Genomic DNA, 53655 nt, shown 5'->3' with positions numbered 1-53655 from the left:
GACCGCGGACAAGCTGCCGGCGGACATCATGGAACTGCGCGGTGACGAGCTGATCGAGGTCGCCAAGCGCCTGACGAGTCACTGGCATCCGAACCTGCGGAAGCTGATCGAGCTGACCGATCCCGGCACCTGTTTCCCGGTGAACATCTGGACCTCGGTGCCGCTGGAGCCCTGGCAGACCACCAACGTGACGCTGCTCGGTGACGCGATCCACACGATGACGCCAGGTCGTGGCGTGGGCGCGAACACGGCACTGCGGGACGCGGTGAACCTGTGCCGGCAGCTGATCGCCGTACGGGATGGTCGTGCGGAGCTGATCGCGGCAGTCCGCGACTACGAGGCGAAGATGATCGAGTACGGGTTCGACGCGGTGATCAAGTCGCGGGCGCAGATGACGGCGGACGATCCGGTGCACAAGCCGGTGGTCGGGCGGCTGGCGCTGGCAGGCATGCGTACGGCGATGCGCGCGGTCAACCACCTGCCACCGGTCAAGCGGCGCATGCGTGACTCCATGCTCGCCTACCGTGGTGCGGACCGGGACGAGCTGACCCTGGAGATCAGGCCCGCCCGGGTCATTGGTTAGCGCTGGCCGATGTGCTCCGAGACCGAGTCGAACACCCGTCCGATGGCGGCGAAGTCCTCGGAGGAGGCAAGGTCGACCAGGTTGTCGCGGACGCCCTCTACATGAGTCGGCGCAGCCTGCTCGAGCAGATCGAGACCGGCGTCGGTCAGCTCGGCCCAGACACCCCGCTTGTCGCTGGTGCACGACGTACGGCGGACCAGCTCGGCGGCCTCGAGGCGGCCGACGGTGTGGGTTAGCCGGGAGCGGCTCTGGTGCAGCCGGTCGGCCAGATCGGCCATCCGGAGCCGGCGGTCAGGCGCCTCGGAGAGCCGGACCAGGATCTCGTAGTCGTTGATACCGATACCGAACTGGCGCAGGTCGTCGTCCAGCTTCGCCATCAGGCGCGCGGTGCCCAGCAGGTACGCGCGCCACGCCACCTGCTGCTCGGCGTTGAGCCACCGGGTCTCAGTAGTCATCGTCACGACGACAGTGTACCGGGAATGTAGTTGACTTTTAAACCGTTGATGCCTACTGTCGTAGTCAGCAGGTTGAAATTTGAACTTCCTACCGACTGCGTCGCCCCCGACCAATTTCGTCCCCACGTAAGACCCGAGAGGAACCCATGAGCGAGACCGTTACCACCGGCGCGACCCCGACCAGCACCATCCCCGGTCTGGTCGCCGGTACCTACGCGATCGACGCAGCCCACAGCGAGATCGGCTTCACCGTCCGGCACCTGATGACCAAGGTCCGCGGCACCTTCCAGGAGTACACCGGCGAGATCCACGTCAAGGACACGCTGGAGGAGTCGACCACCAACGTCAGCGTCGAGCTGGCCTCGGTGCACACCCGCAGCGAGCAGCGCGACGGCCACCTGCGGTCCGGTGACTTCTTCGACGCCGAGAACAGCCCGAAGATGACCTTCGTCAGCACCGCCCTGAAGCCGGAGGGCGACGACTACGTCCTGGCCGGCGAGCTGACCATCAAGAACGTGACCAAGCCGATCGAGCTCGCCGTCGAGTTCCTCGGTGTGGACCAGAACGCCTACGGCCAGACCATCATCGGCTTTGAGGCCTCCGCGCAGATCAGCCGCAAGGAGTGGGGCATCGACTTCAACGTGCCGCTCGAGGGTGGCAAGTTGCTGATCGGTGACAAGGTGGACATCCACCTCGACGTCCAGGCTGCGCTCCAGGCCTGACGCCAAGCTTCAAGGCCCCGCATCGCGAGATGCGGGGCCTTTGCTATGCCTGGACCATCCGGTGGGCGAGGTCGGCGTACAGCTTGCCGAGCGTCTCCGGATCGCCCCGGTGTGGCGTGTACCACCGGGCCACGTCGATCGACAGCGACAGTACGGCGAGCGTCGTGCCGGGGAGATCGTCGACCGCGAAGGACCCGTCGGCGACGCCGGCGTGCAGGACCTCCTCGAGCTGTGCGGAGATCGCGCGCCGGATGGCGGCAACCTCGCCGAGGTGCTCGGGGGTGAGGGCTGCCAGCTCGTACTGAACGACTCGCGCGATCGTGTGGTGCTGCGCGTGCCATGCCGTGAAGGCGGACACGAGAGAGCGCAACCGGTCGGCCGGAGTCGAGTCGGTGTCGGCAGAGCGCAGTACGTCGAGAGCCGCTTGGTGGCCGTAGCGGCTGATCTCGAAGAGCAGTCGCTCCTTGGACGGGTAGTGCACGTAGAGCGCTGCCGGACTCATCCCCGCGCGGGACGCGATGTCGCGGGTCGTGGTGGCCTGGAACCCGCGCTCGGCGAACGCGTCGATGGCACCGGTCAGCAGCCGGCGTGCGGCGGCCGGCTGGACGTGTTCCCACACGAGGGGGCTGGTGACTGCGGACACGTTGACACCCTGCCCCAGATTGGCGAAGCTAAGCAAGCGCTTAGCGAAGCGATAAATGCAGCACAGCGCCGTTCGTCTCAATCCACGGGAGGGCCCATGGAACGCGTCATCTTCAACGAGGACCACCACGCCTTCCGGGCCAGCGCGAAGGAGTACTGCGACCGCTCCCTGGTGCCGCGGATGGAGCAGTTCCTCGAGGAGAAGACGATCGACCGGTCCGCGTGGCTGGAGGCCGGCAAGCAGGGCTTCCTCGGTCTCGACGTGCCGGAGGAGTACGGCGGCTCGAGCGTCGGCGACTACCGGTTCAACGCCGTGTTCGCCGAGGAGGTGTCCAAGGTCTCCGCGTCGCTGTCCAGTTGCTTCGGCATCCACTACGACTGCGCGGCGCCGTACCTGGTGGATCTGGGCACCGAGGAGCAGAAGCAGCGCTGGCTGCCGAAGTTCTGCGCCGGTGAGTCGATCGCCGCGATCGGGATGACCGAGCCGTCCGGCGGCTCCGACCTGGCCGCGCTGAAGACGACGGCCAAGCGGGTGGACGGCGGCTGGGTGGTGAACGGTTCGAAGACCTTCATCACCAACGGCGACATGGCCGACCTGGTGATCACCGCCGCCCGGACCGACCCGGCCAAGGGAGCGAAGGGCATCAGCCTGTTCGTGATCGAGGAAGGCATGGACGGCTTCGCCCGCGGCCGCAAGCTGGACAAGGTCGGGCAGACCGAGTCCGGGACGTCGGAACTGTTCTTCGAGGACGTGTTCGTTCCGGACACGAACGTGCTCGGCGAGGTGGACCGCGGCTTCATCCACATGATGGAGCGGCTGGCCCAGGAGCGGGTCGGTGCCGCGGTGTCGAACATCGCGCAGGCCACCCAGATCCTGGCCGAGACGATCGACTACGTGAAGCAGCGCAAAGCGTTCGGCCAGTCGGTCGGCTCGTTCCAGTACAACAAGTTCCTGATCGCCGAGCTGGTCACCAAGGCCGAGGTCACCCAGGCGTACGTCGACAACGCGATCGTCGCGCACGACGAGGACCGGCTGTCCGCGGTGGACGCGGCGAAGGCGAAGTGGTGGAGCGCCCAGGTGCAGAACGAGATCCTGGACGCGTGCGTCCAGCTGCACGGTGGCTACGGCTACATGAACGAGTACCGGGTGGCACGCGCCTGGCGCGACGCCCGGGTCACCAAGATCTGGGCCGGCTCGAACGAGATCATGAAAGAACTCATCGGCCGCGACCTCGGCCTCTAGGAAGGACCTGCCATGCCTGAAGCAGTCATCGTGTCCACCGCGCGTTCGCCGATCGGCCGCGCGTACAAGGGGTCGCTGACCAGCATCCGGCCGGACGATCTCGCCGTACAGATGATCAAGGCGGCGGTCGGCAAGGCCGGGCTGACCGGGGACCAGATCGAGGATCTCGCGGTCGGGTGCGCGGAGCCGCACGACGAGCACGGCGGCAACATGGCCCGCCGGATCGCCGTGCAGCTCGGCTGGGACAACACGCCGGCCACGACGGTCAACCGGTTCTGCGCGTCGTCGACGCAGACCGCGCGGATGGCCTTCCACGCGATCAAGTCCGGTGAGGGCGACATCTTCGTCAGCGCCGGGGTGGAGTGCGTGTCGCGGTACAAGAACTTCGGCTCGGCCGGGGTGGGCGACCCGAGCTCGTTCAACCCGGTCTTCACCGACGCGGTGGCGCGGACCGAGAAGTACGCCGAGACCAACGACACCTGGCACGACCCCCGCGAGGACGGGCTGATCCCGGACATCTACATCGCGATGGGCCAGACCGCGGAGAACGTGGCGACGCTGAAGGGCATCCCCCGGGCCGACCAGGACGCGTTCGGGGTCCGCTCGCAGAACCTGGCCGAGAAGGCGATCGGCAACGGCTTCTTCGAGCGCGAGATCGTGCCGGTGACGTTGCCGGACGGCACCGTGGTGAGCAAGGACGACGGCCCGCGCGCGGGCACGACCCTCGAAGGCGTCAGCGGACTCAAGCCGGTCTTCCGCCCCGACGGCACGGTCACGGCCGGCAACTGCTGCCCGCTGAACGACGGCGCGGCCGCGGTCGTGATCATGAGCGACACCAAGGCGCGCGAGCTCGGCCTCACCCCGCTGGCGCGGATCGTCTCGACCGGCGTCAGCGGCCTGTCGCCGGAGATCATGGGCCTCGGTCCGATCGAGGCGTCGAAGCAGGCACTGGCCCGGGCCGGGATGAGCATCAACGACATCGACCTGGTCGAGATCAACGAGGCCTTCGCGGTCCAGGTGATCGGCTCGGCGCGCGAGCTCGGCATCGACGAGGACAAGCTGAACGTGCACGGCGGCGCGATCGCGCTCGGCCACCCGTTCGGGTCGACCGGTGCGCGGATCATGACCACGCTGGTGAACGGGCTGCAGTTCGAGGACAAGCAGTTCGGTCTCGAGACCATGTGCGTCGGCGGTGGCCAGGGCATGGCCGTGATCCTGGAGCGCCTCAGCTGATGTCGTTGCAGGACCGTACGGCGATCATCACCGGAGCGTCCCGCGGAATCGGGCTGGCGATCGCGCAGCGCCTGGTCGCCGATGGCGCTCGCGTCGTCATCACCGGCCGTACCCAGGAGACGCTCGACGCGGCCGTCGAGTCCCTGGGCGGCCGGGAGCACGCGATCGCGGTCGCCGGCAAGGCGGCCGATCCGGAGCACCGTGCCACGGTGGTCGCCGCCGCGGTGGCGACGTACGGTTCGGTCGACCTGCTGGTGAACAACACCGGCATCAACCCGATCTACGGCAAGCTGCTCGACGTCGACCAGGCCGTCGCCGCGAAGATGGTCGACACGAACGTGCTGGCCACGATCGCCTGGGTGAAGGCCTGCCGGGACGCGTGGATGCGCGCCCACGGCGGCGCGGTGGTCAACCTGTCCTCGGTGGCCGGTCTGGCGCCGTCGCCGGGGATCGGCTGGTACGGCGCGACCAAGGCCATGCTGTCCCGGGTGACGGCCGAGCTGGCGGTCGAGTTGGCTCCGGAGATCCGGGTCAACGCAGTGGCTCCGGCGGTGGTGAAGACCAAGTTCGCCGGAGCCCTCTACGAAGGCCGTGAGGACAAGGTCGCGTCGACGTACCCGCTGAAGCGGTTGGGCACGCCGGAGGACGTCGCCTCGCTGGTGTGGTTCCTGCTGTCGGACGAGGCGTCGTGGATCACCGGCCAGACCATCACGATCGACGGCGGCCTCACCCTCAACGGCGGGATCGTCGGCTAGACGCTAGGGCTGACGACCCTCCCAGCCGGCCAAACGGTCGTACGGCGACGCGTCGTCGGCGACCGGTACGACGGGACCGAACGGGATATGCCCGCCACGCGTGTCCGCCGGGATGAACTGCTGGACGAGCGGCAGGCAGTACAGGGCCAGCGTGTCGTCCAGGAGTTCGACGCGGTCCGTCGCCTTGGCCAGGTCCCATGAGTGCATCGTCAGTTCGCCGGTGTAGGCGGCGATGGCGCCGGCGCCGGGAAGCGTGCCCCACGGGAGCTTGCAGATCCGTTCGAGGACGCTGTCGTCGGTCAAGGTGGCGTCGAGTGTCGTGCGGCGTTCCTTCCAGGCCATCGGGACGTCGTCGACTCCGGTGGTGATGTGTGGGAGGTCGAGCGGGTTTCCACCGGTCAGCGCACGGTCGATCCGGGCGACCACAGTGAGCAGGTGGCCGAGCAGGGTCCGGACTTCGAACTCCGGGCAGGGAGTGGGCAGGTCCAGCTCGTTGGGCTCGACGGTCTCGATCATGCGCTGGGTCTGGTCCAGGGCAAGAGCGAGCATCGGGCGTGGGTCGTTCACGAGGTTCGTCATGCAGACAGCCTCGCGGTAGATATAGGACATCTTCTGTCGCATATTCTGAACTTGTGCGAGCTGACCGGTTGTTGCAGATCATCCTGTTGCTGCAGCGGCATGCGCGGCTAAGTGCGCGTGAGTTGGCCGAGCGGCTGGAAGTCTCCACGCGGACGGTGATGCGTGACATGGAGGCGTTGTCGGCGGCCGGCGTACCTGTGTACACGGAGCGCGGGCGGAACGGTGGCTGCGTACTGCTGCCCGGGTACCGCGCTGACGTGAGCGGTCTGACGCCGCGGGAGGCGCAGGCGTTGTTCGCGTGGTCAGGGCGGGCCGCCCTGTCGGAGGAGCTAGGACTGCGGGACGCGCTGCAGTCCGCGATGGGCAAGCTGTCGTCGACGTTGCCGCTGGAGTTGCAGGGCGATGCGGAGGCTTTGTCGAGGTCGATCGTGGTCGACCGGCGGCGGTGGTTCGCCGAGGCTGAGGACACCGGCGCCTTGCCGGTGCTGCGTCAGGCGGTGGCGACCCGTCGGCGGGTGCGGCTGCTGTATGCGTCTGCGAGTGCTGGTCAGCCAGAGCGCCGTACGGTCGACCCGTGGGGGCTGGTGGAGCAGGCGGGGCGGTGGTATCTCGTGGCGGCGCATCGCGGCGTGGCACGGATGTACCGGGTGTCGCGCGTGCAGGAGGTCGACGTACTGGAGGAGGTCGCTGACCGGCCGGCCGAGTTGGACGTGCGGGCGGAGTGGGAGCGGCTGCGGTCCGGGCTGGAGCAGAACATGCCGGTCGGGGTCGAGGTGGTCGTGCGGGTGCGGCCCGAGGTGGTCGACCAGGTACGGCGGATTGCTTCGCCGATGCTCGTGAAGGGGGAGCAGGCGCGAGATGTGCCGTCGGACGACGTCTGGCCGCGGCTGGCGATGCACTTCCGGGTGCGTGAGGCGGCGTGTGGGGTGCTGCTCGGGTTCGCCAACGATGTCGAGGTGCTGGAACCGCAGGAGATTCGCGCGCGGATGCTCGAGCTCGCCACCGCGGCGGTGCGGACCTACGGCTGAGCCGGGCGGGTCGCGACGAAGCGCTGCCGGACGGTGATGTTGCCGTCGGCATCCTCGTCCTCGTTGCGCCACTGGAAGCCGGTCTCGGTGATCCCGGTGAAGATCCAGCGGGTCTTGGTGGCGAGCGGTTCGCGGGACTCGAGCCGGATCGAGTCGGCCTCCGCGCGGGCGATGAACGTCATCACGAACGCGGCCTTCGGGCCCATCCAAGTGGAGCGGAACGCGTCCAGCTCGGGGTCGTGGATGCGGATCGACAAGCCCCACTCGCCGTCGCCGTCGGTGGCGCGGGCGGCGCGGCTCGGGGTGATCCAGATGTCGGCGACCGCACGCCCGTCGAGGACCCAGGCGAAGTGCCACTCACCCTTGGTCTGCCGGGTGACGTTGCCGTCGTCGTCGTACCAGCTGACGTCGAGGTCCCAGCTGCCGATCAACGGCGCGAACGGCCGAAACGCCTTCTCGTACTCGGCTCGCGGCCCGTCGGACACCATCAGCCCGGCGAAGACCTCAGCCGCGGTCGCACCATCTGTCACGCGCATAGTGGCTATTTACCCCTGACAAGCAACGATCAGTCAAGAGGTCCGCGGACCGCCCGCCGCCGGTGACCACGTCGTGTCCCAGCACGATGGCACCTCCGGCGGTCGGGGCGATCAGTCCGACAGCACCGGCCACTCTAGTGCCCGTCGGGTACACGGCAGAATCACAGCGAGCGCGCGCTTGTTGCGATCACGTTGCTGTTGTTAATGCGTGGCGGGTGACCGGTGTGCTGGTTAGGGTCCGGGCATGGCGAACCCGGTGAGGATCAGGCCGGCCGTGGGCGACGACGCCGACGGCGTGACGGCGGTACGGCGCGCGGTCTACGAGTACAAGGTGATGTCACCGGCGGCGACCCGGCACATGATCACGGTGTCCGCGCCGGCGGAGCGCTTCCTCGCCCTGGTCGCGGAGGTCGACGGCGAGCTCGTCGCCTGGGGATCGGCCGCGCTGAACATCTGGACCAGCGAACCGGGTCAGAGCCACACCTCGATCTACGTGCACCCGAAGCACCGCAATCAAGGCATCGGAAGCGCGTTGGCCGAGCGCCTGCACCAGCACCTCGGTGAGGTCGGCGCGGTCCGCACGCGAGCCTTCGTACACCCCGACGGCCTCGAGTTCGCCCGCAACCGCGGGTACGACGGGACCCGTCAGATGCACTACTCCGGCGTCGATCCACGGGTGCTGCCGGAGCAGCCGCCAACCCCGGACGGCATCGAGCTGGTGTCGATGGACCAGCTGGATCCGCGACAGGCCTACGTCGCCGACTCGATCGCCTCGCTGGACGAGCCGAGCGACTCGCCGCTCGACGCGATCGACTACGACCGCTGGCTGGAAGAGGTCTGGAACAGCCCGGCGCTGGACAAGGCGCTCAGCGTCGCGGCGGTCTCTGGTGATGAGGTCGCCTGCTTCACCGCGGTCGAGACCGACAGCGATCGCGCCTGGTCGGGCATGACCGGAAGCGTCCCGGCGTACCGGGGTCGCGGGCTGGCCAAGCTGGTGAAGTCGGTCGCGCTCCGTCGCTGCGCCGCGGCCGGGATCACCGCTGCGTACACGTCGAACGACGACGAGAACGGCCCGATGCTTGCCATCAACAACTGGCTCGGCTACCGCCGCGTGCAAACCGAAATGGGACTCCTGCGTCCGCTCACGACCTAGGTGATCAACGCGTTAAGAATGGGCGCTGAAACAGAGCTGTAACGGCTTTCCGGATTCGGTATGTACCGGGATCGGGTTATGTTCCGGGGAACTTCGCCGAAGGAGTTCGCATGGAGATCAGGCCTGCCGAACCGGGGGACGTCGAAGGCGCAATCGCGTTACACGACGCGCACGCGCCGTACCTGGTGGTCACGGCCTCGGCGCTCCGGCGCGGGCTCTCCGCCGCTCCTGCTCCCGGTCGGGGCACGTTTGCCGCGGTGGACGCAGGCGAGGTGGTCGGGTGGGCGTCGACCGGGCTGATCGCCGGATCGGACCCGCTGGCGGGGGAGTTGCGCATCTTGGTCCGGCCGGACCACCGCGGCCGGGGGATCGGGACGACGTTGCTGACGGCAACGCACGAGGAACTGCGCTCGGCCAAGGCGACGAGTGCACGGGTGTTCGCGGAGCCGTCGACGGCCGAGTGGGCGGCCCGTTGGGGCTATCGGCAGACTCGGCAGGTGCACTACGCCGGGATCGACCCACGGAAGGCGCCGGACCTGCCCGGCGTACCGTCCGGGGTGGAGTTGGTGCCGCTGAACGAGGTCGATCCCCGCAGCCTCTACGAGGCGGACCTGGTCGCGCAGCGAACCAAGCCGGGCGACGCGAAGATCACCTCCCGGCCGTACGACGACTGGCTCGACGGAGTGTGGAAGTCACCGGCCACGGTGCTCGACCTGAGTGTGGCGGCCGTGTACGACGGCCAGGTGATCGCGTTCACCCTGGGCATCGGCGATCACACCAAGATCTGGTCGCGGATGACCGCGACGATGCCCGAGTACCGCGGCCGCGGGCTGGCCAAGCTGGTCAAGTGCTCCGCCCTGCATCGAGCCGCCGACGCGGGCGTACCAGCCGCCTACACCGCCAACTACGACGGCAACACCCCGATGATCGCGGTCAACGAGTGGCTCGGCTACTACCGAGTCGCCACCCACGCCGTCCTGATCTGCCCGCTCTAGCCTGCCCACAGACGCCAGGGCACCGACCGGTTCAGTTCAGGAGATCCGTGAACTCGGCGGGCGTCAGGCCAGCCTGCCGGATGATCGAAGCCAGCGTCCCGCGCTTCACGACGCCATGCAGCGGAATGACCGCGGTCCGGCCATCCTTGTGACGATATATCGCATGGCTGCCCTTGGTCCGACTGTGCTGAAAACCCGCTGCCTCCAAGGCACGGAGAACTCTCTTGACCGGAAGGTCAGCGAGAGCCGGGCTCATGCGGCGCCGGAGACCTGAAACGAAGTCACGAGCGGAGTAGCCGTCGGGTGCGCGTCTCCTACCTCCTGGAGGTACAGCTCGACAGCTTCTCGCAGGTTTTCAAGCGCTTCCTGGATACTTTGTCCTTGGCTCGCCACGTCGATCTCGAGGCATTGAGCGACGTACCAGTCCTCTTCCTGGTGAACCGCAGCCGTAAGCGTCTGAGCCATAGACCGAGTCTACCTGTCCACCTGCCGCGACATGCGCCTGTTCCGCTAGGGCACCAGCAGTACGACGGTTTCCGCGACGCAGGCGGGCTTCGTCGAGTTCTCCAGCTCGATCACCCAGTTCAGCGAGACCTGGATGCCGGCCGGGGTCTGGGAGGTGTTCGAGATCGAGGCGCTCGCCCGGACCCGGGAGCCGACCGGGACCGGGGCCGGGAACCGGACCTTGTTCACGCCGTAGTTGAGCTTGGCGGTCACACCGCTGACCGAGAACAGCTCGTCACCGAATCGCGCGATCAGGCTGAGCGTCAGGTAGCCGTGCGCGATCGTCCCGCCGTACGGCCCCTTCTTCGCGCGCTCGACGTCGACGTGGATCCACTGGTGGTCACCGGTCGCCTCGGCGAACTGGTTCACCTGCTCCTGGGTGATCTCCAGCCACGCGGTCTCCCCCAGCTGGGTGCCGACCGCGTGCACGACGTCGTCGATGCCGGCGAAGGACTGTGCCATCTCCTGGGCCCTCTCAGTTCGGTGTCAGTTACGAGGTCCGCCGGCGACGTACAGCACCTGGCCGGAGACGAAGCCGGCCTCCTCGCTGCAGAAGAACGACGCGGCCGCGGCGATGTCCTCGGGCTTGCCGGTCCGGTTCACCGGGATGGTCGCGGCGGTGGCCTTCTTGAACTCCTCGAAGTCGACCCCGACCCGGGCCGCGGTGGCCGCGGTCATGTCGGTCTCGATGAACCCGGGCGCGATCGCGTTCGCGGTGACGCCGAACTTGCCCAGCTCGATCGCGAGCGTCTTCGCCAGCCCCTGCAGGCCGGCCTTGGCGGAGGCGTAGTTCGCCTGGCCGCGGTTGCCCAGCGCCGAGGTCGACGAGAGGAAGACCAGCCGGCCGTACCCGGCCTCGACCATGTGCGCCTGGACCGCGCGGGACATCAGGAAGCTGCCCTTGAGGTGTACCGACATGACCGTGTCCCAGTCGTCGTCGGACATCTTGAACAGCAGGTTGTCGCGCAGCACGCCGGCGTTGTTCACCAGGATCGTCGGCTTGCCCAGTTCGGCGACCACCCGCTCGACCGCCGCGGTCACCTGGTCGGACTTGCTGACGTCGCAGCCGACCGCGATCGCCTTGCCACCGGCCTCGGTGATCGTCTTCACGGTCCCGGAGCAGGCGCCCTCGTCCAGATCGAGGACGGCCACCGCGTTCCCGTCCGCGGCGAGCCGCTGTGCCACGGCCGCGCCGATTCCCCGGGCCGCCCCGGTCACAATCGCCACCCGCTGGTCGGTCATCCGCGTGCTCCTTACGGTCCATGGGTCGTGCCGGGGATGACATTACCCACGCTGTGTCACGCCGGAAGTACCCCGGATGCAATGATCGCCGTGTGGATCATCACAACCGCCACGTCTATCACTGCCCGCTGCGGTGGGGTGACCAGGACGCCCTCGGCCACGTGAACAACGGCCGGTACGTCGACTACCTGCAGGACGCCCGGGTCGACTTCCTGTTCCGGACCGCGAAGGAACTCGGCGCCGACGACCTGGAGACCGGCCTGCTGGTGGCCCGGCACGAGGTGCAGTACCGCGCCCCGCTGCACTTCCGGCCCGAACCGGTCCGGATCGAGCTGTGGATCAGCGAGATCAGGGCCGCCTCGTTCACGGTCGACTACGAGATCCTGGACGCCGAGCCGGAGCGCCGGACGTACGTCGAGGCCCGCACCAAACTGGTCCCGTTCGACTTCGCCGCCAACCGCCTCCGCCGGATCAGCCCGGTCGAGCGCGAGGCCTTGTCCAAGCTGGTGGGCTCGTGACCTTCACGCACCCGGTCCTGGTCCGCTGGTCCGACATCGACTCCTACGACCACGTCAACAACGTCCGGTACTTCGACTACCTGCAGGAAGCCCGGATCGCGTTCCTGTCCGAGATCATGCGCACGACCGGCGACTTCTTCGCCGAGCACCCGGTCGTCCTGGTCAGCCAGACCGTCGACTACCTGCGCCCGATCCTGCTCAGGCACCCGCCGTACGACGTCGACGTCTGGGTCGAGTCGGTCGGCACGTCGTCGTACACGCTGGGGTCCCGCATCGTCGACCGCAGCGGCGGTGGGGAGGACGTGTACGCCAAGGCGGTCTCGGTGCTGGTCACCGTGGACGGCGAGACCCACGCCAAGCGGCTCATCGCGACCACAGAACGGGATGCCCTGCTCGAACACGTTGTGACCACTTGAGACACTGGGACGGTTATGACTGAGCAACTGAGCTTCTACGACGCTGTCGGCGGGGCCGAGACGTTCCACCGGCTGGTGGCGGCCTTCTACCGCGGTGTCGCCGCCGACCCGGAGCTTCGCCCGCTGTACCCGGAGGAGGACCTCGGCCCGGCCGAGGAGCGCTTCCGGATGTTCCTGGAGCAGTACTGGGGCGGCCCACGGACGTACTCCGAGCAGCGCGGGCACCCCCGGCTGCGGATGCGGCATGCCCCGTTCGCCGTCACCCCGAGCGCCCGGGACCGCTGGCTCGGCCACATGCGTGCCGCGCTGGACGAGATCGCGCTGCCACCGGATCGGGACGAGGAGATCTGGACCTACATGGTGATGGCCGCGCACAGCATGGTGAACACCGACGAACCGCAGTACCCGGGCGCGATCGACGTGTCCGGCCGCTGAATCTCTTTCGAAGGAGACAACACGAGCATGGCCGCTACCCGTACCGCCAAGGCCCACTGGGAAGGTTCGCTGCTGGAGGGGGCCGGTCAGACCAGCCTCCAGTCGTCCGGGCTGGGCACGTTCGATGTGACCTGGGCCGCCCGGACCGAGCCGGAGGCCAGCGGCAGGACCAGCCCGGAGGAGCTGCTCGGCGCCGCGCACGCGGCATGCTTCTCGATGGCGCTGTCGCACGCGCTGGCGCAGGCCGGCAACCCGCCGGCGTCGCTGGACACCCAGGCCGACGTGACCTTCCAGCCGGGTGAGGGCATCACCGGGATCAAGCTGACGGTGGTCGGCAGCGTGCCGGGCATCACCGCCGACCAGTTCGCCGAGTTCGCCGAGGGCGCGAAGAAGAACTGCCCGGTCTCCCAGGCTCTGGCCGCGACCCCGATCACCCTCGAGGTCAGCTTCACCGCCTGAGCAGGACCACCGGACCGCCCGCGCAACCTGCGTTGCGCGGGCGGTCGTCGTTTAACCGCCAGACACACGGCCGGGGCCGGCGGGATACTGCGGCTGTGCTGGACGATGCGGTGCTGCTCGACAACCATCTGGCGTTCCTGGCCGCCCACAGGGGAGTGGTACGACGTACTGGCGCCGGGATCGACGTGGTCGGCGCGGACGACTTCTTCTCCTGCTGGATCCCGTTGACCGCGGACGTCGACGTCCCGGACGGTACGGCGGCGGTCCGATTGGTGCCGTGGAGCGGTGAAGGGTGGGAGGCGCGGCTGACCGCGGCCGGGTTCGAGCCGGCAGAGGTGCTCGTCCACATGGAAGCACCGGCCGGTGACGCGGCCGGCGTGCCGCTCGAGCCGATCGCCACGGACGAGGACGCCGAGGCCTTCGCCGAGGTGCAGACCGCGGCCTTCCTCGGCGAGGACGACCCGGACGTCGAGTGGTGGCGGCAGGAGCTGCGCAAGATGGCGCTGCGCAACTACCGCGCGCCGGATCAGTCCCTCTACCTGCTGCGAGTCGACGGCGTCCCGGCCTCGATCACGCTGGTGTTCCGCACGGCCGACGTCTTCGGCATCTACGCCGTCGCCACGAAACCGGCGTACCGGGGTCGTGGCCTGGCCTCGGAGTTGCTCGGCCAGGCGCGGCGGGAAGCGGCCGGCGGGCGGCTCACTTTGCAGGTGGTCGAGGGCTCCGCAGCTGAGCGGCTGTACCTGAGGCTCGGCTTTCGTCCGGTCTTTCGGTCGCCGCACTTTCGTCTTCCGGCCTAGCCTCCTCGGCCCGCTCGGTGGCGCTGCCGACGCCGGAGGGCGCCGAGCTGTCCGGGTCGCGGGTGGTCAGGTTGCCGACCCGGAGCACCTCGCCGTTGCGGACGTACCAGGTGGTGCCGTCCTCACCGCGCAGGGTGGTGATCCGCAGGCCGACCGCGACGACCACGCCGGTCGCCTTCTCCATGTCGATCAGGTCGCCGACGCCGTACTGGTCCTCGAAGATCATGAAGACGCCGGCCAGGAAGTCCTTCACCAGCGTCTGGGCGCCGAAGCCGAGGGCGACGCCGATGATGCTCGCCGAGGCGATCACCGGCAGGATGTTGAAGCCGAGCTCGGCCAGCACCATCACCACCAGGACGGCGGTCAGCACGATCGTGACCGCGCTGCACAGCAGCGAGGCGATCGTCTCGGCCCGCTGTGAGCGGCGCTGGCTGGCCAGCGTGTTCTCGACGAACTCCTGGCCGATCTTGGACTTCGACAGTACGCCGGCGACGGCGCCGTTCCCGGTCCGGCGGGCGAACCGGCGGATCACCTTGTGCAGCACCCAGCGCAGCACGAGGAAGCCGATGATCAGCCCGGCGATCCGGGCCGGGACCATGACGATCTGGTCGGTCACCTCCAGCTTGCCGTCGTTGCCGTACCGGAAGAAGGTCGGGAACTGTTCGGGCAGCGAAAACAGGGGGTGACTGAACAAGGACACAAGGTAGCTGGTCAGAATAGGCATCTCGCCGCCCGATCTTAGTGAGAAAGACAAGGGAGACGCGATCGCATGCCCAGTCGGCTGGATGACGAGCTGCTCAGGCTCGTGAGCGCGGGTGTGCTGCGCCAGTACCAGGCCGACGCGCTGCGGGACGCAGCCGACGCCGAGGTCACGGCGGCGCTGGCCGACCCCGGTCGGGCGCGGCCGCAACCACCCAACGACGAGCCGGCGGCGAAACCCAGGACGCCGCCGACAGCGACCCACTCGAGTGCGCTGATCGAGGTGCTCGGCTACATCGGCGGGGTCTTGCTCCTCGGCGCGGTCGCGCTGCTCACGGTGGCGAACTGGGGTGAGATGGGCCGCGCCGCCCGCGTGAGCACCGGGACCAGCGCGGCCGTGATCCTGCTCGGCGCCGCAGCCGTCCTCGGTGCCCTGCGCCGTCGCGAGCAGCTCAGCTCGGCGCTCGCCTCGCTGGGGTGCTGCGTGGCCGGCTTCGCCACCTACGTCGCGATCGAAGGGGAGACCGGCCGGATCGCCGGGGTTGCGGTCGCGCTGGTGCTCGCGGGGGCCGGGCTGTGGTGGCTGACCGGATCTTCGTTGCTGGTGGCAACGTTTGGGATCCTGGCCGTCGGTGTGCTGGTGATCACGGCAGATGTCCTGACTCCGGACACCGGGGCGTCCACGAACAGCGCCGGGATCGCCGGGACCGGGTTCATCCTGGTCGCGTTCGTGCTGGGGATGCTCGGACTGGTCCGGGATCAGGTGACCGCCTGGTCGCTGGCCGGCGCCGCGATGTTCAGCTCGTCGATCTGCTGGCTGATCCAGGAGCGTGGCGAGATCATGGCCCTCGCCGTCGGCACGGCGGGTCCGGCCGCGCTACTGGTCGCGTACGGTCGCCGGCAGGCGTCGGCGTACGCAGTGGTCGGCTGCGCGATCCTGCTGGTCATCTGGCCGACAGCTCTCTACCAGCTCACCGACAACATGGCCGGCGTCGCCATCGGCCTGGTCGTAGCGAGCGCTGTGTTGCTGATCGCCGTACTCCTCCTCAGTCGCCGCCGCTCCAACTAGGGGCGTGTCTTGCGCGTAAGGGCGGGTGATGCGGCAGACTCGCTGAGGTGACAGCTCCTACTCCGGCCCTTGTCGAGCTAGCGGTTGCCCATGGCGTGGCCACGGAGTACTGGAACTGGCAGGGCGAGCATGTGATCGTCTCCAGCGAGGTCGTGTCCGCCGTACTCGCGGCACTCGGTGTGGACGCGTCTACGCCGGAGAAGGCAGCTGAAGCGCTGGAGGAGCACCGCGAGGCGCGTTGGCGCCGTACGCTGCCGCCGACTGTGGTGATGCGCGAGGGCTGGACGCCCTGGTTCGCCGTACATCTGCCGCACGGCTCCTCGGTCGAGGTGTGGGTGGACCTGGAGGACGGCGGGCAGCGGCGGGACGTCACGCAGCAGGACCGCTGGGTCGAGCCGGAGTGGATCGACGGTGTGCAGGTCGGTGAGGCGACGTTCCAACTGCCGGGCGACCTGCCGCTGGGGTATCACCGGCTCTGCGCGCGGGTCGGCGGCAGTCCGGAGATCTCGGTCAGCACACTGATCGTCACCCCGCCCAAGCTGGAGCCGGAGAAGCTGCACCGCACGTGGGGCTGGGTGCTCCAGCTGTACTCCGTCCGCTCCCGCCGGTCCTGGGGCATCGGCGACCTGCACGACCTCGCCGACATCGCCGCCTGGTCCGCGACCGACCTGAGCGCCGGCTTCGTGCTGGTGAACCCGCTGCACGCCGCGGAGACCACTGGCCGGATGGAGCCCTCGCCGTACCTGCCCGCCTCGCGGCGGTTCGGCAACCCGATCTACCTCCGCATAGAGGACATCGACGAGTACGGCGACCTCGCGCCGGCTGAGCGGGATCGGGTCCGGGCCCTGAGCCTGCAGACCCGGGCGCTCAGCGAGGACCCGACCGCACTGGACCGGGACACCGTGTGGGCGGCCAAGCGGGAGGCGCTGCAGTTGCTGTTCGGCGTCCGGCCGTCGATCGGGCGGATCGCGGAGTACGGCGCCTACTGCGACCGCGAGAGCCAGGGGCTGATCGACTTCGCCACCTGGGCCGCGATCGCCGACGCGCACGGGCCGGAGTGGAGCAAGTGGCCCGAGGAACTGCGGGACCCGACCTCCCCGGCCGTCGTTGCCTTCCGCAACCTGAACCCGGACGCGGTGGAGTTCCACTGCTGGCTGCAGTGGCAGCTGGACGACCAGCTTGCCCGCACCCAGGCCCGGGCGAAGGCGGCCGGCATGTCGCTGGGCGTCGTACACGACCTGGCTGTCGGTGTGCACCCGGACGGTGCGGACGCATGGGCGCTGCAGAGTGTCCTGGCGCCCGGGATCCACGTCGGTGCGCCGCCGGACGCGTTCAACCAGCAGGGACAGGACTGGTCGCAGCCGCCGTGGCGCCCGAACGCCCTGGCCGACACCGGGTACGCCGCCTGGCGGGACCTGGTCCGCGCGGTGATGCGGCACGGCGGTGGGCTGCGGATCGACCACATCCTCGGCATGTTCCGGCTCTGGTGGGTTACCTCGCCGGAGCGCCCGACCGAGGGCACCTACGTCCGGTACGACCACGAGGCGCTGGTCGGCATCCTGGTCCTGGAGGCGATGCGGTCCGGCGTCACTGTGATCGGGGAGGACCTCGGCACGGTCGAGCCGTGGGTCCGCGACTACCTGACCGAGCGCGGCGTGCTGGGTACGTCGGTGCTGTGGTTCGAGCGGGACGCCAACGGGAAGCCGCTGGCCCCGGAGCGCTGGCGTGAGCTGTGCCTGGCGACCGTGACCACGCACGACCTGCCACCAACCGCCGGCTACCTGGCCGGAGACCACGTGGAGCTGCGCAACCAGCTGGGTCTGCTGACCAGGCCGTTCGCCGAGGAGCTCGAGGTGGACGAGGCCGAGCGGGACTCCTGGCTCAACGCACTGCGCGAGCGACACCTGCTCAGCAACACGGACGGCGACGTGGAGCGCATCGTCGAGGCATTGCACCGGTACGTCGCTCACACACCGGCGAAGCTGGTCGGTGTGGCGCTGACAGATGCCGTGGGAGAGCGCCGTACGCAGAACCAGCCTGGGACCACCGACGAGTACCCGAACTGGCGGGTTCCCCTCAGCGGTCCGGACGGCTCCCCGATCCTGATCGAGGACCTCCCGAACAACCACCGCCTCCGCAGACTGATCGGCGCCCTCAACATTTAGTCACCGCTCAGTCACGAACTGTTGACAATAGATTTGAACGGTTGTTTTCTATCTATCGAGAAGGCGCCTTCCTTCACTGTCTTTCCGCCCCACAGTCGAAGGAGTTGTCCGCATGCTCCGACTACGCAAACTCAGTCTCGCCGGAATCGCCGTCGGCGCCTTGGCGCTGACGGTCAGCACCTCTGTCCCGCTGGCGTACGGCCACGGCTACACGACCGGGCCGACCAGTCGTGCCAAGCACTGCCAGAACGGCACGGTCCAGAACTGCGGCCAGATCCAGTGGGAGCCGCAGAGCGTCGAGGGCCCGAAGGGCTTCCCGGCGGCCGGTCCCGCTGACGGCAAGCTCTGCTCGGCCGGGCTGGCTCAGTTCGCCCAGCTCGACGAACAGCGCAACGGCGCCTGGCCGGCGGAGCAACTCACGGCGGGCCAGAGCTACAACTTCCGCTGGTACCTGACCGCACCGCACGCCACCACAGACTTCAAGTACTACATCACCAAGCAGGGCTGGAACCAGAACGTCCCGCTGACCCGCTCGGCGCTCGACCTGAACCCGTTCCTGACCGTCACCATGAACGGCGGCCGGCCCGCCAACAACGTCAGTCATCCCGGCACCGTGCCGGGCGGCCGGACCGGACGGCACATGATCCTCGCGGTCTGGACGGTCCACGACACGACGAACGCCTTCTACCAGTGTTCGGATGTTCGTTTCTGATTCAACCGGAAGTTTCGTCAATATCTTTCGTGGGAAGTGCACTCCTTGAAATATCCGCCCCGTATTTCAAGGAGTGTCCCCATGAAGACTGTGCTCCGACGTGTGCTCGTTCCGCTGGTCGCCGTACTGGCCGGACTGCTGCCCGGTGTGGTCGCGGTCGACCAGGCTGCCGCGATCACCAAGATGACGCACGCGCAGGCGACGTCGATCTTCCGGGCCGCCGGGATCACCTGGTCGTCCAGCGGCAACTGCTCGGACTGGAACAACCCGACCTGTACGTCGTTCACCAACATCAACGACACCACCGTGTACGGCGTCCGCACGCTGAAGCAGGCGAGTGGGTGCGCGATCAACCTGACCGGCGGCACCGAGGTCGGGCACGCCAGCGGGACCTACAGCCACCGCAATGGCTACAAGGTGGACTTCTCGCTGTACACCTGCGTCGGCAACTACATCCGCAACACCTTCACCCGGATCGCCGACCGCGGTGACGGTGCTGCCCAGTGGCGGAGTGCGGCCGGCAACATCTACGCCCTCGAGAGCAACCACTGGGATGTGACCTACTACAACTGCGGCGGCTGCTAGATCCCCCGGCACAGTGCGGGGAGCCGGGGGACTAGGCTCTGGGTGTGATCACTGAAGTTTCCGGCCACACCCTGCTGGTGTTCGTCGGCATCCCCGCACTGGTCATCGCGGTGGTGACGCTCCTGGTCTTCGCGTCGTCGATCGCGAGCGGACCGCGTTATCGCCCAGGCCTGTCCTGGTGGGCGCCGCCGGTCTGGATCAACGGGCCGACTGCGACGAAGCCTGACCCCGCCCACCTGCCCGAGTTGCCCGGCGCTCCGGGGACCACCGCGACAGCCGGCGCCGGCGTCGCCCGTTCGACCGGAGGCGCAAGTGCCAGCTGGTGACGCTTTCACCCCTGACCAGCTCTACGACATCGAGCGGGCGGTCCGGCACGCCGAGGAGGTCTCCGGACTGCGGTTCTCCGTGTACGTCGGCGGCGCCGACTCCGAGACCCGGCCGTTCGCCCTGGAGCTGCTGAACGAGCTGGACGACCCGGACCGCACCGTCCTGGTGTACGTCGACCCGGCCGGACGCCGGCTGGAGATCGTCACCGGCTCCCTCGCGAAGCGGCAGCTGTCCGACTCGTCGGCCGGCCTGGCCGCGCTGGCGATGCAGACGTCGTTCGCCACCGGTGACCTCACCGGCGGTCTGGTGACCGGCGTACAGCAGCTGGGTGAGCACGCTCACCAGGCTCCGCTCCTGCACGCGAACGAGCCGCACAAGCAGTGAGCCCGGTGCTCCAGCCGCACCGCATCGAGCTCGACGACGTGGTGCTGCGCCCGTTCGAGTGGACGGACGAGCCGGCGGTCGCCGTAGCACTGCGGGATCGGGACGTGCTTCGCTGGGCCGCGGGTACGGCGGTGATCCGCACACCCGCGGACCGGCGGGCGAAGCGGTGGCTGGAGACCCGCGTCGACGGCTGGTCGCGGGGCAACGCGGTGTTCGCGATCGCGGACGCCGCCAGCGACTACGTGCTCGGCACAGTGTCGATCCGCGACGTCAACCGGGTCCCGGACCAGGCTCTGGTCGCGTACTGGGTCAGCCCGGCCGCACGCGGCCGCGGGCTCGCGGCTCGCGCCCTGGACGCGGCCGCTCGGTGGGCGTTCGCCAAGGACGGCCTTGCTCTGCACCGGCTGTCGCTGGACCACGCGCTGGTCAACGAGGGCTCATGCCGGGTTGCGACGCGCGCAGGCTTCCAGTTGGAAGGCACCATGCGGGACTACTTCGTCGAGCCCACCGGTCAGCGGCACGACTCGCACCTGCACGCCCGGTTGGCGACCGATCAGCTCGTGCCGGCCGGTTCGTAGGTGGGGCAGGCGGAGTTGCTGTAGACGCGCTGGGTCCGCGGGTCGGAGCACAGGTTCAGCATCTGCGCGGACGACGTCCCCGGGCCCAGATAGACCATCCAGGTGTCGGTGACCGACTCCATCGAGCTGTTCGTGATCCCTGGGTACTGCCCGTTGACGAGCATCGCCTTGGCCGGGACACCGGCGTTGATCAGCTTGATCGCGGTGGCCTTGGCCAGTGGCTCGGCGTCCAGCCCGTCCGTCCCGTACTTCTCGAGGACGGCGATCCACTGGCCGCGCTTGAAGACCGGCGAGGCGGGACCCGTGTTGGGGGTCGCGCTCGGAGGCACAGTCGCCTTGGCCTTCGGTGCGGACGAGGCCGGCGGTTTGCGGTCCGCCTTGGTGGTGTTGCCTGCGGCAGACGGGCCTGAGCCCTGCACCGGCGCACTCGCGACCGGTGGCCCGGCTCCGGCGTCGTCCATTCCGCTGCGGAGCGCGTCGTCGGGGGGCGGTGCGGACGATCCTCTGGTCAGGATGAACGCGAATACGGCCACCATCGCGGCGGCCGCCACGATCGCCGCGCCGACCGCGCTGTGCGATCGCTGGGGTTTGACGGTGTGGCCTTGCTGGGGGTCGGTGTGCTGCCGGGAAGGGCTCTTCTGTTGTCTCCGGGCGGCGCGGGCGGGCGGCCTCCGGTGATCCACGGGTGTCACGGCAAGGGTCCCTCCCCAGATTCCCCTGTGGCGGTCAATTGCGTGCAGCTTAAACCGAACCGAACAGTAAGTGAGTGCTACTCACGTGATGAGAATCTCCTTCCCCATCTGCGAATCGCCTCCTGCAATCGAGTCCTCACTGTCCGCCGAAGAACAATCGTTTGACCCTCACGGGTAGCGTTCGCGCTACCACTGTCCGGGTCCGCTGGCGATGGTGAACGATCCCCGGCGCTGAAAACCTCCAGGCAAATGCTTGACCTACTGGAGGGGTTTACGACTCGATGGAGGCCCTGTTCAGCCAGGAGCGGACCGCGAAGGATCTCGTCGACCACGCGATCTGTGACCTAGGTGCCGGACGGGATGCCGTCGTGCTTGGGCTGCGGGCGGGTGTCGAGGGCGTCGTCGAGCCAGGCGTCCACATCGACGTCGCCGCCCAGGATGTGGTTCACGTACGACGCGCGTTCGTGGCTGAGCACCTCGAGCTCCCAAACGCACGGTGCCGCGCCGATCGGGGCCGGCCGCAGGTCGTCGGCCTCCATCCCGCTGAAGATGCTCAGCCGGGACTGGAAGTCCTTCGCCCAGCTCTGCACGACCAGGTAGATCCCGTCGTCACCGAGGTGCAGTACGACGACACCCAGCCCGACCGACCCCATCGCGTCGTCGAACTCGAGCTGCCGGGTGGCCGTGGCGCGCGCGACCTCGACCATCTGGTCGTCCCACTGCCGTCCGCGCGCGGTGACGACGTACGGCTTCACCAACCGGTGCGGGTAGCGCCAGGGCATCAGCGGAGTGACAGGGCGAGGGCGGTAGGCCCCGGCGAGTCCGGTCAGCGCAACGGCTGCCGCGCCGGCCAGGGCGGGGTCAGAAGCGGGCACCGACCCAGTTTTACCGGTCGCCGGTCCAACACAACACCGCCGGTCTCATGCAGACCGGCGGTGTTGTCGTCGAAGCCTCAGCCGGCGTCGCGAGCCTGCGCGGCAAGTGCCCGGGTCAGGTCGGCCTGGGCCTCGCTGACGTAGCGCAGGGTCGGAGCGTCCACCGACTCCGACTCGGTCGACAGCCAGGACGACAGCGCGTCGAGCGTCGGCTGCTCCGGCAGGTTGCGCGGCGACAGGTACACCAGCACGTTCTCGCCCATCGACGAGCCGAGCCGGGTGTACACGTCCCTGGCCGCGCTCAGGTACTTCTCGACGTACGGCCGGAGCAGGTCCTCCTGGCCGGGCTGCTGGAAGCCGAGGATCGTCCGGAACTGCGTCTCGTTCGGGGTGTCCCCGGACTCGACCGCGATCCGCCATGCCTCTTCCTTGGCCTCGGCGGTCGGCCGGGCGGCCCGTGCCTGCGCGGCCCGCTCCTGACCGGTGATCGTGGTGTCGAGGGTGAGCTCGTCCTCGATCTCGTCGGCGCCGATCCGGCCGAGCCGGGCCAGCGCGACGATCAGCGTCCAGCGCAGGTCGGTGTCGACCACCAGACCGTCCGGCAGCTCCCGGTCGTTCAGCCACGCGACCAGCCGGTTCGCACCGGAATCGGAGAACACGGCGGAGCTGTACGCGCGAGCGAACGCCAGCTGGTGGTCGCTGCCCGGCTCGGCACCGGCCAGCAACTCGGCGAGCGCCTGCTCGAACTGCGCCCGCAACACAGGCCGGTTCGCCGGGGCCGCGTAGAGGTTGATCGCGCTGGTCGCCTGGGCGAGCAGCGACCGGACACCGGTCAGGTCGGTCTCGGCCTTGATCCCGCGCAGCACGATGCCGACGTACTGGCTGGCCGGCATCTCGGCGTCGCGGGTCATGTCCCAGGCCGCACCCCAGGCCAGGGCCCGCGGCAGCGACTCGGTCAGCTGGTCGATCGACTCGACCAGCGTGGCCCGGGACCGCTCGTCCAGCCGGATCTTGGCGTAGGTGAGGTCGTCGTCGTTCAGCAGCACCAGGTCCGGCTGGGTCGCGCCGACCAGCTCGGCCAGCTCGGTGCGCGGCCCGTCGACGTCCACCTCGAACCGCTCGGTCCGCACGAGCCCGTCCTCGGTACGGCGGTAGAGGCCGACCGCCAGCCGGTGCGGTCGCAGGACCGGGAAATTCTCGGCCGCGGTCTGCTCGATCGCGAACGACGTGAAGGCGCCTTCGGCGTCGACCGCGAAGTCGGCTCGCAGCGTGTTCACTCCGGCGGTCCGCAGCCAGCGCTCGGTCCAGTCGTCCAGGTCCCGCCCGGACGCCTTCTCCAGCGGCTTCAGGAGGTCGGCCAGCTCGGTGTTGCCGAACGCGTGGTCGGAGAAGTACTCCTTCAGCGCGGAGACGAAGGTGTCCTCACCGACGAACGCGACCAGCTGCCGCAGCGTCGAGGCGCCCTTGGCGTACGTGATGCCGTCGAAGTTCACCTCGACCGCGTGGAAGTCGACCATGTCCGCGGCGATCGGGTGCGTCGAGGGCAACTGGTCCTGGCGGTAGGCCCAGTTCTTTCGCGCATTGCAGAACGTCGTCCAGGCCCCGGCGTACTTGGTCGTCGCGACCGCCTGCGCCCAGTGGCTGGCCCACTCGGCGAACGACTCGTTCAGCCACAGGTCGTCCCACCAGGTCATCGTGACCAGGTCGCCGAACCACATGTGCGCGAGCTCGTGCAGGACGGTGTTGGCGCGGGCCTCCATCTCCGCGTGCGTGGTCCGGCTGCGGAACAGGTACTCGTCCCGCAGCGTCACGCAGCCCGCGTTCTCCATCGCGCCCATGTTGTACTCCGGCACGAACGCCTGGTCGTACTTGTGGAACGGGTACGGCGTCCCGAACGCCCGCTCGAACAGCTCGAAGCCCTGCTTGGTCACCTCGAACAGGTCGTCGATGTCGAGCGCGCCCTTGAGCGACGGACGGCACAGCAGCGACAACGGGTAGCTGCCGTGCGGACCGTCGTACGAGTCGGTGACGACGTGGTACGGACCGGCCACGACCGCGGTGATGTACGTCGAGATCCGCTCGGTCGGCGGGAACTCCCACCGCGCCAGCTCCTCGCCGTTCTCACCCTGGTACGGCGCGGGCTCCGGCGTCGGCGCGTTCGAGATGACCACCCAGCGGGCCGGGGCGGACACGGTGAAGGTGAAAGGGGCCTTGAGGTCCGGCTGCTCGAAGGTGGTGAACACCCGGCGGGCGTCCGGCACCTCGAACTGGGTGTAGAGGTAGGTCTCCTTGTCGGCCGGGTCGACCGAGCGGTGCAGCCCTTCACCGGTGCGCGAGTAGGCGCAGTCCGCGACCACTCTCAGCTCGTTGCGTTCAGCCAGGCCGTCCAGCTGGACGCGGGCGCCGTCGTACACCGTGTCCGGGTCGAGCGAGCGGCCGTTCAGGGTCACCTCACGCACCTTCTCCGCGATCAGGTCGGCGAAGGTGTCCGCGCCGGCCTCGGCGGCGAACGTGATGGTGGTCACCGACCGGAAGGCCGGAGCGCCGCTCGGGGCGTTGGTCAGGTCGAGCTCGATCGCGTAGCTGACGTCGCTGACCACCCCGGCACGGGTACGCGCCTCGTCGCGCGTGAGGTTGGTTCCAGGCATGTCGGCATCCTATGCACCTGGCAGCCGAGATGGCTGAGGGTTTCCCCGCGACATTGGGTATTGGATACCAAGCCGGTATCTGACGCCGGATCCCGTTCCTTCAACTTTGTATGATGGTGAATATGACTGCCTCCGCCGATTTCTGGTTCGACCCGGCCTGCCCCTGGGCCTGGATGACATCTCGCTGGATGCTCGAGGTCGAGCAGGTCCGCGATGTGACGACGACCTGGCACGTGATGAGCCTGGCCGTCCTGAACGATGGCCGTGACCATCTCGACGAGAAGTACAAGGCGAACCTCCGCAACCTCTGGGGCCCGGTCCGGGTCCTGATCGCGGCCGAGCAGGCGCACGGCAACGAGGTGCTGCTGCCGCTCTACACCGCGCTCGGCAATCGAATCCATGTCGACGGCCGTGGCGTCGGCGACGGCAAGGGCGACGTGGTGCAGGAGGCCCTGGCCGAGGTCGGCCTGCCGGCCGCGCTGATCGAGGCCGCCGAGACCGACCGGTACGACGACGCCCTGAAGAAGTCGCACCACGCCGGTATGGACCTGGTCGGGATGGAGGTCGGCACCCCGGTCATCTCGGTCGAGGGCACCGCCTTCTTCGGTCCGGTCGTGACGCCGGCGCCGAAGGGCGAGGCGGCCGGCAAGCTCTGGGACGGCGTCCGGCTGGTGGCCGGCACCGAGGGCTTCTTCGAGATCAAGCGGACCCGGGACCGCGGCCCGATCTTCGACTGATTTCGGTCTGTGGTTCAGGGCTTGTCTCCGGCCGTGCCGGTTGGCGAAGGTTGCTCACCGATGACTTCGTCCGATGGTGAGTAGGTTTCAGATGACGTTGACCGTGCCGACCGGCGTGACTGCCGGTGTCGCCGTGTACGACCGCGAGACCGGCCTGTTCGTGGAGCAGCACAACGCCGACCACCGGTTCCGGTCGGCGTCCGTGGTGAAGCTGCTCATCGTGCTCGACTACCTCTGGGGCCGGGCTCCGGCGTACGCCGTACCGGACGGCGACCGGGCCCGGCTCGAGGTGATGCTGCGCAGCAGTGACGACGACGCCGCGAGCCACTACTGGGACGAGCTCGGTGGCGGCTCGATCGTCGACCGGATGGTGAAGCGGCTCGGCCTGACCCACACGTCCGGGCCGCCCGCGACTCATCCGGGGTTCTGGGGGTACGTCGCTATCACGGCGGCGGACACGGTCCGGATCTATCGGTACATCCTGGAGCAGGCGCCGGCGCTGGTCCGGGAGTTCGTGATGGACCTGCTGCACCGGGCGACCCGGTACGGCACCGACGGCTTCGACCAGTACTTCGGGATCGCGTCGGTCTTCAATCCGGACTTCAGCATCAAGCAGGGCTGGTCCGGGTTCCTCGGGTCGAGTGGCTACCGCAGCGACAAGGCGAAGCCGGTGGACAGCCCGGTGGACCTGGTCAGTGACGCGCTGCACACCACCGGGACGGTCGGACCGGACGACCGGACCATCGTCGCGGTGTACACGTTGCATCCGGCGGGGACGCCGTACGAGCAGGCCTACGCCGAGGTGACGCGGCTGACCGGGGCGCTGAGCGTGCCCGGCGTGCCGGACCGTCGGTAGCAGGTGCAAGACTTCTGGCCATGCGAGTGCACATCGGCTCCGACCATGCCGGCTTCGAACTGAAGAACCACCTGGTCCAGCACCTCACGGCTGCCGGACACGACGTCGTCGACCACGGCCCGGCCGTGTACGACGCCGTCGACGACTACCCGCCGTACTGCCTGCGGGCCGGTGAGGGGGTGGCGAAGGAGGACGGCAGCCTCGGCATCGTGATCGGTGGCTCCGGCAACGGCGAGCAGATCGCGGCCAACAAGGTGAAGGGGGTCCGGGCGATCCTGGCCTGGAGCACCGACACCGCGCGGCTCGGGCGCGAGCACAACAACGCGAACGTGATCAGCGTCGGGGCGCGGATGCACTCCGAGGACGAGGCGACCGCGTTCGTCGAGACGTTCCTGGCCACCGACTACTCGGGCGAGGACCGGCACACCCGCCGGATCGCGATGCTGTCGGACTACGAGGCGACCGGCGAGTTGCCGCCGCTGTCCTGATCCTTGTCGTCGGTCTCCGCCGGTGGCAGGACCGGCCGGCGGTTGACCGGGTGCCGTGGGCGGGAGACGTCCCGGGCCCGCATCGAGCGGCCGGTGCCGACGACCGCCGGAGTGGGCGGACCGCTGCGGCCGCCGCTTTTCGCACCACCTGTCGTCCCCATAAGAGGAATCATGCCTGAAGGTCACACCCTGCACCGGCTGGCGAACGACGTCTGGGACGCGTTCGGCGGCCGTCCGGTCCAGGCGTCCAGCCCACAGGGCCGGTTCGCCGACGGCGCCGCGCTGCTGAACGGGCACGTCCTGCGCCAGACCGAAGCCCACGGCAAGCACTTCCTCGCCGATTTCGAGGGCGCCGGCTGGCTGCACATCCACCTCGGCCTGATCGGGAAGGTCGACTTCGGCCCGGCGCCGGTCCCCGAACCGGTCGGCCAGGTCCGCCTCCGGTTGCAGAACGAGACGTCGTACGCCGATCTGCGCGGAGCGACCGTGTGCGAGGTGCTGACCGATCCGGAGCGCGAGACCTTGATGGCCCGGCTCGGTCCGGACCCGCTGCGCGACGACGCCGATCCGGAGCTGGCGTGGAAACGGATCCACCGCAGCAAGCTGCCGATCGGGCAGTTGCTGATGGACCAGGAGGTGCTGAGCGGCGTCGGCAACGTCTACCGTGCCGAGGTGCTGTTCCGGGCGAAGCTGCACCCGATGACCCGCGGCCATCTGGTGAAGAAGCGCGAGTGGCAGGGCATGTGGGACGACCTACTCGAGCTGATGAAGTACGGCGTCGAGACCGGGCGGATCGACACCGTTGCCGACGACCACACTCCGGAGGCGATGGGCCGTGACCCACGCCAGGACGACCACGGCGGCGAGGTGTACGTGTACCGCCGGCAGGGGCACCGCTGCCACGTCTGCCACTCGGTGATCCGGACCGAGATACTGGCCGGGCGCAACTTGTTCTGGTGCCCCAAATGCCAGCGCACCGGTCTCACTCGCAAGAGCTGACAATCATCAGTTGTGTTACGAGCGGATGCGCGGACCGGGCAGTCCCGTTATCTTCTTCACACCATGAACAGGAGCCGCGGTCTCGCTGAGGTACGACGGCTCAGCCGCAGGGCTGAAGCGCTGGCACGGCGCGCGCGTCGTTCGCACCAGATGGCGTTCGTCGTTCTCCTGCTGACGGCACTCGTCGGCAGCGCCTGCAGTCTTGCGTGGCCGAGCCACGTGCCCGCGTCGCTGCTGGTCATCCCGCTACTGCTCGGCGGCCTGCTGCTGCGCTTCAAGCAACTCGTGGCTCTCACCCTGATCTCGTTGGCCGCCGGTTCGTACATCGTGATGTCGCGGCCGCCGGAGCTGCCGAAGACCGGGTTCGTCCTGGTGCTCGGGATCGTCGGCTGGATCGTCATCACCACGGCGAAGGTCCGCAGCCGGCTCGGCGTTCCGGGGACGCGCAGCGAGTCGATGCTGACCGAGTTGCGCGACACGCTCACCGCGCAAGGTGAGCTGCCGGACCTGCCGTCCGGCTGGTGGGCCGACGCCGCGATCCGGCCCGCGGGTAGTTCGACGTTCTCCGGCGACTTCGTCGTGTCGACGACCCGTGACGACCTGCTCGAGGTCGCGCTGGTCGATGTCTCGGGCAAGGGAATCGACGCGGGGACGCGGGCGCTGCTGCTGTCCGGCGCGTTCGGTGCACTGCTTGGCGTCGTACCGGTGGTGGAGTTCCTGCCGTCGGCGAACCAGTACATGCGCCGTCAGGACTGGGACGACGACTTCGCCACCGTCGTCCATGTCGCGGTCGATCTGAAGAGCGGGGACTTCGACGTCCGGACGGCCGGTCATCCGCCGGCGATCCAGTTCGACGCGTGGTCCGGGCGGTGGCTGACGAAGGACACCGACGGGCCGTTGCTCGGGCTGCTGGAGGCGCCGGAGTTCGAGGTGAACCACGGGCAGCTGAAGCCGGGCGACGCGCTGTTCCTCTACAGCGACGGGATGGTCGAGACGCCGCGGCGCGACATCGGCCGGGGGACCGACCGGCTGGCCGGCCACGCGGAACGCCTTGTCGCACAGGGCTTCGAGGGCGGCGCCGCCGAGCTCGTCGCGGCGGCGGGCGGTCCCGGCGACGACTCCGCGATCGTGATCATCCACAGAACCACGCACGGCTAGCTGCCACCGAACCTGGAGGCTTTCCGGCCCCATCCGCCTAAATCCCTCCACCATCACACCGAAAACCCCACCAGCGATTCGGGCGTCGGGCGCTGTCAGTGGGCGGGCGTCACGACCCCGAAGGTTTCTTGATGCAGCACTAGCTGGTGCGGTCCGGCGATGGCGTAGCCTGCTCGGTCGTGACGATGGACAAGGATGTCTCCTTCGATGCGAACTCCGACCTGAGTGCGCCCGACGTCTCGTTCGAAGAGCTGCTCGCGATGATGCCGGACTCGGTCCGCGAGGTGTTCCCGCCGTACCGCTGGCAGCTGGAGAAGCTGTGGGAGCTCGATCTCAAGGTCGAGCCGGTCGAGGTCGCCGACCTGGCCTGGATGTTCGACCTGCCGTTGTGGCAGCTCGACGGCGAGCGGTTCAAGGTCACGCCGAACCAGGTCGCGGCCACGCCGATGAACTTCCGGGCGCACTACCAGCGGGTGATGGACGCCGATCTCGACCATCCGGTCAACCTGGTCGCCTACCGCGGCCGCCTGGTCGTGCTGGACGGCGCCCACCGGTTGCTCAAGGCGCACTTCCTTCGCCGCCGCTGGATCGAGGCCACCATCGCCACCGCCACCCAACTCCAATCCTGCGCACCGTAACGGCTCAGACCGCGAACAACCGGAGCTTCACCCCGATCGACTCCGCGAGCCGACTCAGGTCCCCGGGATCGCTGCTGACCACGGACGCCTGATGCCGCACCGCCGTCGCCACCACGATCGCGTCGACCACATCCGACGTGCCTGCTGAAGCGCACAGGACGCCGGCGGCCTGGCCGATCTGCTGGCTGTCGGGCACGACGTCGCAGCCCTTCAGAAGTTGGGAAACGGCATGCTGCGGTCCGCCACGCCATGCCTGAGCAAGGACCACGACGGGGACGATCGGTCGCATGTGCGCGCTGACCCTGTCGCGATGCAGCGCGAGGAACGGTCTGTCCAGACGTTCGGCCGCCAGCAGTGCGCCGGTGTCATAAACAATGGCGCGCATCAGCCTGCGGTCCGCCACTCGTCGGTGTCGAGAATGCCGACCTCTCGCAGGAAGTCACGGACACGTTGCCGGTCATCCTCCGAGATCGGTCCGTGCACGCGCTCGGACTCGGCGACGAGTTCCTCTGCCGCGGCCAGGCCGGCCGCATACTTCGCCGCGGCCTCGGCCTTCTCCAGGGCTGCCTTGGCCAGCCAGGTCGACACCGGAATGCCTTCCTCGGCAGCCGCCGCCTTGATCATCTCCTCGACCTCGGGCGGCACCGAGATCGAGAGCTTTCGCGTTGCCATGTCATCGAGGGTAGCAAGCGGTAGGAATCTGTTCCTACCGCTTTCGGGACGCACGGTTTCAACTGCCATGCGGACAGTATGCGCAAGTGGTGACTTGCGCGTCAACACGGTTGATGGCAGGGTTGAGGCATGGACAGCAGGGTGGAGCGTGAGGTGTACGTCGATGCGCGGCCGGAGGTGGTGTGGGCGGCGGTGACCCATCCGGAGAACTTCGCCCGGTGGTACGCGTTCGGCGGGGTGGAGATCGACCTGCGGCCGGGTGGGCGGATGGTGATGCGGTGGGACGAGCACGGGGAGTATCGCGGGTTCGTGGAGAAGGTGGAGCCGGGGCGGCGGTTCGCCTATCGGTACGCCGTGGATCCCGGGGTGGACGCGGCGCCGGGGAACTCGAACCTCGTCGAGTTCATCCTGACGCCGGAAGGTGAGGGGACCAGGTTGCACGTGGTCGAGAGTGGGTTCGACCGGCTGGACGTGTCCGCGGCGGAGCAGGCGAAGCGAGCCGAGGAGTCGGCGCAGGGTTGGGACGGTGGTCTCGCCGCTCTCACGGAGTTGGCGCCGACGCTGTGACCGCCGTACGTGTCGACGGGGTGCTGGAGGCGTTGGGTGATCCGACGCGGCGGGTCGTCGTGGAGCTGCTGGCGGCCACGGGCGGTGGGACAGCGACGTCGCTGGCCGGGGAGTTGCCGGTGACGAGGCAGGCTGTCGTGCAACATCTCGCCGTACTGCGGGATGCCGGCGTGGTGGAGAGTCGTCGCGAGGGGCGCGAGGTGCGCTTCGAGCTTCGTCCCGCTGCGCTGACCGCGACCGCGGCGTGGATGGCGGACGTCGCTGCCCAATGGGACAACCGCCTGCGGATCATCGCCGAGATCGCCGAGACTGCGGAGGTCGAGGCCCACCTTCGCCGGGTGCGGGCTGACGACGCGCCGGTGTGATTGGTGATGATGACGCGTCACCAATAGTATTGGTGATATGACATCGAACAACGACGAGTACGCCCCGAGCCCGACCGACTGGGTGCGCACCCAGGTGGAGAAGGTCGAGGCGGCCGGCACCACCGAAGCGGTCGACATCATGGGGATGCGGGTCGTGCTGCTCACCATGCGCGGCGCCAAGTCGGGCAAGATCCGCAAGGTCCCGCTGATGCGGGTCGAGCACAACGGTGTGTACGCCGCCGTCGCCTCGCTCGGCGGCGCGCCGAAGAACCCGGTCTGGTACTACAACCTGAAGGCCGACCCGAAGCTCACGCTGCAGGACGGTGAGCTCACCAAGGAGTACGTCGCCCGTGAGATCGAGGGCGCCGAGTACGACGAGTGGTGGGAGCGGTCGGTCGCGGCCTACCCGCCGTACGCCGAGTACCAGACCAAGACGACCCGGAAGATCCCGCAGTTCGTGCTGGAGCCGGTCGGCTAGTTGCTCGGCCACACCCGTGGTGGAACCGGCGGCGACCGTCAGGATGCCGTCGGTCACCCCATCCCGTAAGGACTGTGCACAGATCCACAGCGGAACGGTGCAGGGTGACCGAAGCGGCCCGAGGGTTGTGAGACGCTGGGCTCGGCCCGGTTTCGTTGACTGGGCACGACGCGCTGCGTCGACCGAGTTCTGGGAGTCGTCCTGACCACACACGACGCGGTGCGGGAACCGTTCGTCGGGTCGACGCGGTTGCGTCTGGCCGGACTGGCACTGCATGCCTATACCGCGAGCGGAACGGTGCTCGCGCTGCTGATCGTCATCGCCGCCATCGACGGGGACGCCGTCCGCGCGCTCTGGCTCGGCCTGGCTGCGCTGGTGATCGACGGAACCGACGGGATGCTGGCCCGCCGGCTGCGGGTGAAGGAGACCATCCCGTGGTTCGACGGCGCGATGCTCGACAACATCGTCGACTACCTCACCTACGCGTTCGCGCCGATCGTGCTGCTCTGGACCGGCGGCTACCTGCCGGACGGCGCCTGGGGCGCGGTCCTGGCCGCGCTGCCGTTGCTTGCCTCCAGCTACCAGTTCTGCCGGGTCGACGCGAAGACCGACGACCACTTCTTCCTCGGCTTCCCGAGCTACTGGAACGTGGTCGCCTTCTACGTCGTCATCCTGAGCCTCTCGCCGGTCACGACCGGCGTGATCCTGGTGGTCTGCTCGGTGCTGGTGTTCATCCCGGTCAAGTACGTCTATCCGTCCCGGACCAAGGCGTTCCGGTCGATGAACCTGCTCACGACGGCGATCTGGCTGGCGTCGTACGCCGTACTCCTCGCCCAGATGCCGGACCCGAACGCCATCGTGGTCGCCATCTCGCTGGCCTACCTGCTGTACTACGCCGTCCTCAGCCTGTACCTGACCTTCTGGGTCCCCAGGCGCAAGGCCGTCTGAGTGGTCTTAGGCCTGGGCGCGGCACTCGGTGCCGCCTTGCTCTTCGGTATCGCGTCGATTCTGCAGGCTGTCGGTTCGCGTGCGGTGCCGACCGAGTCGGAGCTGGATCCGCGGCGGCTTGGTGGGTTCATACTCGCGCTGCTCAAGCAGCCTGCGTTCCTCGCGGCGCTGGTGCTGAACCTGGCCGGCTTCGGGCTGCACTTCGTTGCCCTGCGCCTCCTTCCGCTCTACCTCGCGCAGGCGGGGATCGCGGTCAGCCTGGTCGTCACCGCACTGCTCGCGACCCGGCTGATGTCGGACCAGTTGAGTGCGCTCGAGTGGTCCGCCGTCGTCGCAGTCTGCGTCGGCCTCGGTCTGCTCGCGGTCGCCGCCGGGGACGCTGGTGACAGCGCCCGCCATCAAGGCCTGACCATCGGCCTCATCGTCGGCCTCGTGGTCATCGCCGTACTCGGCGCCATCGCCAGCCGCTCCCAGCACGGCGTCTCCACAGCGTTGCTGGGGCTGCTCGCCGGCCTCGGGTACGCCGGAGTCGCCATCTCAGCGCGCTTGCTCCAGGACGGCTCGATCGGCGAACTCCTCCGCAGCCCGACCACCTACACCTTGCCCATCAGCGGTGCCCTGGCCTTCATTCTCTACTCGCTGGCCCTCCAACGAGGCTCGGTAACCCTGGCCACCACGCCCATGATCGCCCTCCAAACCATCACCCCCGCCGCCGTCGGCGTCTTCGTCCTCGACGACGCCGTCCGCCCCGGCTGGTGGCCGGCAGCCATCACCGGCTTCCTCCTCTCCGCCCTGGGCTCCCTGATCCTCGTCCGCTTCGAATCCGTCAAGGACTGATCCGGGCGGTTCTGAGCAGGGCCCGGGCCGGACCTGAGGGGGGCCGGCCCGGGCGTTGGTGGGAGGTCAGGGCGTCAGTTGACGATGATTCTGTCGACCTCGATGGTTAGGCCCTTCACCAGTGGGGTCGAGGTACCGGTGGTGACCGTGCCGGTGCCGCGCTGCACGCCCTTGATGTTCATCGAGTAGGTCATCGAACTGCCCGGTGCTCCAGGCGTGCTCGTCACCCGGTAGTCCGTGACCGGCGGGCCGGTGATCTGGCCGCCGGCCGTGCCCTCGAAGTTCTCGGCGCCGACCGTCAGGCCGTAGCCGGCGGGCGGACTGCCCGGAAGGTTGCCCGGGTCGTAGGCGAACGTGATGTCCTCGGTGCCGTTGACACCGATCCATTGCTGGAACACCTTCAGGCTGGTCGTTCCGAACAGGTTCACGCGCCACTCCAGCACGATCCAGTCGCTCACCCCGTCCGTGAGGATCGTGGCGTAGATGCCCGGCGCGCCGGTGCCGTCGAGGTCGGTCCAGTACGACGCGAGCACGTTGTTCGGACGGGCCGGGTCCGGCAGGGTCTGCGGCTGGAACTGTACGTCGTCCCCGGTCGTCGTGCCGCCCACGACCGAGTACCCGTTGGAGGTGACCCCGATCCGGTTGTACGTCTGCTCGGCGTACACGAAGGGCGGGACGGTGAAGTTGAGCGCAGCCTCGTCCCCGATCGGGGTCGGTGTGACCCCGAACGCGTCCAGCGGAATGTATCCGGCCAACGAGCCGGGTGCGATCCCCGGTGCGTCGGGTTGACGGCCGGCCAGGGTTGCCGTCTTGGTCGCGATCTGCGAGCCGACCTTGGTTGCACCGGTCACGCTGTTGAGCCGCAACTGCGAGCTCAGCGTGCTGACCGCGGTCACGTCCGTGGTCTGCAGGCTGTTGTTCTGCACGGTCACCGTGCAGGTCGACTCCCCGGTGTTGCGCGGGATGCTGGACGGCGTGCAGGTCTGGTCGACCGGCACGATGCCCTCCTGGCGGAAGAACGCCACCGGAAGGTGCAGGGCGCGGCTGCCGCCGACCTCCTTGAGGTTGACCTGGCCGAAGTACTGGCCGTCGGGCAGGTCGGGTGCGGTGATGGAGATCGTCAGCTTCTGCGTCTTACCGGGCTTCACCTGGAACACCGGCGGCAGCACCGTGATGTTGGCACCGTTGACGGTCGTGCCGGAAGCGTTGAAGGTGAGCGTCTGGTTGGTGACGTTCTTGACGACCCGCTCGGCGGTGATCAGGCCCGGCATGGTCGGCGCGTTGACCGACGGCAGGTTCAGGTCGATCCGGTTCAGCGGGTCGGTGGCCGACGCGGCGTAGTTGGCCGCCGTCTCGTCCAGCGTCAGGCCGGGGTTGCCGGCCTTGGTCAGGTCGATCCGGCCGCCGCCGTAGTCGAACGGGTCGGCCGGGGTGACGCGGTCGGGCTTGGTGACCGACGTCTTGGCGGTCGTCTCCAGCGCGGACTTGATCTGTCCCGGCGTCCAGGACGGGTTCAGCGCGAGGACCAGGGCTGCGGAGCCGGCCACGTGTGGCGAGGACATCGACGTACCGGCGATCACCTGGTAGAGGTTCCCGGGCGGTCCCTCGGCCGGGGACTCCGGCGTCGGAGTCGCTCCGGCCATGATGTGCAGGCCGGGTGCGGTGACGTCGGGCTTGAGGAAGTCGCCACCGGGGCCGCGGGACGAGAAGTACGTCATCACGTCGCCCTGCCAGGTGGTCGTGGCGCCCTGGGTGAACGATGCAGTGGTGCCAGGGTGCGCCGCGAGGAACGCCAGCAGCGTGTCGGACTCAGGCTTCTCGAGGTGCACGGCCGGCAACCAGTGGTTGTCGGTGAACACATCGGCCGGTGCGGCGTTGTACATCAGCATCCCGACGGCGCCGCCCTGGCTGACGTTGAAGCCCTTCATCACGCGGCCGGGGCTGAACTGACAGGCGACGATCTTGCCGGTGAACAGGCCCGCGGGTGCGGGCGTGTTGCAGAGCGCGTTGTTGTACGGCGGCGCAGAGCCGAGGACGACCGGTGCCGCGGTGCCCAGGCCTGCCGTGATCGACGCACCCGTGATGGTGGCTGTCGCGAGGGCGCCACCGGGATCGTTCAGTGTGACGGTCGAGCGGAAGGTACGGCTCTGCGTGGACGCGGCGACCGTGGTGACCCACGGGCTGCGGTGGTCGGTCGTGTTCGCGCCCGGACCGGAGTTGCCGGCCGAGGCGGAGACGAACACGCCGGCGGCGTACGCGTCCAGGAAGGCGAGCTCGACCGGGTCGCTGTACGGGTTGCTGCCGCCGGAGATCGAGAAGTTGATCACCCGGACGCCGTCGAGGATGGCCTGTGCGACGGCTTGCACGGAGTCGGACGGGAAGCAGCCTTCGGCGCCGCAGACCTTGTACACCGAAACGGCCGCGGCCGGTGCGATCCCGGCGATCGGGCCGCGGTTGATGCCGAGCGGGTTCGCCTGCGCGACCGGTCCGCCCGCGGACGTGGTGGCGGTGTGGGTGCCGTGACCGTTCGAGTCACGCGCGCTGTCGGGGTAGACGTCGCCGCCGATCACCGCGTTGTACGTGTCGAGGAACGGCTGGCCGCCGATGAGCTTGCGGTTGCAGACGAACGGGTCCGCGGCCGGTGTCAGCGGGTTGTCGCCGAAGTCGCACGTCCGCGGTGTGCCGTCCGCCTTCGGCGGCGGCGCCGGCAGTGTGCCGGGATCGGCGAAGGACGGGTGTTCCGGCCAGGCGCCGGTGTCGAGGATGCCGACGATGATGCCCTTGCCGGAGTTGGCCGAGCCGCCGAGTTGGCTGTAGATCGCCGGAGCGCCGATGAATGACGCACTGGAGTCGGTCAGCAGTTGCTGCGGATTGTCGGGCTGGACCGCCGCGACGCCGGGCAGCTTCAGCAGGTCGCGGGCCTTGTTCGCGGGCAGGCTGACCGCGACACCGCCGTACACGGTGCGCAGCTTCTGGCCGGCCCTCGCGCTCGGGACCTTCGCGCTCATGGCGGCGAGGAAGTCGTTCTCCATCGCGGTCACGTGTTGCAGGTACTTGGCCGAGTTCGCGCTCTTGGTGTCGAGCCGTTTGCCGGTGACCGAGGGGCTGGTGCCGGGCAGGCCCTTGAGGCCGCCGCGGTACGCGGCGAGCGAGTCGTAGTCGAGCTTGACGACGACCCGGACCTGCTTGGCCGACGTGCTGTTGACGAGATCCGGGTCGCTCTTGGCGAGCTGACCGCTGGGCGACTTGGCCCCGTTGACCGTGCTGGCGACGGTCAGGGGCGTCGCCGTCCAGGGCCGGCCGTTCGGCGCGGTGGGGGACGGGTCCGCGGCTGACGCGCTCAGCGCAGGCAGCGTGGCAGCGAGCAGCAGGCCGGCGGACAGGCCGGCCATTGTGGTACGTCGGGTTGTTCGTCGGTGAATCGGTGACCTCATGCGCGGCCTCCTGTGAAGGCGGAAAGACGCCGACACCACAGGAGACAGACATGGGACGTCAGGCTGACGCCAGGTCGACGCAACAGACCCCTCAGTCCCGTTTGACCGAACCCCCCACAGGTACCGGCGTAGCGGCAGGCACCCCCACGGTGCCGGCCTGAGCCGAGGCTATGCCAGAACTCGGACCCCGGCTAGATCTCGATCCATCAGCGCGTCGGCCACTTCCAGGGCGGTTCGTCCAGGGGGCGCTGGTCGGCGATGGTGGTGGCGCCGTGGTCTTTGACGAGTTCGATGGTGTGGAGGTCGTCGGAGAGGGCGTCGAGGGCGGCCAGGAAGGGGCGGGAGTGGGTGACGACGATGACCTGGGTGTCTTTCGCGGCAGTGACGACCAGGTTGGCCAGTGCTGGTAGGAGGTCGGGGTGGAGGCTGGTTTCGGGCTCGTTGAGGACCAGGAGCTCGGGTGGTCGCGGGGTGAGCAGGGCGGCGACCCAGAGGAGGTAGCGCAGCGTTCCGTCGGAGAGTTCGGCGCCGGAGAGTGGACGGAGTAGACCGTGCTGGCGGAAGGCGATCTCGAAGCGACCGGAGGTGTTGACGACCTCTACACGGCTGCCGGGGAACGCGAGTTCGACCGCCTCGTCGAGGGCGCCCTTCGCGCCGATCTCCCGGATGGTCTGCAGTGCGGCCGCGACATCGCTGCCATCGGGTCCGAGAACCGGTGTGCGAGTGCCTACCTGGACGCGTCGCGCAGGTGCGTCGGCGTCGGTGCGGAAGTGGTCGTAGAAACGCCATGAGCGGAGGCGGTCCCGGACTGTCAGGAGCTCCGGTGCGCGTTCGGGGTCGGCGTACTCGCTCAGCATGCTGTCGAACGTCTGCAGGAGATGGCCGCCGCGCTGCCAGTCCCCATCGTTGGAACGGATCCGCACCTCGCGGTTGACCCGTTCCACCAGGAGCGCCGCCGGTCGCAAGAACGGTCCCGACCAGAGCGCCTCCCGCTTGATCTCCGGATCGAGGTCGAACACCGACCCGTTCGGCTGCGGCAGGCCGAGGTCCATCAAATAGCCGTAGTCGTCCCCCGCGAACCCCATCCGCAACCCGACCGACTTGGTTCGCACGGTGCCTTGCACGGGCCGGTCCTTGTGCACGTGCTCCGGGCCGGCCCACAACGTCGACTGCAGTCCGCCCTCACGGGCGAGAGCCGCGACGGCGCCGTTGCGCGAGGCATCCGCGAGCAGGCGAAGCGCGCGATACAGACTGGACTTGCCGGTCCCATTCGCCCCGGTCACCACGTTCAGCCCGCGCAGAGGCATCACCAGCCGCCGCAGCGACCGATAGTTCTCCACCGCCAACGTAGTCAGCATGCGGTTCACGCTACCTAGCCACTCCGACAGATCCGGCGTAGCGGGCGCGCGGGTGGACGAACCCCACGCGCCCGCAACTGCCTTGGATCAGGCTAGGGAGTCTTCCCAGGCTTGGTGGAGGCCGGCGTAGCGGCCGCCGGTGGTGATGAGGTTGTCGGGGGAGCCGTCTTCCATGATCTGGCCGTATTCGAGGACCAGGACACGGTCCGCCGTCTCCACCGTGGACAAGCGGTGCGCGATGACGATCGCCGTACGGTCGGCCAGGATGGTCCGCAGCGCGCGCTGGATCAGCCGCTCGCTGGGGATGTCGAGGCTCGACGTCGCCTCGTCCAGGATCAGTACGGCGGGGTCCGCAAGGAACGCGCGGGCGAAGGCAACCAACTGCCGCTGACCAGCCGACAGCCGGCTACCACGCTTCTCCACCTGAGTCTCGTACCCCTCAGGCAGCGCCATGATGAAGTCGTGCGCGCCGATCACCTCGGCCGCCTCGACCACCTCGTCCAGCGTGGCGTCCGGCTTGCCGAACCGGATGTTGTCCGCGACCGTCCCGGTGAAGAGGAAGTTCTCCTGCGTCACCATCACCACCCGCTCGCGCAGGTCGTCCTCGGTGAGGTCACGCAGGTCGGACCCGTCCAGCAGCACGTGACCGCTGGTCGGGTCGTAGAACCGCGCCACCAGCTTGGCGATCGTGGTCTTGCCCGCACCAGTCGTGCCAACGAGCGCCAGCGTCTGCCCGGCCGGCACGTCGAGGTCGAGTCCGGGCAGCACCTGTACGCCGTCGACGTACTGGAACTGCACGTTGCGCAGCTCCAGATGTCCCCGGCTCTTGCCAGGCCGCACCGGCTTGACCGGCTCCGGTACGTCGGGCTTCTCGTTGAGCACCCCGGACAGCTTCTCCAGGGCCGCGCTCGCGGACAGGAACGTGTTGTAGAACTGCGAGATGTCCTGCAGCGGCTCGAAGAACTGCCGCAGGTAGAGCAGGAACGCGGTCAGTACGCCGACCGTCACGTGACCGTGGTACGCCTGGTACCCGCCGTACGCCAGGATCGCGACGATGGTGATGTTGCCGACGCCCTTGATCGACGGCATGAAGATCGCGTTCAGCCGGAACGACTCGAGGTTGGCCTCGCGGTACTTGTCGTTGACGCCGTGGAAGATCTCCTCGTTGCGCGGCTCGCGGCGGAACGCCTGCACCGCGCGGATGCCGGTCATCGACTCGACGAAGTGCACGATGACGAGCACGACGGCCTCGCGCGTACGGCGGTAGACGACAGCTGACCGGCGTCGGAACCAAGCGGTGATCAGGATCAGCGCCGGGAACGACAGCAACGCCAGCAGACCGAGCTTGAAGTCCAGCGTCAGCAGGATGATCGCGGTGCCGATCAGGGTGAGCAGCGCCGTGACCAGGCTGTCGAACCCGTTGGCCAGCATCTCGTCGATGACGCCGACGTCCGAAGTCAGCCGGGAGATCACCCGCCCGGAGGTGTACTTGTCGTGGAACGCCGGGCTGAGCCGCTGGAAGTGGTCGAACACCCGGCGGCGCAGACCGAGCAGGATGGTCTGGCCGAGCTTGCCGGACCGCATCAGGAACAGTTGCCGGGCGAAGGCCTGCAGCAAGGCCATCACGAACACTGTGACCACGATCGTGATCAGGGTCTTCGGGCCCTCACCGGCGAGGATCGGCGGGATGCCATTGTCGATGCCGAGGTGGACCAGGTAGGGCACCGCGAGCCGGGCGCCGTTCTCGACCACGACGATCACGACCAGTAGCCAGATCATCTTCGAGTACGGGCGGAGCAGCTCGCCGAGGAGCTTGCGCGAGTCCTCCTTCAACCGGATGGTCGTTGCCCTGGACAACTCCCGGTCGCCCTCGTCCTCGAAGTACCCCCGCCAGGACTGTTCCGCCGACTTCTCCTCCTCGGCGTCGGACTGCGGAGGTGTCTGCTGAGTGGTCGTCATGCGTGCACCTCCTCTTCCTCGGCCGCGAGCAGCAGCCGGTACGCCGGGACGTCGGTGAGCAGCTCGTGGTGCGTGCCGACGTGGGTGATGGTTCCGTTCTGGAGCAGGGCGACCTTGTCCGCCAGCATCACCGTCGACGCGCGGTGCGCGACCACGATGCCGGTGGTGTCGGCGAGCACGTTGCGCAGCGCCTCCTCGACCAGGGCCTCGGTGTGGACGTCGAGCGCCGACAGAGTGTCGTCGAGCACCAGGACGGCGGGCTTGGCGAGCACCGCCCGCGCCAGTGCGAGTCGTTGCCGCTGGCCACCGGACAGCGACATGCCCTGCTCGCCGACCCGGGTGTCCAGGCCCCACGGCAGGTCGTTGACGAACTCGGCCTGCGCAACTTGGAGGGCTTGCTGGATGTCCGCCTCGGTCGCGTCCGGCCGGCCGAGGGTGAGGTTCTCCCGGACGCTCATCGAGAACAGCGTCGGGTCGTCGAACGCGGAGGCGACCGCGCCGCGCAGCGACCGCAGGGTCAGGTCCCGGACGTCGTGCCCGTCGAGCGTGATCCGCCCGCCGGTCACGTCGTACAGGCGTGGAACCAGTGCGGTGAGGGTGGTCTTGCCGGACCCGGTGGCGCCGACCAGGGCCAGCGTCGTACCGGGGGTGAGGTCGAGGTTGACGTCGTGCAGAACCTCGGGGGAGTCGGGGGAGAACCGGAAGCTGACGTTCTCGAACCGCAGGTGGCCGCGTGGGTTCGTCAGCTCCTCGTCGCCCGACTGGATGGTGGACCAGGTGTCCAGGATCTCGCTGATCCGGTCCGCCGCGGTCATCGACTCCTGGGCCATCGCCAGGATGGCGCCCAGCGACGTGACCGGCCAGATCAGCGACAGCATCAGCGTGATGAAGGCGACCAGCGTGCCGAGGGTGATCGCCTCCCGGCCGACGGCGAGCGCGCCGAGCAGCAGCACGACCACCAGAGTCAGGTTGGGGATCACGCCGAGGAAGCTCCAGAACCGCGACGCCAGCCGGACCTTGTCGACCGAGGTGTTGAAGAGCGTGACGGCGCCGTCGTCGAACTGCCGCTGGACGTGCTGGCGCCGGCCGAACGCCTTGATCACCCGGAAACCGAGCGCGGACTCCTCGATCTGGGTGGCGAGATCGCCCTGCTGGTCCTGGACCTTGCGGGAGATCACCAGGTACTTGCGCTCGAACTTCAGCGACACCACGATGATCGGCACCGCCGCCGCCAGGACGACGACACCGAGCGGCCAGTACAGCCGCAGCAGCAGGGTGGTGACGACCACGAGCTGGAGGATGTTCATCACCAGGAACAGCAGGCCGAAGCCCATGAACCGGCGGATGGTGGACAGGTCGGTGGTGACCCGGGAGAGCAGTTGGCCGCTCTGCCAGCGGGTGTGGAACTCCATCGGGAGTGACTGCAACCGGACGTACAGGTCATGCCGGAGGGTGGCCTCGAGGTCGCTGACCGTCCGGGACTGGGCCCAGCGGCGAACCCAGACCAGGATCACTTCGGAGATGCTGAGGCCGAGGGCGAGCAGTGCCAGCGGGACCAGCAGGTCGAGCTCGCGGCGGGTGACCGGGCCGTCGATGATGGCCCTGGTGACGAGGGGGACGGTAAGGCTGACGCCGACGCCCAGCATGGCGGTGGAGAACATCGTCGCCAAGCGCCAGCGGTGTGGTCGGAGATAGGGGCGGAGCCGCCAGAGGTTGCGGCTGCGTTCGGGTGCTCTGGTGGTAGGGGCTGCGATCGACGGCGCTTGGGCAGGTCTCTCTGAGGGCATCTGGACGGGCGCACTTCCCATCATGCTCGTGACTTGGGGTTGGCTACCGGAAAACGGCGCACTTTCCAGTATCGCCTACGGGTAAGCGCTTGTCCCTCGAATTCCATTCCCTGGCGATGAATTACCTCGTGTCGCAATAGGCGACCCCCGCCACCACGCGGTGACGGGGGTCACAGTGATTACGAATCGCGATAGGTCTACGGATTGACTCGCAGGAACGCGATGCCGTCGATCGTGGCCGGCGCGGTGGAGGTCGAGACGATCTTGACCGCGCCGGTGCGGAACGGCGTGATCGGGAGGTAGGTCACCTTGCGGGCCGTCGTGGTCGATGCCAGTGAGACTGTGCCGATCTTGATGTTCGCGTGGTAGATGTCGACGCGCCCCTGCCCGGGCCCGTGGATCGCGACCAGGGCGATCCGGGCCCCGGCCTCCGCGGTCTTCGTCAGGTAGGCGCCGTTCGCGTTCAGGATCGACGTCGTGCCCTGGAACGCGAGCGTGCTGGTCGACCGCGTCACCGACCCGGCCGAGGTGAGGGCCCGGTCGTCCTGGGGAGCGACGGCGCAGATCTGCGGCGACCAGGCGGACAGGTTGCCCAGGTGGTCGCGGGAGCGGACCAGGAAGCACTCGTCCCAGCCCAGCCGCGGCGTCCAGGTGATCGACGTGATCTTGGTGTTCTGCCAGGTCGGCGGGTAGATCCACTTGCCCAGGGCAACGCCCGGCGCGGCGATCTTGTAGACGACGTCGTACGACTCGACGCCGATGTCGTCCGTGTAGGCCCAGCGGAATGTCACCGGTGCCGTGACCGCGACCCGGTCGCCGATCCGCAGGGTCACCAGCGACGGCGCCGTACCGTCGACCTCGCTGCAGTACGACGTACTCCAGGCGCTGACGTTGCCCGCGTAGTCACGTGCCCTGACCTGCCAGCACGTGTCGGTGCCGATCGGTGCGGTGTAGCTGGCGCCGGTCGTCTTGAGCCCCTGCCACGAGGGGATCTGGTTCCAGGCGCCGTACGGCGAGGTGCGGTTGGGGCGCTGCTGGATGCGCAGGTCGTACGAGTCGACGCCGGTCGCGGGGGAGTTGGGGTCCTGTGGGTCAGTGTAGGCCCACTCGAACGACAGACTCGTGTTGTCGCGGATACGGTCGCCTGCCGACGCGCTGGTCAGCACCGGTGCGACTGTGTCCGGGCGCTGCTGCGGGTCCGCGGTGAGCCAGCTCAGGGTGATGACGCGGGCCTTGGAGTCCGGGTCGGCGTACACGATCTTGGCCAGGCCAGAGCCGTCAGTACGGAAGGTGGCGGGCTGCCGGACCGGTCCGTAGGTGCGCTGGCCTAGGTCGGGGTCGTTCAGGTCAGTGATCAGGAGGTTCTGGTCGGTGGTGGTCTGGACGGTGAAGCCGTTGCCGAGCTGGGAGTCGGCCGCGACAGTGAGGTTGCGCGGGGCCTGTGGGCCCTTCACGTCCACCACCTGGCCGCAGCCGTTCAGCAGGGCCCAGCGACCATTCACACGGTCCGGACCGACTGCGCAGTTGCTCGCGACCAGGACTGTCTTGACGGTGCCGGTGATGAGGTCCTTGCCGGTCAGCTGTCCGGGGTCGGTGACCTTCCAGACCGTGCTGTCGGACATGGCGAACGGCGGGGCATAGTCGGCCAGCTTGGTCTTGGTCGCGACGTCGTACACCTCGGCGGTCGCCGCGTTCGGTGTGCGGTGGGAGACGAGCTTGCCGCCCTTGCCGATGATCACCTCGTCCGCTGCGGGGAAGGTGAGGCCGCCGACTTTCGCCGTACCCGCCTGGAAGGTGAGCAGGGACGAGCCCTCGAGCTGGAAGGGCTTGGTGTCGTTCGTGCCGCCTGTTGCGGTCCACGTGGTGCCGTTGTTGCTCGTCTCCCAGAGCGTCTGGTCGGTGCGGTCCGTTGTCACGACCCGTGCGCCGGACTGGCCGACGTCGCCGACCTGGGCCGTTGCGGTTCGGGGTGTGACCAGTACGCCGGTGCCCAGGTGCTCCGGTGGATCGGCTGCCATCACCTGACTCGCCAGCACCGGTACCAGTACGACCGCACAGGCGACGGCAGCCGCCTTGACCCGCAACCTGACCACAAGAACCCCCTCGGCGCCGCTCCCCAGCGGGCCCGTCGACACAGGGCGGCACCCTAGTCAGTAACCACCGGTAACGGAAGCGCTTACCGGCCTGGACCGATCTGTGGCCGTGTTTCGCAGATGGTGAACAGGCTCCGCTGGTGGTGAACAGTTGTAGTCGGGCGAGTGTGCTCGGTGACAGGTTGCCGGGCATGGCTTGGGTCGTCAGAGGTGAGTTCCGGAAGCTGTGGGTCGGGCAGTTGGTGTCGGCGTCGGGGAGTGCGATCACCACAGTCGCCCTGCCGCTGGTCGCCGTACTGACGCTGCATGCGTCGGCTGTGGAGATGGGTGTGCTTGCGGCGCTGACTGCGGTCCCGCATCTCGTCTTCGGTTTGCCGGCTGGGGTGGGGGTGGACCGGTGGTCACTGCGGCGGGTGCTGGTGCTGACGGACGTCGGGCGCGCCGTACTGCTCGGGTCTATCCCGGTGGCTGCGGCTGCTGGGGCGCTGCGGATGTGGCAGCTGTACGTCGTGGCCGTGCTGACCGGTGTGTTGACGCTGCTCTCGGAGACCGCGGCGATGACGTTGATGCCGGCGTTGGCGCCGCGCGACGACCTTATCCGAGCCAACAGCGCGCACCTGCTCAATCTGAACGTCGCGTCGACCGCGGGACCTTCTCTGGCGGGGTTGCTGGTGCAACTGATGACTGCGCCGTTTGCGATCCTCTTCGATGCCGCGTCGTACGTGGTGTCTGGTGTTGCGTCGTACTTGATCCGTGAGCCTCGACGTGAGTTGGCTGAGCGGTCGGAGGTGCGGCTGACGGACGGGCTGCGGACGATCTTCGGCAGTCCGGTGCTGGCGCCGCTGGCGGTGTCGGCGACCGTCGGTGCGATCGCCGGCTCGTTGCAGGGGCCGCTGATCGTTCTCTACTTGGTCCGCGAGCTCCACTGGACGCCGGCGCTGGTCGGGGTGGCGATCACGGTCTTCGGAGCGGCCGCCATCGTCGGCTCGCTGCTCGCGCCTGCATGGATCCGCCTGCTCGGCATCGGCCGCGGCTACATCACCGGCCAGCTCATAGCGTCTCTTACTGGCGCCGCACTGGCAGTTGGCCTCGCCCCATTCGTCCTACTGGGCCAGGCGCTGTCCGGCCTGGGCATGTCGCTCTTCGCCGTACCGCAGCGCACCCTGCGCCAGTCTCTGGTCCCACCGACCGCACTGGCTCAAGGCACCGCCACCTGGCGCACCCTGGTCATCGGCGGCCAATCCCTAGGCGCCCTGACCTCAGGCCTACTAGCCACCACCATCGGCCTCCGCCCCACCCTCCTCCTCTCCACCACCACCACGCTCGCGGCCACCCTCATTGCGACCCTCTCCCCGCTACGGACCCTGCACGGACTTCCCGGCCTGGTGGATGCGGGCCATGGCAACTAGCGCCGCGGCCTTGCGGCGATACCGCGTCTTCTGCACGAGCACGCGATCGTCGCCTTCGACGCGGTAGATCCGGAGCGTCCAGCCGCCCTGGAACACGACCAGGTTCGTCAACCAGTTGACGATCCAGAGGAGCGGAATCAGAAGCAGCTCCAGGTCCTGGCCGGTCCCCGACGTGTGGTCCCAGTCGACGAAACCCGATCGCCGCAGGTCCGCGTCCATCTAGTCCTCGATCGGGTGGGCGATCCGGCCGCCCGATGACCAGGAGAGGTCGGTGATGATGCGGGTGGTGGTGTCTTCGAGGGTGCTGGTGGAGTCGATGATCTGCTCGCCCGGTACGCCGAGGAGGTCGCACGGTTGGTACCAGTCGCGGAGCTTGTCGGCGGTGACGCCGTACGGGGGCTTGGTGTGATGTCGCCGTACGGTCTCCTCGAAGGGGAGCTGGAAGTAGTACACGCCAGTGCGGCCGATGTGGTCGGCGATCAGCTGGCGGACAATATCGCCGTAGGTGGGGCTGTAGAGGATGCCCTCCAGGATCACGTGGTACCCGTTGTCGAGCGCGTACCGGACCGTCTGGTCGATCAGGCCGATGTTGGGCGCGTGTGGGCGGTCGTGCTCGCGCAGCAGGATCCGCCGCAGGTAGTCCTGCTCGACCCAGGCGACCCCGCGGCCGACTCGTCGCCGTACCTCCTGCGCCGTAGTGCTCTTCCCCGACGCCGAGTTCCCCCGGACCACGACCAACCGCGATGACTCATCCCCGACCTTCGGCACCCGGCAGACCCTAGCCGGTCAGCAGTCGGACGGCGGCGGCTCCCAGCCGGTGGACTGAGCCCATTCATCGGCAAGCTGGATCGTCTGCCAGATGAACGGCGTCTTCGCGTCCACGTAGTCCTGTCGCCGCTCCGGCGCCGAGAACCGCTTGACCAGTTGATGCTTCAGATCTGCGTAGGCCCGCGCCCGCTCGGGATGCGTCCGGAGAAAGTCCCGGAACAACAACGTGAACTGCTCGGAGAACGACCCCGCCCGCCTGACATGAACATGAGTACGGCGCTCACCCGGAAGCTCCCGGAAATACCGCTTGGTCTGCTCCGGATTCCCCGCCCGATAAACAAACCCAGCCCGCTCGATCGGGCCCCGATAGGCCTCCAACGGCTCGAACGAAGCCACCGAAACCTGAACATCCACCACCGGCTTCGCATCCAGCCCCACTACCGCCGTAGACCCCACATGATCAATCCGCACCCCGACCTCGCCCAACTCCCCCCGAAGCCTCCGCCCCACCTCCCCAAACAACCCCACCCACGCGGAGTCATACGCAACAACCACAATCCCCTCACCCATCACCCCATCGTTCCACGCAGCCCCTTCGGAGTGGGCAGTCCGCGATGCAGTCGGCCTCAGCGACTGGTCTGCTGGTGCTCGGACCGCTCGGACCCGGCGGCGTCGGTGTCCGCGGCGCTGCGGGCAACGACGAAGCACAGTCCCGCCAGCACGAACGTGACCGGGCCGAGCAGGAACCGCTCCCACGGACTCTGGGACAAGAAGTTCGCCACCGTTCCCAGCGCGAGCAGCACCACCAGCACCCACGAGCCGACTTGTTCGATTAGGGTTTGGTGTGCACTGGATCCATGAGCGGCGGCTGCGGTGGCTCTTCGACTTCATCGATCCGGATCCGGCTCGGCGGAGGGCCGCAAGGCTGAGGCACGACCGGTACATCGCCGAGGAGTGGGAAGCGGTCCAACGCCAGAACTCCCTGTGGTGGTCCAACGGTCAAAGCTACGACTTCTCCGCGGCTCCTGCTCTTGGAGCGGAATTCGACCGCCACCTCGCTGCGCAATGCGCCGCACGCGACAACACCCTCTATGGCGTGATGGGGAGGTTCGAAGACGCTTCGTGGCGTGCAGACGAATCGGCGACATTCGAGCTGTTCGCGCCGTATGCCGTGCTGTTCCTGCGGTGGGAAGCCGCCTATCCCGTGGAGTGGCGGGAGGCTTCTTCCTCGTCTCCCTGGGGTGCCAAGCAGCAGATTCTTCGAAGCTTCACCCGTGCGGCGTGCCGCCGTCGAATCGCCCGCACCTCGTAGAGCTCGTTGCGCAGGCCGTGTCGAGGGAACACCGATGCGAGGACCGCTGGTACGCAGCTGTAGCGCGACGTCTTGACGGTCCGGAGCTAAGAGCAGCCCTCGACGGGTGCCGGAAGTCAGCCGGTGAAGGAGTGCGCCTCAGGGCGGAGTACGTGCTCACCGTCCTGGACGACGTCGAGATGCCGGTAACCCTCGCGAGCTGGCGCCGCTGGCTCGCGGAAACCGCCTGACACGAACGGGGCGGCCGGGGTCCTGGCACCGACCACCTAATCGCTGGCTGATCGCACGCGGCCCGACCTGGCCTAGACGTGAGAAGGCCCCTAGCCTCAGATCCCTGTGGCTAGGGGGCCTTCTCCTGCCAGAGCGGGTGACGAGAATCGAACTCGCGTAGCCAGTTTGGAAGACTGGGGCTCTACCATTGAGCTACACCCGCGGTGCTCGGACATGATTCCACATCGGGGTCGGGGGTTGGCAAACCGGTTAGCAGCTGCGCAGCCGGATGGGGTCGGTTCCTGACTGGACAACGACTACCTCGTCGGCTTCCCAGGCGGATCGCGCCGGCGTCGAACGACGCCGGCGCACGGTGCAGAACCCCACGGTCCGGTTACCCGTTTGGGTCAGCCGCTGAGGGGTCGGGCAGCGCGGACGGGTGGAGGTTTGCAGCGCCGTACGGCGGGATGCTCGTGAGCTCCGGTGGATTCAGTCGGGGATAGGGCGCCAGGTACGGCTGAGCCAGGGTCGGCGGAGGCAGCGCGAGCGGGGCTGGTCGGTCCGGTAACGACGGATTGCGTTCTCCGTACTCGGTGTGACGGCCGGCGACGTCGGGGCCCTGGAGCGCAGCCCGGTCAGCGAGGCGTGCTGGCTCACGGCGCGGATGGTGGGCTCTGGGGGCCGGTATGGGAGGGCGATTTCGCGTGCACCGGGTTGGGTCGACTAGACTCGGGCGGTCACTGCGGGGCGTAGCGTAGTGGCTAGCGCGCCTGCTTTGGGAGCAGGAGACCGCAGGTTCGAGTCCTGTCGCCCCGACAAACCCCCTGCAGCACCCCTGCAGCGCGGGCTGTCCCCGTGCTGTGAAGTCATCGATCAAGGAGAACCGCCACCGTGAAGAGCACCGTCGAGTCCATGAGCCCGACGAAGGTCCGGCTCATCGTCGAGGTGCCGTTCGAGGAGCTCAAGCCGAGCCTCGACGCGGCGTACCAGAGCATCGCGAAGCAGATCACCGTGCCGGGCTTCCGCAAGGGCAAGGTGCCGCCGCAGGTGATCGACCAGCGGGTCGGCCGCGGGCCGGTGCTCGAGGAGGCGATCAACGACGCGCTGCCGAAGCTGTACTCGCAGGCGGTGCAGGAGAACAAGGTCAAGGCGATCGGCCGGCCCGAGGTCGACGTGACCGAGTTCAACGACCAGGAGAGCCTGCAGTTCTCCGCCGAGGTCGAGGTGCGCCCCGAGATCACGCTGCCGGACCTGGACGGCCTGGAGGCCGAGGTCGAGGACATCGCGATCTCCGACGACGAGGTGAACGAGCAGATCGAGGCGCTGCGGCAGCGGTTCGGCTCGCTGAACCCGGTCGAGCGGGCGGTCCAGGACAAGGACTTCATCACCATCGACCTGTCCGCCAGCAAGGACGGCGAGAAGGTCGAGGAGGCGCAGGCGACCGGCCTGTCGTACCAGGTCGGCAGCGGCCAGCTGCTGGACGGCCTGGACGAGGCGGTCACCGGGCTGAACGCGGGCGAGAGCAAGACCTTCGTCACCCAGCTGGTCGGCGGCGCGCTGAAGGGCGAGGACGTCGACGTCGCGGTGACTGTGACCGCGGTCAAGGAGCAGGAGCTGCCGGAGTTCGACGACGAGTTCGCGCAGACCGCGTCGGAGTTCGACACCGCCGACGAGTTGACGGCCGACGTCCGTGGCCGGCTGGAGCGCGGCAAGCGGCTCGAGCAGGCCGGCGAGGCGCGCGACGCCGTACTCGAGAAGATCCTGACCCTGGTCGAGGTGCCGGTGCCTGAGGGCCTGCTGGTCGACGAGCTGGCCGCCCGGAAGGAGAACCTGGAGCAGCAGCTCGGGTACTCCGGGATGTCGTTCGAGCAGTTCCTGGAGAGCGAGGAGCAGTCCCAGGACGAGTTCGACGAGGACCTGAAGAAGCGCTCCGAGGACGCGATCAAGGCCCAGTTCGTGCTGGACCTGGTCGCCGAGCAGCAGGAGCTGAGCGTCAACGACCAGGAGCTGACCGAGCACATCGTGCGGCACGCGCAGCGTTCCGGCGTCAGCCCGGACCAGTTCGCCCAGCACGCGGTCGAGAACAACCTGGTGCCGAGCCTGGTGTCCGAGGTCGTCCGCGGCAAGGCGCTCGCGCACCTGGTCGAGAACGCGAAGGTCACCGACGCCTCCGGCAACGCGGTCGAGCTGAAGACCCTGCAGCCGGACGGCTCCTACGCCGAGCCAGCGGCCGAGCAGGCCGACGAGGCTGCGGAGGAAGCGGCCGAGGAGCCGGCGAAGGCCTGACCAGCAGTACGGCGCGACGGCCCGGATCCCGCGTGGATCCGGGCCGCCGTCATGTCTGCGCCACAGCGGTTGTCAGGCCGCTGAAAGTGATCTGAAAGCGGCGTTCCCTAGCGTGGCGGTGCACTGTCAAACCCGGTGCACTGTCGAACCGCTCTGGGGGACCGCCTGATGACACCGAGCCTGCCGTCCGACAAGCCGTGCCTGTGGCTGCCGGGACCGTCCGGTTATCACCTGCTGGACACGCGCCGCCCGCCCCGGCTCCGGGTCCGGATGCATTGGCAGCGCAAACCGGCCGGACCACGGCCCGACGAGCAGTACGCCGTACCCGTCATCGAGCCGCCGACCGCTCAAGCGCCTGGTGAGCGGCCCGGCTGCGGCGAGCGGGACGCGGTGGCGCTCTGCGGCTGGTGAGGAGCCGGCCCGCCGCGGGGCGCCCACCGAAAGCCGCCGGAGGAATTCGCTCAGGGCAGACACGGTGCGCCGTGAGCGAACACCCCCGGCCCAGCCTTAGGTCTGTCGCCGCCGCCCAGTAATGTCGGCTTCGTGAACGAGACATTTGCAGCCAGCCCCACCGCCGCGGGCGGCAACGGATCCGGCGGACTAGACGACCACATCTACCAGCGCCTGCTGCAGAACCGGATCATCTTCCTGGGGTCCGAGGTTCGCGACGACAACGCGAACGCGATCTGCGCGCAGATGCTGCTCCTCAACGCCGAGGACCCCAACAAGGACATCTGGCTGTACATCAACTCGCCGGGTGGTTCCGTGGACTCCGGCATGGCGATCTACGACACCATGCAGTGGATCTCCAACGACGTCGCGACCGTCGGGATGGGCCTGGCCGCCTCGATGGGTCAGTTCCTGCTCTGCGCCGGTGCGAAGGACAAGCGGTTCGCGCTGCCGCACGCGCGCATCATGATGCACCAGCCCTCCGGCGGTATGGGTGGTACGGCCAGTGACATCAAGATCCAGGCCGAGCAGTCGCTGCACATCAAGGCGCAGCTGTTCCGGCTGATCGCGGAGCACACCAGCCAGCCGCTCGAGCAGGTCGAGAACGACGCCGACCGCGACCGCTGGTTCACCGCCGAGCAGGCCAAGGAGTACGGCTTCATCGACCACGTGGTCGCCAGCGCCGCCCAGCTCAGTACCGGCAGCCCGAACTCCTGATCTCCCACTCCGTCAGTCAAAGGACGCACCCATGAACTACTTCATCCCGCAGTGGGAGGAGCGCACGTCGTACGGCATGCGCCGGATCGACCCCTACACCAAGCTGTTCGAGGACCGGATCATCTTCCTCGGCACGCCGATCACCGACGAGATCGCGAACGCGGTGATGGCGCAGCTGCTGTGCCTGCAGTCGATGGACTCCGACCGCGACATCAGCATCTACATCAACTCGCCGGGTGGTTCGTTCACGGCGCTGACCGCGATCTACGACACCGTCCGCTACATCAAGCCGGACGTCCAGACGGTCTGCCTCGGCCAGGCCGCGTCGGCCGCCGCCGTGCTGCTCGCCGCCGGTACGCCGGGCAAGCGGCTGGCGCTGCCGAACAGCCGGATCATCATTCACCAGCCGGCCACCGAGGGCACCTACGGCCAGTCGAGTGACATCGAGATCCAGGCGAACGAGATCCTCCGGCTGCGCGCGCTGCTGGAGAAGATGATCTCCGAGGCCAGCGGCAAGTCGCTGGAAGCGGTCTCCCGCGACATCGAGCGGGACAAGTTCCTCACTGCCGACCAGGCGATCGAGTACGGCCTGATCGACGACGTCCTGCAGACCCTGAAGACCCCGGTTCCGGCCGGCGTCTGACAGGTCTGACCCGGTTCGACGGTGCTGTCACAAGGGCTGACCAGAGGCAACCGGAGCGGAACGCCGCCTTGTCAAGGGCGAGGCGCGTTCGCCACCGGCGTAGTCACAACGCGGCGTCGGGCGCGGCGTTTCGGCCTCTGGCGCGGTACCGTCGAATCGGGATCCGGGGCCGCCGTACGGCACCCGGCCCGAGCGGCCTACGCCCCCTTGGCCCACGGTTCGACTGCTCAGAGAAGGGATTTGTCCCGGTGGCACGCATAGGTGACGGCGGCGACCTGCTGAAATGCTCGTTCTGCGGTAAGAGCCAGAAGCAGGTCAAGAAGCTCATCGCCGGTCCCGGCGTCTACATCTGCGACGAATGCATCGATCTCTGCAACGAGATCATCGAGGAGGAGCTGAACGAGGGCTCCGAGGTCGGTCTCACCGAGCTGCCCAAGCCGCGCGAGATCTACGACTTCCTCAACGCCTACGTCGTCGGACAGGACGTGGCCAAGAAGGCGCTCGCGGTGGCGGTGTACAACCACTACAAGCGGGTCCGCGACGGTCAGGGCAGCTCGAGCGCCGGCCGGCACGCGAAGGACGAGGCCGTCGAGCTGGCCAAGTCGAACATCTTGCTGATCGGCCCGACCGGCTGCGGCAAGACCTACCTGGCGCAGACGCTGGCCCGGATGCTGAACGTGCCGTTCGCGATCGCCGACGCCACCGCCCTGACCGAGGCGGGGTACGTCGGTGAGGACGTCGAGAACATCCTGCTGAAGCTGATCCAGGCGGCCGACTACGACGTCAAGAAGGCCGAGACCGGGATCATCTACATCGACGAGGTCGACAAGATCGCCCGCAAGAGCGAGAACCCGTCGATCACCCGGGACGTGTCCGGCGAGGGTGTGCAGCAGGCGCTGCTGAAGATCCTGGAGGGGACGACGGCCTCGGTGCCGCCGCAGGGTGGCCGCAAGCACCCGCACCAGGAGTTCATCCAGATCGACACCACCAACGTGCTGTTCATCGTCGGCGGCGCGTTCGCCGGCCTGGACCATATGGTCGAGCAGCGGGTCGGCAAGAAGACCCTCGGTTTCAACACCTCGCGCGAGCCGGAGAAGCCGAAGGAGCTCGGCGGGTACGCCGACGTGATGCCGGAGGACCTGCTCAAGTTCGGTTTGATCCCGGAGTTCATCGGCCGGCTCCCGGTCATCACCACCGTGTCGCCGCTGGACCGCGACGCCCTGATCAAGATCCTGTCGGAGCCGAAGAACGCGCTGGTCAAGCAGTACCGGCGGCTGTTCGAGATCGACAGCGTCGAGCTCGAGTTCACCGACGACGCGGTCGAGGCGATCGCCGACCAGGCGCTGCTGCGCGGCACCGGCGCCCGCGGTCTGCGGGCCATCATGGAAGAGGTTCTCCTCAACGTGATGTACGAGGTGCCCAGCCGTGAGGACGTGGCCAAGGTCGTCGTCACC

At 68.3% G+C, this 53655-nt stretch carries 62 protein-coding genes and 2 tRNA genes (2 of these 64 only partly in view); 39 read left to right on the top strand and 25 right to left on the bottom strand.

Annotated elements, in window-relative coordinates:
* A protein-coding gene (locus ACIBL3_RS18050) for an FAD-dependent oxidoreductase (protein WP_396354519.1) crosses the window boundary here: on the top strand, window positions 1–583 show its end. The gene continues 785 nt to the left of window position 1, outside the view; the window shows 583 of its 1368 coding nt (coding positions 786–1368); its start codon lies beyond the left edge, outside the window; it ends in the stop codon at window positions 581–583.
* On the opposite strand, the gene ACIBL3_RS18045 is transcribed toward ACIBL3_RS18050, so the two are convergent.
* Complete coding sequence (locus ACIBL3_RS18045; RefSeq protein WP_360519863.1) at window positions 580–1038, bottom strand: MarR family transcriptional regulator; 459 nt, start codon at window positions 1036–1038, stop codon at window positions 580–582. The genes ACIBL3_RS18050 and ACIBL3_RS18045 overlap by 4 nt on opposite strands.
* Window positions 1039–1184: 146 nt before the next feature.
* Here ACIBL3_RS18045 and ACIBL3_RS18040 point away from each other — a divergent pair, with 146 nt between their 5' ends.
* Window positions 1185–1760, top strand: coding sequence for a YceI family protein (locus ACIBL3_RS18040; RefSeq protein WP_396354518.1), 576 nt, complete (start codon window positions 1185–1187; stop codon window positions 1758–1760).
* Window positions 1761–1803: 43 nt separating this feature from the next.
* Here ACIBL3_RS18040 and ACIBL3_RS18035 read toward each other — a convergent pair whose 3' ends face one another.
* Window positions 1804–2403 (bottom strand): TetR/AcrR family transcriptional regulator, encoded by a 600-nt coding sequence (locus ACIBL3_RS18035; RefSeq protein WP_396354517.1) that lies wholly within the window; start codon window positions 2401–2403, stop codon window positions 1804–1806.
* A gap of 96 nt (window positions 2404–2499) precedes the next feature.
* Between ACIBL3_RS18035 and ACIBL3_RS18030 the strand changes: the two genes are divergently transcribed.
* Genes ACIBL3_RS18030 through ACIBL3_RS18020 form a run of 3 tightly spaced genes read left to right on the top strand, consistent with a single transcriptional unit; the run spans window position 2500 to window position 5633 of the window.
* Window positions 2500–3645, top strand: a complete 1146-nt coding sequence (locus ACIBL3_RS18030; RefSeq protein ID WP_396354516.1) for an acyl-CoA dehydrogenase family protein — start codon at window positions 2500–2502, stop codon at window positions 3643–3645.
* 12 nt (window positions 3646–3657) lie between these two features.
* The gene (locus ACIBL3_RS18025; RefSeq protein WP_396354515.1) at window positions 3658–4878 is read left to right on the top strand and encodes an acetyl-CoA C-acetyltransferase; all 1221 of its coding nucleotides are present in this window, start codon (window positions 3658–3660) and stop codon (window positions 4876–4878) included.
* The gene (locus tag ACIBL3_RS18020; protein WP_396354514.1) at window positions 4878–5633 is read left to right on the top strand and encodes an SDR family oxidoreductase; all 756 of its coding nucleotides are present in this window, start codon (window positions 4878–4880) and stop codon (window positions 5631–5633) included. The genes ACIBL3_RS18025 and ACIBL3_RS18020 overlap by 1 nt, the downstream gene beginning before the upstream one ends.
* 3 nt (window positions 5634–5636) lie before the next feature.
* Here ACIBL3_RS18020 and ACIBL3_RS18015 read toward each other — a convergent pair whose 3' ends face one another.
* On the bottom strand, window positions 5637–6212 hold the full coding sequence (locus ACIBL3_RS18015; protein ID WP_396354513.1) for a TIGR03086 family metal-binding protein: 576 nt from the start codon (window positions 6210–6212) through the stop codon (window positions 5637–5639).
* 53 nt (window positions 6213–6265) lie between these two features.
* Here ACIBL3_RS18015 and ACIBL3_RS18010 point away from each other — a divergent pair, with 53 nt between their 5' ends.
* Entirely contained in the window at window positions 6266–7240 is a 975-nt protein-coding gene (locus tag ACIBL3_RS18010; RefSeq protein ID WP_396354512.1) for a helix-turn-helix transcriptional regulator, read from the top strand.
* On the opposite strand, the gene ACIBL3_RS18005 is transcribed toward ACIBL3_RS18010, so the two are convergent.
* Window positions 7231–7776: a hypothetical protein gene (locus ACIBL3_RS18005; RefSeq protein ID WP_396354511.1), complete on the bottom strand. Its 546-nt coding sequence runs from the start codon at window positions 7774–7776 to the stop codon at window positions 7231–7233. The genes ACIBL3_RS18010 and ACIBL3_RS18005 overlap by 10 nt on opposite strands.
* A 244-nt stretch (window positions 7777–8020) precedes the next feature.
* Between ACIBL3_RS18005 and ACIBL3_RS18000 the strand changes: the two genes are divergently transcribed.
* Entirely contained in the window at window positions 8021–8929 is a 909-nt protein-coding gene (locus ACIBL3_RS18000) for a GNAT family N-acetyltransferase (protein ID WP_396354510.1), read from the top strand.
* 110 nt (window positions 8930–9039) lie between these two features.
* Window positions 9040–9924, top strand: a complete 885-nt coding sequence (locus ACIBL3_RS17995) for a GNAT family N-acetyltransferase (RefSeq protein ID WP_396354509.1) — start codon at window positions 9040–9042, stop codon at window positions 9922–9924.
* 31 nt (window positions 9925–9955) lie between these two features.
* Here ACIBL3_RS17995 and ACIBL3_RS17990 read toward each other — a convergent pair whose 3' ends face one another.
* The 4 genes from ACIBL3_RS17990 to fabG are packed head-to-tail and all read right to left on the bottom strand — an operon-like array spanning window position 9956 to window position 11670.
* Window positions 9956–10180 carry a type II toxin-antitoxin system HicA family toxin gene (locus ACIBL3_RS17990; RefSeq protein ID WP_396354508.1) on the bottom strand — a complete coding sequence of 75 codons (225 nt, stop codon included), beginning with the start codon at window positions 10178–10180 and terminating at the stop codon, window positions 9956–9958.
* On the bottom strand, window positions 10177–10389 hold the full coding sequence (locus tag ACIBL3_RS17985) for a type II toxin-antitoxin system HicB family antitoxin (protein WP_396354507.1): 213 nt from the start codon (window positions 10387–10389) through the stop codon (window positions 10177–10179). Before ACIBL3_RS17985 ends, ACIBL3_RS17990 begins: the two co-directional genes overlap by 4 nt.
* 45 nt (window positions 10390–10434) lie before the next feature.
* Window positions 10435–10890, bottom strand: a complete 456-nt coding sequence (locus ACIBL3_RS17980; RefSeq protein ID WP_396354506.1) for a MaoC family dehydratase — start codon at window positions 10888–10890, stop codon at window positions 10435–10437.
* 24 nt (window positions 10891–10914) lie between these two features.
* Window positions 10915–11670, bottom strand: a complete 756-nt coding sequence (fabG, locus tag ACIBL3_RS17975) for a 3-oxoacyl-ACP reductase FabG (RefSeq protein WP_396354505.1) — start codon at window positions 11668–11670, stop codon at window positions 10915–10917.
* 92 nt (window positions 11671–11762) lie between these two features.
* Here fabG and ACIBL3_RS17970 point away from each other — a divergent pair, with 92 nt between their 5' ends.
* The 5 genes from ACIBL3_RS17970 (at window position 11763) to ACIBL3_RS17950 (ending at window position 14298) form a co-directional block, all read left to right on the top strand.
* Complete coding sequence (locus ACIBL3_RS17970) at window positions 11763–12188, top strand: acyl-CoA thioesterase (RefSeq protein ID WP_396354504.1); 426 nt, start codon at window positions 11763–11765, stop codon at window positions 12186–12188.
* A complete protein-coding gene (locus tag ACIBL3_RS17965) occupies window positions 12185–12604 on the top strand; it encodes an acyl-CoA thioesterase (RefSeq protein WP_396354503.1) in 420 nt (139 codons plus the stop codon). The genes ACIBL3_RS17970 and ACIBL3_RS17965 overlap by 4 nt, the downstream gene beginning before the upstream one ends.
* A gap of 15 nt (window positions 12605–12619) precedes the next feature.
* Window positions 12620–13039 (top strand): globin, encoded by a 420-nt coding sequence (locus ACIBL3_RS17960; RefSeq protein ID WP_396354502.1) that lies wholly within the window; start codon window positions 12620–12622, stop codon window positions 13037–13039.
* A gap of 27 nt (window positions 13040–13066) precedes the next feature.
* Entirely contained in the window at window positions 13067–13498 is a 432-nt protein-coding gene (locus ACIBL3_RS17955) for an OsmC family protein (protein WP_396354501.1), read from the top strand.
* Between the two features lie 95 nt (window positions 13499–13593).
* Window positions 13594–14298 (top strand): GNAT family N-acetyltransferase, encoded by a 705-nt coding sequence (locus ACIBL3_RS17950; RefSeq protein WP_396354500.1) that lies wholly within the window; start codon window positions 13594–13596, stop codon window positions 14296–14298.
* Here the strand turns inward: ACIBL3_RS17950 and ACIBL3_RS17945 are convergent.
* Window positions 14198–14998, bottom strand: a complete 801-nt coding sequence (locus ACIBL3_RS17945) for a mechanosensitive ion channel family protein (protein WP_396354547.1) — start codon at window positions 14996–14998, stop codon at window positions 14198–14200. The genes ACIBL3_RS17950 and ACIBL3_RS17945 overlap by 101 nt on opposite strands.
* 69 nt (window positions 14999–15067) lie before the next feature.
* On the opposite strand from ACIBL3_RS17945, the gene ACIBL3_RS17940 reads away from it, so the two are divergent.
* From ACIBL3_RS17940 to ACIBL3_RS17910, 7 genes are all read left to right on the top strand, one after another.
* Window positions 15068–16066 (top strand): hypothetical protein, encoded by a 999-nt coding sequence (locus ACIBL3_RS17940; protein WP_396354499.1) that lies wholly within the window; start codon window positions 15068–15070, stop codon window positions 16064–16066.
* A 47-nt stretch (window positions 16067–16113) separates the two neighbouring features.
* On the top strand, window positions 16114–18231 hold the full coding sequence (malQ, locus tag ACIBL3_RS17935) for a 4-alpha-glucanotransferase (protein WP_396354498.1): 2118 nt from the start codon (window positions 16114–16116) through the stop codon (window positions 18229–18231).
* Between the two features lie 112 nt (window positions 18232–18343).
* A complete protein-coding gene (locus tag ACIBL3_RS17930; RefSeq protein WP_396354497.1) occupies window positions 18344–18943 on the top strand; it encodes a lytic polysaccharide monooxygenase in 600 nt (199 codons plus the stop codon).
* 81 nt (window positions 18944–19024) lie between these two features.
* Window positions 19025–19528 (top strand): hypothetical protein, encoded by a 504-nt coding sequence (locus ACIBL3_RS17925; protein ID WP_396354496.1) that lies wholly within the window; start codon window positions 19025–19027, stop codon window positions 19526–19528.
* Between the two features lie 44 nt (window positions 19529–19572).
* Window positions 19573–19854 (top strand): hypothetical protein, encoded by a 282-nt coding sequence (locus ACIBL3_RS17920; protein ID WP_360519762.1) that lies wholly within the window; start codon window positions 19573–19575, stop codon window positions 19852–19854.
* Entirely contained in the window at window positions 19841–20239 is a 399-nt protein-coding gene (locus ACIBL3_RS17915) for a DUF5130 family protein (RefSeq protein WP_396354495.1), read from the top strand. The genes ACIBL3_RS17920 and ACIBL3_RS17915 overlap by 14 nt, the downstream gene beginning before the upstream one ends.
* Entirely contained in the window at window positions 20236–20817 is a 582-nt protein-coding gene (locus tag ACIBL3_RS17910; protein WP_396354494.1) for a GNAT family N-acetyltransferase, read from the top strand. The genes ACIBL3_RS17915 and ACIBL3_RS17910 overlap by 4 nt, the downstream gene beginning before the upstream one ends.
* Here the strand turns inward: ACIBL3_RS17910 and ACIBL3_RS17905 are convergent.
* The 3 genes from ACIBL3_RS17905 to pepN form a co-directional block, all read right to left on the bottom strand.
* Window positions 20793–21500 (bottom strand): hypothetical protein, encoded by a 708-nt coding sequence (locus ACIBL3_RS17905; protein ID WP_396354493.1) that lies wholly within the window; start codon window positions 21498–21500, stop codon window positions 20793–20795. The two genes, ACIBL3_RS17910 and ACIBL3_RS17905, sit on opposite strands and share 25 nt — an antisense overlap.
* A gap of 353 nt (window positions 21501–21853) precedes the next feature.
* On the bottom strand, window positions 21854–22384 hold the full coding sequence (locus tag ACIBL3_RS17900; protein ID WP_396354492.1) for a hypothetical protein: 531 nt from the start codon (window positions 22382–22384) through the stop codon (window positions 21854–21856).
* 77 nt (window positions 22385–22461) lie between these two features.
* Window positions 22462–25032: an aminopeptidase N gene (gene pepN / locus ACIBL3_RS17895; protein ID WP_396354491.1), complete on the bottom strand. Its 2571-nt coding sequence runs from the start codon at window positions 25030–25032 to the stop codon at window positions 22462–22464.
* A 122-nt stretch (window positions 25033–25154) separates the two neighbouring features.
* Here pepN and ACIBL3_RS17890 point away from each other — a divergent pair, with 122 nt between their 5' ends.
* The 3 genes from ACIBL3_RS17890 to ACIBL3_RS17880 all read left to right on the top strand — a co-directional run bounded on the left by ACIBL3_RS17890 (window position 25155) and on the right by ACIBL3_RS17880 (window position 27113).
* On the top strand, window positions 25155–25769 hold the full coding sequence (locus tag ACIBL3_RS17890; protein WP_396354490.1) for a DsbA family protein: 615 nt from the start codon (window positions 25155–25157) through the stop codon (window positions 25767–25769).
* A gap of 91 nt (window positions 25770–25860) precedes the next feature.
* Window positions 25861–26625: a hypothetical protein gene (locus ACIBL3_RS17885; protein ID WP_396354489.1), complete on the top strand. Its 765-nt coding sequence runs from the start codon at window positions 25861–25863 to the stop codon at window positions 26623–26625.
* A gap of 20 nt (window positions 26626–26645) precedes the next feature.
* Complete coding sequence (locus ACIBL3_RS17880; protein ID WP_396354488.1) at window positions 26646–27113, top strand: ribose-5-phosphate isomerase; 468 nt, start codon at window positions 26646–26648, stop codon at window positions 27111–27113.
* Here ACIBL3_RS17880 and ACIBL3_RS17875 read toward each other — a convergent pair.
* Window positions 27077–27274: a hypothetical protein gene (locus ACIBL3_RS17875; RefSeq protein ID WP_396354487.1), complete on the bottom strand. Its 198-nt coding sequence runs from the start codon at window positions 27272–27274 to the stop codon at window positions 27077–27079. The genes ACIBL3_RS17880 and ACIBL3_RS17875 overlap by 37 nt on opposite strands.
* A 10-nt stretch (window positions 27275–27284) precedes the next feature.
* On the opposite strand from ACIBL3_RS17875, the gene ACIBL3_RS17870 reads away from it, so the two are divergent.
* The 3 genes from ACIBL3_RS17870 (at window position 27285) to ACIBL3_RS17860 (ending at window position 29908) form a co-directional block, all read left to right on the top strand.
* Complete coding sequence (locus ACIBL3_RS17870) at window positions 27285–28112, top strand: Fpg/Nei family DNA glycosylase (RefSeq protein WP_396354486.1); 828 nt, start codon at window positions 27285–27287, stop codon at window positions 28110–28112.
* 63 nt (window positions 28113–28175) lie between these two features.
* Window positions 28176–29270 carry a PP2C family protein-serine/threonine phosphatase gene (locus ACIBL3_RS17865; protein WP_396354485.1) on the top strand — a complete coding sequence of 365 codons (1095 nt, stop codon included), beginning with the start codon at window positions 28176–28178 and terminating at the stop codon, window positions 29268–29270.
* A 185-nt stretch (window positions 29271–29455) separates the two neighbouring features.
* A complete protein-coding gene (locus tag ACIBL3_RS17860) occupies window positions 29456–29908 on the top strand; it encodes a hypothetical protein (protein WP_396354546.1) in 453 nt (150 codons plus the stop codon).
* A 4-nt stretch (window positions 29909–29912) separates the two neighbouring features.
* Here the strand turns inward: ACIBL3_RS17860 and ACIBL3_RS17855 are convergent, their stop codons facing one another.
* Together ACIBL3_RS17855 and ACIBL3_RS17850 are read right to left on the bottom strand one after the other, a co-directional pair.
* A complete protein-coding gene (locus ACIBL3_RS17855; RefSeq protein WP_396354484.1) occupies window positions 29913–30293 on the bottom strand; it encodes a PIN domain-containing protein in 381 nt (126 codons plus the stop codon).
* Complete coding sequence (locus tag ACIBL3_RS17850; protein WP_396354483.1) at window positions 30293–30580, bottom strand: hypothetical protein; 288 nt, start codon at window positions 30578–30580, stop codon at window positions 30293–30295. The genes ACIBL3_RS17855 and ACIBL3_RS17850 overlap by 1 nt, the downstream gene beginning before the upstream one ends.
* A gap of 129 nt (window positions 30581–30709) precedes the next feature.
* On the opposite strand from ACIBL3_RS17850, the gene ACIBL3_RS17845 reads away from it, so the two are divergent.
* From ACIBL3_RS17845 to ACIBL3_RS17825, 5 genes are all read left to right on the top strand, one after another.
* The gene (locus tag ACIBL3_RS17845; RefSeq protein WP_396354482.1) at window positions 30710–31147 is read left to right on the top strand and encodes an SRPBCC domain-containing protein; all 438 of its coding nucleotides are present in this window, start codon (window positions 30710–30712) and stop codon (window positions 31145–31147) included.
* Complete coding sequence (locus ACIBL3_RS17840) at window positions 31144–31512, top strand: ArsR/SmtB family transcription factor (protein WP_396354481.1); 369 nt, start codon at window positions 31144–31146, stop codon at window positions 31510–31512. The genes ACIBL3_RS17845 and ACIBL3_RS17840 overlap by 4 nt, the downstream gene beginning before the upstream one ends.
* Before the next feature lie 37 nt (window positions 31513–31549).
* Entirely contained in the window at window positions 31550–31990 is a 441-nt protein-coding gene (locus ACIBL3_RS17835; RefSeq protein WP_396354480.1) for a nitroreductase family deazaflavin-dependent oxidoreductase, read from the top strand.
* Window positions 31991–32209: 219 nt separating this feature from the next.
* Window positions 32210–32938 carry a CDP-alcohol phosphatidyltransferase family protein gene (locus ACIBL3_RS17830; protein WP_396354479.1) on the top strand — a complete coding sequence of 243 codons (729 nt, stop codon included), beginning with the start codon at window positions 32210–32212 and terminating at the stop codon, window positions 32936–32938.
* Complete coding sequence (locus ACIBL3_RS17825) at window positions 32939–33775, top strand: hypothetical protein (RefSeq protein WP_396354478.1); 837 nt, start codon at window positions 32939–32941, stop codon at window positions 33773–33775.
* Window positions 33776–33849: 74 nt separating this feature from the next.
* Here ACIBL3_RS17825 and ACIBL3_RS17820 read toward each other — a convergent pair whose 3' ends face one another.
* The 5 genes from ACIBL3_RS17820 to ACIBL3_RS17800 all read right to left on the bottom strand — a co-directional run bounded on the left by ACIBL3_RS17820 (window position 33850) and on the right by ACIBL3_RS17800 (window position 44448).
* A complete protein-coding gene (locus ACIBL3_RS17820; RefSeq protein ID WP_396354477.1) occupies window positions 33850–37209 on the bottom strand; it encodes a S8 family serine peptidase in 3360 nt (1119 codons plus the stop codon).
* 206 nt (window positions 37210–37415) lie between these two features.
* On the bottom strand, window positions 37416–38567 hold the full coding sequence (locus ACIBL3_RS17815; RefSeq protein ID WP_396354476.1) for an AAA family ATPase: 1152 nt from the start codon (window positions 38565–38567) through the stop codon (window positions 37416–37418).
* Between the two features lie 87 nt (window positions 38568–38654).
* On the bottom strand, window positions 38655–40526 hold the full coding sequence (locus ACIBL3_RS17810; protein WP_396354475.1) for an ABC transporter ATP-binding protein: 1872 nt from the start codon (window positions 40524–40526) through the stop codon (window positions 38655–38657).
* Complete coding sequence (locus ACIBL3_RS17805; protein ID WP_396354474.1) at window positions 40523–42187, bottom strand: ABC transporter ATP-binding protein; 1665 nt, start codon at window positions 42185–42187, stop codon at window positions 40523–40525. The genes ACIBL3_RS17810 and ACIBL3_RS17805 overlap by 4 nt, the downstream gene beginning before the upstream one ends.
* A gap of 323 nt (window positions 42188–42510) precedes the next feature.
* Window positions 42511–44448: a hypothetical protein gene (locus tag ACIBL3_RS17800; protein WP_396354473.1), complete on the bottom strand. Its 1938-nt coding sequence runs from the start codon at window positions 44446–44448 to the stop codon at window positions 42511–42513.
* A 149-nt stretch (window positions 44449–44597) separates the two neighbouring features.
* On the opposite strand from ACIBL3_RS17800, the gene ACIBL3_RS17795 reads away from it, so the two are divergent.
* The gene (locus ACIBL3_RS17795) at window positions 44598–45815 is read left to right on the top strand and encodes an MFS transporter (protein WP_396354472.1); all 1218 of its coding nucleotides are present in this window, start codon (window positions 44598–44600) and stop codon (window positions 45813–45815) included.
* Here the strand turns inward: ACIBL3_RS17795 and ACIBL3_RS17790 are convergent.
* The 4 genes from ACIBL3_RS17790 to ACIBL3_RS17775 are packed head-to-tail and all read right to left on the bottom strand — an operon-like array spanning window position 45762 to window position 47386.
* Window positions 45762–46034, bottom strand: a complete 273-nt coding sequence (locus ACIBL3_RS17790) for a hypothetical protein (protein ID WP_396354471.1) — start codon at window positions 46032–46034, stop codon at window positions 45762–45764. The genes ACIBL3_RS17795 and ACIBL3_RS17790 overlap by 54 nt on opposite strands.
* A complete protein-coding gene (locus ACIBL3_RS17785; RefSeq protein WP_396354470.1) occupies window positions 46035–46583 on the bottom strand; it encodes an AAA family ATPase in 549 nt (182 codons plus the stop codon).
* Between the two features lie 18 nt (window positions 46584–46601).
* Window positions 46602–47153 (bottom strand): GrpB family protein, encoded by a 552-nt coding sequence (locus ACIBL3_RS17780; RefSeq protein WP_396354545.1) that lies wholly within the window; start codon window positions 47151–47153, stop codon window positions 46602–46604.
* Window positions 47154–47209: 56 nt separating this feature from the next.
* Window positions 47210–47386, bottom strand: coding sequence for a hypothetical protein (locus tag ACIBL3_RS17775; RefSeq protein WP_396354469.1), 177 nt, complete (start codon window positions 47384–47386; stop codon window positions 47210–47212).
* A gap of 41 nt (window positions 47387–47427) precedes the next feature.
* Between ACIBL3_RS17775 and ACIBL3_RS17770 the strand changes: the two genes are divergently transcribed.
* Complete coding sequence (locus ACIBL3_RS17770; protein ID WP_396354468.1) at window positions 47428–47895, top strand: hypothetical protein; 468 nt, start codon at window positions 47428–47430, stop codon at window positions 47893–47895.
* A 362-nt stretch (window positions 47896–48257) separates the two neighbouring features.
* On the opposite strand, the gene ACIBL3_RS17765 is transcribed toward ACIBL3_RS17770, so the two are convergent.
* A tRNA-Gly gene (locus ACIBL3_RS17765) sits at window positions 48258–48328 on the bottom strand.
* A 520-nt stretch (window positions 48329–48848) separates the two neighbouring features.
* Here ACIBL3_RS17765 and ACIBL3_RS17760 point away from each other — a divergent pair.
* From ACIBL3_RS17760 to clpX, 6 genes are all read left to right on the top strand, one after another.
* Window positions 48849–48921, top strand: a tRNA-Pro gene (locus ACIBL3_RS17760).
* A 75-nt stretch (window positions 48922–48996) separates the two neighbouring features.
* Entirely contained in the window at window positions 48997–50391 is a 1395-nt protein-coding gene (gene tig, locus ACIBL3_RS17755) for a trigger factor (protein WP_396354467.1), read from the top strand.
* 168 nt (window positions 50392–50559) lie between these two features.
* On the top strand, window positions 50560–50802 hold the full coding sequence (locus ACIBL3_RS17750; protein ID WP_396354466.1) for a hypothetical protein: 243 nt from the start codon (window positions 50560–50562) through the stop codon (window positions 50800–50802).
* 132 nt (window positions 50803–50934) lie between these two features.
* Window positions 50935–51558 (top strand): ClpP family protease, encoded by a 624-nt coding sequence (locus ACIBL3_RS17745; RefSeq protein WP_396354465.1) that lies wholly within the window; start codon window positions 50935–50937, stop codon window positions 51556–51558.
* A 31-nt stretch (window positions 51559–51589) separates the two neighbouring features.
* Entirely contained in the window at window positions 51590–52201 is a 612-nt protein-coding gene (locus ACIBL3_RS17740) for an ATP-dependent Clp protease proteolytic subunit (protein WP_396354464.1), read from the top strand.
* A 248-nt stretch (window positions 52202–52449) separates the two neighbouring features.
* Window positions 52450–53655: the 5' portion of an ATP-dependent Clp protease ATP-binding subunit ClpX gene (gene clpX, locus ACIBL3_RS17735; RefSeq protein WP_396354463.1), read on the top strand. The gene runs 90 nt beyond the window's last position; 1206 of the gene's 1296 nt are visible here — the first part of the coding sequence; the start codon lies at window positions 52450–52452; its stop codon lies beyond the right edge, outside the window.

The organism is Kribbella sp. NPDC050124, assembly GCF_044460355.1.
In the GTDB taxonomy this organism is placed as follows: Bacteria; Actinomycetota; Actinomycetes; order Propionibacteriales; family Kribbellaceae; genus Kribbella.
This window is presented reverse-complemented; position numbering and strand designations above follow the sequence as displayed.

Coding starts and splice junctions, on each gene's coding strand:
- ACIBL3_RS17780 (WP_396354545.1), bottom strand. CDS start 47,153: ATGGGTGAGGGGATTGTGGTTGTTGCGTATGACTCCGCGTGGGTGGGG.
- ACIBL3_RS17810 (WP_396354475.1), bottom strand. CDS start 40,526: ATGACGACCACTCAGCAGACACCTCCGCAGTCCGACGCCGAGGAGGAG.
- ACIBL3_RS17885 (WP_396354489.1), top strand. CDS start 25,861: ATGACGTTGACCGTGCCGACCGGCGTGACTGCCGGTGTCGCCGTGTAC.
- ACIBL3_RS17860 (WP_396354546.1), top strand. CDS start 29,456: ATGGACAAGGATGTCTCCTTCGATGCGAACTCCGACCTGAGTGCGCCC.
- ACIBL3_RS17925 (WP_396354496.1), top strand. CDS start 19,025: ATGAAGACTGTGCTCCGACGTGTGCTCGTTCCGCTGGTCGCCGTACTG.
- ACIBL3_RS17990 (WP_396354508.1), bottom strand. CDS start 10,180: ATGAGCCCGGCTCTCGCTGACCTTCCGGTCAAGAGAGTTCTCCGTGCC.
- ACIBL3_RS18045 (WP_360519863.1), bottom strand. CDS start 1,038: ATGACTACTGAGACCCGGTGGCTCAACGCCGAGCAGCAGGTGGCGTGG.
- ACIBL3_RS17835 (WP_396354480.1), top strand. CDS start 31,550: ATGACATCGAACAACGACGAGTACGCCCCGAGCCCGACCGACTGGGTG.
- ACIBL3_RS17850 (WP_396354483.1), bottom strand. CDS start 30,580: ATGGCAACGCGAAAGCTCTCGATCTCGGTGCCGCCCGAGGTCGAGGAG.
- ACIBL3_RS17930 (WP_396354497.1), top strand. CDS start 18,344: ATGCTCCGACTACGCAAACTCAGTCTCGCCGGAATCGCCGTCGGCGCC.
- ACIBL3_RS17995 (WP_396354509.1), top strand. CDS start 9,040: ATGGAGATCAGGCCTGCCGAACCGGGGGACGTCGAAGGCGCAATCGCG.
- ACIBL3_RS17875 (WP_396354487.1), bottom strand. CDS start 27,274: ATGGGGACGACAGGTGGTGCGAAAAGCGGCGGCCGCAGCGGTCCGCCC.
- ACIBL3_RS17985 (WP_396354507.1), bottom strand. CDS start 10,389: ATGGCTCAGACGCTTACGGCTGCGGTTCACCAGGAAGAGGACTGGTAC.
- ACIBL3_RS17960 (WP_396354502.1), top strand. CDS start 12,620: ATGACTGAGCAACTGAGCTTCTACGACGCTGTCGGCGGGGCCGAGACG.
- ACIBL3_RS17855 (WP_396354484.1), bottom strand. CDS start 30,293: ATGCGCGCCATTGTTTATGACACCGGCGCACTGCTGGCGGCCGAACGT.
- ACIBL3_RS17940 (WP_396354499.1), top strand. CDS start 15,068: ATGCCCAGTCGGCTGGATGACGAGCTGCTCAGGCTCGTGAGCGCGGGT.
- ACIBL3_RS18000 (WP_396354510.1), top strand. CDS start 8,021: ATGGCGAACCCGGTGAGGATCAGGCCGGCCGTGGGCGACGACGCCGAC.
- ACIBL3_RS17865 (WP_396354485.1), top strand. CDS start 28,176: ATGAACAGGAGCCGCGGTCTCGCTGAGGTACGACGGCTCAGCCGCAGG.
- ACIBL3_RS17980 (WP_396354506.1), bottom strand. CDS start 10,890: ATGGCACAGTCCTTCGCCGGCATCGACGACGTCGTGCACGCGGTCGGC.
- ACIBL3_RS17890 (WP_396354490.1), top strand. CDS start 25,155: ATGACTGCCTCCGCCGATTTCTGGTTCGACCCGGCCTGCCCCTGGGCC.
- ACIBL3_RS17790 (WP_396354471.1), bottom strand. CDS start 46,034: ATGGACGCGGACCTGCGGCGATCGGGTTTCGTCGACTGGGACCACACG.
- ACIBL3_RS17815 (WP_396354476.1), bottom strand. CDS start 38,567: ATGCTGACTACGTTGGCGGTGGAGAACTATCGGTCGCTGCGGCGGCTG.
- ACIBL3_RS17795 (WP_396354472.1), top strand. CDS start 44,598: ATGGCTTGGGTCGTCAGAGGTGAGTTCCGGAAGCTGTGGGTCGGGCAG.
- ACIBL3_RS17845 (WP_396354482.1), top strand. CDS start 30,710: ATGGACAGCAGGGTGGAGCGTGAGGTGTACGTCGATGCGCGGCCGGAG.
- ACIBL3_RS17805 (WP_396354474.1), bottom strand. CDS start 42,187: ATGTTCTCCACCGCCATGCTGGGCGTCGGCGTCAGCCTTACCGTCCCC.
- ACIBL3_RS18020 (WP_396354514.1), top strand. CDS start 4,878: ATGTCGTTGCAGGACCGTACGGCGATCATCACCGGAGCGTCCCGCGGA.
- ACIBL3_RS18030 (WP_396354516.1), top strand. CDS start 2,500: ATGGAACGCGTCATCTTCAACGAGGACCACCACGCCTTCCGGGCCAGC.
- fabG (WP_396354505.1), bottom strand. CDS start 11,670: ATGACCGACCAGCGGGTGGCGATTGTGACCGGGGCGGCCCGGGGAATC.
- ACIBL3_RS17750 (WP_396354466.1), top strand. CDS start 50,560: ATGACACCGAGCCTGCCGTCCGACAAGCCGTGCCTGTGGCTGCCGGGA.
- ACIBL3_RS17870 (WP_396354486.1), top strand. CDS start 27,285: ATGCCTGAAGGTCACACCCTGCACCGGCTGGCGAACGACGTCTGGGAC.
- ACIBL3_RS17955 (WP_396354501.1), top strand. CDS start 13,067: ATGGCCGCTACCCGTACCGCCAAGGCCCACTGGGAAGGTTCGCTGCTG.
- pepN (WP_396354491.1), bottom strand. CDS start 25,032: ATGCCTGGAACCAACCTCACGCGCGACGAGGCGCGTACCCGTGCCGGG.
- ACIBL3_RS17740 (WP_396354464.1), top strand. CDS start 51,590: ATGAACTACTTCATCCCGCAGTGGGAGGAGCGCACGTCGTACGGCATG.
- ACIBL3_RS17820 (WP_396354477.1), bottom strand. CDS start 37,209: ATGAGGTCACCGATTCACCGACGAACAACCCGACGTACCACAATGGCC.
- ACIBL3_RS18005 (WP_396354511.1), bottom strand. CDS start 7,776: ATGCGCGTGACAGATGGTGCGACCGCGGCTGAGGTCTTCGCCGGGCTG.
- ACIBL3_RS18040 (WP_396354518.1), top strand. CDS start 1,185: ATGAGCGAGACCGTTACCACCGGCGCGACCCCGACCAGCACCATCCCC.
- ACIBL3_RS18025 (WP_396354515.1), top strand. CDS start 3,658: ATGCCTGAAGCAGTCATCGTGTCCACCGCGCGTTCGCCGATCGGCCGC.
- ACIBL3_RS17880 (WP_396354488.1), top strand. CDS start 26,646: ATGCGAGTGCACATCGGCTCCGACCATGCCGGCTTCGAACTGAAGAAC.
- ACIBL3_RS18015 (WP_396354513.1), bottom strand. CDS start 6,212: ATGACGAACCTCGTGAACGACCCACGCCCGATGCTCGCTCTTGCCCTG.